This window comes from Oribacterium sp. Sow4_G1_1 (genome assembly GCF_052116105.1).
Lineage (GTDB): Bacteria > Bacillota > Clostridia > Lachnospirales > Lachnospiraceae > Oribacterium.
Window position 1 is genome coordinate 1 of sequence record NZ_JBQKLS010000006.1, and the last position, 57,671, is coordinate 57,671.

Here is a 57,671-nt window from a genome sequence, read left to right on the forward strand (position 1 = left end):
TGAACCTGCAAAGAATAGCATTTGGAATTACTTAATTCCACTATGGCATTTGGAATAAGTAAGTTCCATCTTTGGAAGAAGAGGGGTGGAAGTTAGTTTGACAAGTCACTGGGGCGCCGGTGTTTGTGAACTGTGAGAATTCCGCTTTACATTTGGCGGTCGACGTGCTATATTGTAATGGCGTTTTGAGGCGCATGCTACTGTAGCACAGTCGGTAGTGCATCTGATTCGTAATCAGAAGGTCACCGGTTCGAATCCGGTCAGTAGCTCGATATTCTCTTGTGACAGCAGTGTCAATCTGAACTAGAGTGACTACCGTTAAATCGTAAAGCGAATATTACCGAAGACAGAGTCCTGGTTTCAGATGCGAGAAACCAGGACTTTTTTTGTAACACAGCTGACGGACGCGTCGGCGTTACTGCGCAAACGTTGTTCAGTCAAGGCTGCCCTCAGGGGCGTCTATGCAAAGGAGATTCCAGTGAAAAAAATAATAAGTGCAGCCATAGCGACCGCGGCTCTGACCATCACAGCGACGGTGACAGCATTGGCCGGAAGCTGGGGACAGCAGAACGGTTCGTGGGTGTATCTGAACGACGCCGGACAGCTTCAGACGGGCTGGGCGTGGATCGATGGCAACCAGGACGGCATCGCCGAGTCGTATTATTTTGATCTGAATGGATGCTTAGCGACCGGTACGACGACACCGGATGGCTATACCGTGAATTCGGATGGCGCCTGGGTACAGGATGGAAGCGTGCAGACGAAGGTGATTCCTCTTTCGAATCCGAATGCGCTGGGCCGTCTCGGTACGGTAGCTGGCAGCTCGTCGATGTCGAGCGACAGCTTCCTGGTCGCAGGCAGTGCATACGAGAATGGCAAGAATTATATGCATTCACAGGAATCACTGCAGCAGGTCACCGGTCGTAAGGATATCGTAAATTTCGCGCGGCAGTATGTCGGTGCAGGCAAGCTCCGCTATGGTGCTGGTACGAATCTGAACGGTGGGCCGGTGGACTGCTCTGGTTTCGTGCTCGCCGTCTTCCGTCAGTTCGGCATTTCGCTTCCGAGAACCTCTGCCGAGCAGTGCGCAGCTGCTCCGCGTTATGTTTCTGAGGCAGAGATGCTTCCGGGCGATCTGATTTTCTATGGTAACGGTGGTCGCGTGAATCATGTCGCCATCTATACCGGTGAGAATTCCATCGTCCATGCGACGAACAGCTCCCGCGGCTGGGCCTTCGAGGACAGCGGCTCTTCTGCGATACACTACGCACCGATCATCGCCATCGGGCGGTACTGGTGATATAATCCTGCGCGCGGTATGAATGTACTGCCGGGATGTTCATGCAGTTATGGTCTGGAAACTTCGCGCATGACGCCTGCGGATTATCCCGGTTTGACGGATCGTGTCAGGGTGTGTTGTAGAAGCGAAAATCCGGCGCGCGGTGAACCCGTAAAGGTCGACAGCATTGGCGGAAGCACGTGGAGGTGCACATGTTTTTCTTCTTCGGAATCATGAATGATCAGAAGAATCTCGATTTTCATCAGCCGATGACCTGCGATGTGTGCGGGCGCATGGGGCAGTACCAGGTGTTTGTGACGTATATGGTGCTGTCGATTTTCTTCATTCCGATTTTTAAGTGGGGGCGTACGTACTATGTGCGCACGAGCTGCTGCGGCTCGCTGTATCAGCTTCGTCCGGAGGTCGGTCGCGCGATCGAGCGTGGAGAGAACGTTGCGATACAGCAGACGGATCTCTACCTCGAGCAGCGTGGGCAGGCCGGCGGGCAGAATCGCTCGGCTGGTCAGCGTGAGCAGGACGATGCTGGTGCGTGGCAGTCGCATGGTGCGGATCAGACGTACTGGCAGGCCGGCGCGGCGTGTGGGCAGAATACGGCCGGGGCTTCAGCAGGAAGTACGCAGCAGCGGCTCCTCGAGCAGCAGGGCAAGTGGACGAAGGTCTGCTACAATTGCGGCTACACCACGACGGAAGACTTCGAGTACTGCCCGAAGTGCGGGAAGAAGTTCGAGTATACAGAACAGAAGTGATATCGTGGGTCGAAGCTCGAGTTTAAGGATAGGAGAGAACATCATGAGTAAAGTGGTTCTGGCCATCGTCTTTATCATCATCTGCCTGAGTGTCATGATCGGCATCCCGGTGTATCTGTACAGGAAATATAAGAAGCTGCAGAAGAAGTGAAGTATGCGACGAGCGGTCCAGCTAGCCGCCATCCGGGTTGAAATTTCCGGGTCGTCGCACAGCCAAAACCACATGACAGGGGGACACAATTATGTTAAACGCAGTAGGCCGGGACATCCCGGACGAGATTCTGAAGCGTTATGGGAAAGAGCCGTTCCGGGGCAGCAGCTACCGGGACGACAAACCATATACGAAGGCGGCGCCGACGGTGCGCGGCATGGTCGACCCACGGAGAAGTAAGATGGTCGGCAGTATCCGCGAGGCACTCGAGAAGTGCGGCGCGCGGGACGGCATGGTCTTTTCCTTCCATCATCACTTCCGCGATGGTGACCACATCGTCAATATGGTGCTCGAGGCCGCACAGGAGATGGGCCTCCGTGACCTCACGATCTGCGCGTCGTCGCTCGGCAAGTCGCACAGCCGCGTCGCACAGATGATCGAAGAGGGCACCGTCATCGGCATCCAGACCTCCGGCATCCGTGACCGTATCGGCGAGGACGTATCCTTCGGCCGACTCGCGACACCGGCGATCATCCGAAGCCACGGCGGCCGCGTGCGCGCCATCGAAGAAGGGGACGTCCACATTGACATCGCATTTATCGGTGCGCCGACTGCGGACGAGTATGGCAACCTCCGCGGCGTCGGCGGCAAGAGTGACTGCGGCGTGCTGTCCTACAGTGTCGTGGATTCCCGCTACGCCGACCACGTCGTCGCCATCACCGACACCATGGTGCCGTTCCCGAACTTCCCGCCATCCATCCCGATGGTCGACGTCGATTATGTCTGCGTCGTCGACGAAATCGGCGACCCGGCGAAGATCGCGAGCAACGTCATCCGCATGACCCAGGACGTCCGCGAGCTGAAGATGGCTGAAGACTGCGCACGCGTCATGGCCGCGACCCCGTACTTCCGCGACGGATTTTCCTTCCAGACCGGTGGCGGCGGCGCATCCCTCGCCGCGACCCGCTTCCTCGAGCCGTTCCTCGCCGAGCGCCAGATCCATATGAGCTTCGCCATCGGCGGCATCACGAAGCCACTCGTCGACCTCCTGCATAAGGGCTACATCCGCACGATCGTCGATGCTCAATGCTTCGATCAGACGGCCATCCAGTCGATCCGAGAGGACCCGCAGCACTACGAGATCTCGACCTCCGAGTACGCGAACCCGCTGAATAAGGGAGCCTTCGTCAACAAGCTCGACTTCGTCATCCTCGGCGCGCTCGAGATCGACACCGACTTCAACGTGAACGTCACCACCGGTTCCGACGGCGTGCTCCGCGGCGCCCCGGGCGGACACCCGGACACGGCAGCCGGATGCCAATGCTCCATCATCGTGGCACCCCTGATCCGTGGTCGTATCCCGACCGTCGTCGATCGCGTCGTGACCTGCGTGACCCCGGGTGAGAACATCGACGTCCTCGTCACCGACTACGGCATCGCCGTGAACCCGCGCCGGAAGGATCTCCTCCAGTGGCTCCGGGATGCGAAGCTCCCGCTCATCACCATCGAAGAGCTGCGTGACATCGCATACAGCATCGTCGGCCGCCCGGACCCGATCGAGTTCCACGACGAGGTCGTCGGCATCATCGAGGCCCGTGACGGCAGCATCATCGATGTCGTGCGCCGCGTCGAACCGCAGAAGCCGTTGCACTGGATTGTGTAAGTTTGCCGGCCACCAGCTCCTCTGGAGCGAGCATCGCATTGCGATGCAATAAAAGAGTAGAAAAGCAGCTCCGCGAGGGCTGCTTTTTATGTTGGGCTCCAGACCAGCTTGGCTGCTGTAGGATGCCTGCCGGTTATGCCGCTGTGCACTGCACGTTATAGAAGCAGGCGTCGAAAAACGTCTGGTTATACTTGACTAATTAGCAAACATCACCCGAAATGCCGTAAAAAATCTGTAAAAATTGTGTATAGACCATATAAAATCCCTGTTTTTTCTTCTGAATACATGCGGTATAATGAAACAAACTGGGCTTTATACAGCGGCGTGTTTTTGTACTGCGCACGTTAAAAAAATAACGAAACGGACGCCAGAAACGTTCCTGCTGTAAAGATGGGAGAGCACCTCATGCGAAGACCATGCCGGCCACGATCTGCCACATGTATTACGATCGCGGCGACGGCCGGCCAGGAAATCCGCCTGGACTGGTTGTGAAACCAGAAGCAGCGCCGCCCGGTATTACATAAAGCAAGACTGAACCGAACATCCTGTGGCGATGACGCCACGAATATTAAGGGAGAAACCATGCTGACAATACTAGTGAGTCTTTTGGGAGGCCTCGGCCTGTTTATCGCAGGTATGTACATGATGAGCCACGGTATCGAGAAGGTCGCCGGCGCGAAGCTGCGCAGTATCCTCGAAACCTGCACACACAACCGCCTGACCGGCCTTCTGGTCGGACTGTTCTTCACCGCCGTGATCCAGTCCTCCAGCACCGCCACCGTCATGGCCGTCACCTTCGTAAACTCTGGCCTCATGGCGCTGAACAACGCCTGCGGCATCATCCTGGGCGCGAACATCGGTACCACCGTCACCGCGCTCCTCGTCGCCTTCCGCCTCTCCGCGATCGCACCGATCTTCGTGTTCGCGGGTGCCGTGATGATGAACTTCATCCCGAACCAGGTGGTGAAAAAATCCGGCGAAATCGTGATGGGCTTCGGCCTCCTCTTCGTCGGCATCTCCACGATGTCGGCGGCGATGGGCACACTCCGTGACATCCCGGAAGTCATCCACTTCCTGTCCTCGTTCACGAACCCGATCCTCGGCGTGCTGATGGGCTTCGTCATCACCTCGATCGTGCAGTCCTCGTCCGTCACCGTCTCGATCCTCGTCGTCATGGGCGCACAGGGCCTCGTCGACCTCCGGATCTGCATGTTCATCATCCTGGGCTGCAACATCGGCGCATGCTCGAGCGCGATCCTCACCGCGATCCCGTGCAAGAAGGACGCGAAGCGTGCCGCCCTCATCCATCTGCTGTTTAATGTCTTCGGCACCATACTGATGTTTGTCCTGCTGCTGTTATTCGCGCCGCAGATCGAGATGATCATCCGGACGATCGCCGGTACCGGTGACGACGCCGGCTCCCTCGGCAGAAGCATTGCCTTCGCACACTTCCTCTTCAAGGTGTTCCAGGTGATCGTGTTCTACCCGTTCATGGACCAGATCATCCGCCTCACCTACGTGCTCGTGAAGGGCGAGGACGAGGTGCAGAAGGATGGCGCGTACGAGCTCCAGTACATCAACCTCAGCAAGCTCCCGAACCCGGCCGTCGCGATCTACATGGCGCAGCAGGAGATGGAGCGCATGGCCCGTATGGCCTTCGAAAACCTGAACGGCGCAGTTCAATGTCTCCTGCGCGATGACGCAGATGGCCTCGCGAAGATCTACGAAAACGAGCATTATATCGACTGGCTCTCCGAGCAGATCAGCACCTACCTCACGCGTATCAACCAGAACGCGATCCCGCTCCGTGACGCCGACCTCATCGCCGGATACTTCCATGTGAACTCCGACATCGAGCGTATCGGCGACCACGCAGAGGACATCGCGGACATCCTGAAGGATTTCAAGCTGAAGAACGTACAGCTGAGCACCGAAGGGAAGGAGGATATCAAGGGTATGCTCGACGTCGTCAACAAGCTCATGAAGGACTCCCTCGACATCTTCGCCACCGGCGATATGACCCACCTCGAAGAGGTGCGTGTCCTCGAGGACCGGACCGACGAACTCGAGACCAGCCTCCAGGATCGCCACATCCAGCGCCTCAGCGCCGGCAAATGCTCCGGCGAAGCCAGCGTCTCCTTCTCGGACCTCGTATCCGGCCTCGAGCGCGTCGGCGACCACGCCATCAACATCGCCTTCTCACTCTACGAAGCAAAATCACACACCCAGCCAGGCACCGCGAAAATCGCGAAACCGTAAAAGCGAGGGCAGGAAAAGAACAGGGGCTGTTGCACGACCGGATTGAAAAATCTGGTTGTACAGCAGCTTTTCTTTCGAATAAAGCATCGCGTGTCCAGCCGTTACTGTTCAGACAGGGTGATGTCTTCATCCTCGTTTGATTTTTTAGAGATGTCTATGCCGAGCGTCTCTTTTTGTTTGTTTGCCCACCCCATTCGACTGCCTTTATCTATTTACATATCGGTCCCGCCCCGTGCAAACAAACAAAAAAATCGACGATTTTTTCTTTGCGTGGGGATGCCGCGCTGGAATACTGCTCGATTTTCAGACGATCATCGAGCGCGGCCCGGAAATTTTCACTGGCGAACCGGGTGAAATAGATGAAGATGGATGGCACTATCCAATAACCAGTTGTTTTCGAAATCGTGGATATTTTTAACACCATCTATCATTTTTGTGTACGGAGCTAAACTATCTAAGATTTTCAAATAGGGCACTTATTGGATAGTTTTCTGCGAAATCAGGCATACGCATATAAGCGTACTATCGAATAATCCTCGCTTTTTAAAATAGTGGATATGTATTTCTGGCTTCAGAGAAGAGTTTCTTTTGGCTGATATCCAATAAACCTTCTTTTTTTAAATACTGGATACGCGAGCCCAGATTCCTCTTAGGAAATAAGGCTTTTCGTATCCAGTATTTTTGAAATCGCCTAAGAGTGGATAGTTTGCAGCCACCTGTCATGCTTACAGTCAAAAAACATATCCAGTATTTTCATCATCAAACCATATTGGATAGTAACGTTGACCAGGGGCTGCGAAGGGGCGACAATGGAATACTGTTCCTACGTTGCTGCCCCTCCGGCTCCTGCCTGAATCCGGTTGACGAGGGAACAGTAATGTTTGGTCAGTAATATGCGCGCGGATGCAACTATATTTAGTTGCATCCGCGCGCTTGAAAGTATATACTACTACCAGAGCCTATTTCTTTATATGAGCGCTACTTATTATATTGCCACATGGAGTATGCCTTATGGGACAGAAGGAAAAACTTATTCAACGATTGAAATCAAAACCGAAAGACTTCACTTTTGATGATGCCGAAACATTACTTAAGTATTTGGATTATGTTCGTTCGAATAAGGGTAAAACAAGCGGTTCGCGTGTTATGTTTATCAACGAGGAACATGGAAGTATTTTACTTCATAAGCCACATCCACAGAAAGAGCTGAAATCTTATCAAATCAAACAATTGATAGAAATATTAGAACAGGAGGAACTCATATGAATAATACAATTCAATATAAAGGATATGTCGGAAGTGTTGAATTTTCTGAAGAAGATGGTATTTTTTACGGTAAAGTTCTCGGCATCCGTTCATTGATTTCCTACGAGGGGGAAAATGCGAAAGAACTTTTAGATGATTTTCACGGTGCAGTGGATGATTATCTGGAGTCCTGTAAAGAGCTTGGGAAAGAGCCTGAGGTTGCCTTTAAAGGCAGTTTCAATATCCGCCTTTCCCCTGACCTCCATAAAAAAATATTTATTTACACCGCTGCACATCACATGACGATAAATAAGTATATCGAAAAAACGCTTGAAGATTCCCCAGCAGCTCAAGTTGTAATTTGAAATTTCTCGTATGACCAATACCATCCAGAATAACAGTAAAGTCTAGCTTATCAAGCATCAAAACAGGGATTGACCACAACGGTCAATCCCTGTTCCTTACTATACCATATTCAATTGTTTACAGGAACATGCTGAGCAGTGCGCCCATGCCGAGTCCCATGAAGTTTCCGACGGCGCCGCCGAGTACACCCATGAGTACGCCGATGCCAGCGTAGGAGGTGTCATACGCAGTCGCGATGATCGGAGCGGTCGCGGTACCACCGATGCAGGCTACGGAAGCGGTCGAGCACATGCAGAGATCCCAGTGGAAGAGCTTCGACAGGAGGAACATGAGCACAACGTGTACAGCGATGATCGCGATACCATAGACAACCCACATCGGAGCTGCGAGGAGGTCGACGAGGGTCGAGGTCGACGCCAGCATGGAGATGACAGTGTAGAGGTATAAGCCGGAGAGCTCGGAAACGCCCGGGAGTTTACCGATCGGCGTCATCGCAGAGATCAGACCGAGAATCGTGACGAAGAGGGTCGTGCAGGTTCCCTTATCAAACATCGCGAGACCGACACTCTTAAAGAAGGTGCCCATCTGTGCACCGACGAACTGACCGAATACCGACACCATCAGGCTGACGCTGAGCAGGATGACGAGATCATTGGCTGACGGATGCACATTCTTCTCACGCTTCACCTCTTCATTTGCAACTGCAGCGATCGCATCGAGCTTCGAGGTATCTGCCTTGGTTGCCTTGTTCCACTTCGGAGCGAACTTTACAGCGAAGAGGAGCAGCGCGATCCACATGGAGTAGCACGCAGTATCGAGTGCCAGCGCACAGGAGTAGGCACCACCGTCGACCGGAAGGGCATCCTGCATCGCCGCCATGTTCGCAGAACCGCCGACCCATGACGCATAGAGCGCAGCCGTCGCACCCCAGGTCTTCTCTGCGCCACCGAGGGCGTTCACGAAGAGTGGGTAGAGCGCGAAGAAACCGACGCCGAGTGTGACCGCACTGCCCATGAAGATGCAGATCATACGCGGTCCGAGCTTCGCGAGCTTACGGAAATCGCAGCGCAGCAGCATGATGAAAATCATCGCATACAGAAGATTATTCTTGACTGCACCGTACGCCGCACGACATCCGTCGGAATCGTAGAAACCGATGGTGCAGAAGAACATGTTGATGATGTAGACCCACACGATCGCCGGAACGTAGTTGAAGATCTTCCACTTCGCGTACTTCTCCAACGCGAGGATGATGCCGGACAGCATCAGCAGGAAGGCGATGTAAGTAAAGCCGTTTTGAATTGCAAACATAAAGATACACTCCTTTTTATTTTTTACAGCGGTGAACGATTCACCACTGCAGTTAACATAGCTCTGTGTTCGGCCAATGCAGGCATCACGCATCTGGTGGCTCCGCGCGAGCTGTAGCGAAGCGCGGTCAGCCGCCGCGGCGCTGCATGAGCTGGCGCAGGATAGCGCACTGCATATACGTCGTCCGGTCGCCACACCCGGGCAGCGCCCGAGCCGCTTCAGGCAATGTGCCTTCGCGACAGCACACTGGCGCACAGACAGCGCCCGGGCAGCGTCACAGCTGACGCAGAATATGCTCCTTCACAGCGTCGAGCGGGCTCTCTTTCCACGCACCCTTCTCGGCTTCCGCCGCGAGCGCCATGATGACGCTTAAGTCCATGTGCGCGCCCTCGACGTAGCCGTCCGGCTCCGAGCTGTAGAAGTAGCCGTTCCAGGTCTCCTCCGACGCATCCCGGAAGCGCTCCGGCTCAAGATAGAGCATCTTCCGACGCTCCTCCGCGATGAACGCCTGCGCCGACAGTGGTGCGAGCCGCGCATACTCAGCGGCAGAGACATTGGAAAAAATGGAAGGAAGCGGGGCCACATCGATCCGCTCCTCGCCACGCACGATCCGGATACCGAGCGCCTCGAAATCCATGCGCTCCTCCGTGAACAGAAGCTTCAGCAGCACGCCGGTGTCCGTGTACGGATGCACCCGCTGATAATCGGTGTCGAAGATGAAGTTGCCGAGGGAGTAGAAGATGGCCTTGCCGTCGTCGAAGAGCTCATAATTCTCCGGGACATGCGGGTGATGCGCCACGACGACGTCCGCGCCGAGCGCGAGGTAGCGGAGATAGCGATCGCGCGTGTACGGACTCGGCAGACTCGTGAACTCCTCGCCGCCATGCGACACGACCACGCACCAGCGACAGCGCGCCTTGATCTCCGCGATACGCCGCGCGATCAGCTCGAAATCATCCCAGCGGAAGGTCCCCGGCTCTGTCGCCGTGGCCGGGATACACTCTGCCTGGTACGCCACGCAGATCATGCCGATGCCGCCTGCCTCCTCGAGGTAGACCGGCTCCGACGCCTCCGTCTCGTTCATGCCCGCACCCAGCGTCCGCGCCCCGATCGACGCCGCACACTGCTTCGTGCTCCGCACACCCTCGACACCCGCGTCCATCGTGTGGTTATTGCCAATGCTCCAGATATCTGCGTGCATGGCTTCGAGGACGCGCGTCGCCGCCGGATCCATACTGTGGAAGAAGACCCCGCGGGAGCCGTCATCCACCGCGTCGATCAGCGCACCCTCGACGTTCGCGACGGTGTGATCCGCGCTGTGGAAAAACGCAAGCACCGGCTGCGCGAGCAAATTCGGATCCTCCCAGCGCTTATCCATGTACCGGTCGAAACCGATATCCCCGGTGAACACGATCGAAGTGGAAGATTTCGCCATAGAACCTCCTTATGCAAAAAAAGAAGCAGGAACGGAAGAGCAGCGCATCAATGCGCCATGGTCATGGGTTCTTGCTTCTGCCAGGTTATCGAAATGCTATGTGGATATCTCAACACGGTTTATCAAAAATAAACAAAACCGGATAGACATCAAGTAGTATTTTAATGAAAATGAATACATCTGTCAATACACATAACGCTTAGGCATGGCATGGCATGGCAAGTACGGGAGGAAAATTGTGAAAAAAAGATCGGTCGCACCTTTTGGTGCGGCAGACCTTCTGCATCAGCCGTTTGCGGCTTCACTTGTTTTGATTCGGTCGAGGATTGCGAGGCGTTCTTCCTCTGTGAGGACATGCTTGCCTTCGGAGGTTTCACGCGGGTCATCCGCAGGGATTTCGACCACGCCTGGGATCGTGCCGTGTGGTTTATCAGCTTCTGTGGTTGATTCAGCAGCAGTGGAGGAGGCAGCGGTGCCGGCTTCTGTAGAAGCGGCGCTGTGGTTCTGATCAGCTGCCTGTTCGGATTTCGGCCTGTCTGTGCCGGCAGAGGTTTTGCTTCCCTTCGTGCGATCGGTTCCAGCGCCATTTGTTGACTGAGCTGCATCTCCAGACTGCGCTGCGTCCTCTGCTTCACCTGACCTGTCTGCGCTCGCCTGCGCTTTCCCAGTGGCTCCACCAGCCGGATTTGCGGCACCGGTCGCGCCCGGCTTCTGTGTGCTGCCTGTACGTGCCGGCTTCTTCGCAGCCTTCGTGGTTTCCGGCGCGGTTTCCGCGGTGGTTTCAGCGATCCTTCCATCCTCGTCGAGCGGGAGACGCTTGCCGTTTTCGTCGGTCGGGCCGACGTACGCGACCGTCTTAAAGTCGTCGAGTGCAGCCGGGAGCTCGAGGTCACCGCCGAAGAGGATGCCCTGAAGGCCCGCGGCCTGCTCCTTCGTACCGAAGCTGATGATGAGATTACCATCACGGTCGGCGGAGAAGTGGTCGTTCACCGGCACCACCGAGCGGGTAGAAGAGCTGTACGGATTGTTCGCTGTGATGCGACCGAACGGCTTCGTGCCGTCACCGGTCGCGATGTAGAGATCGTTGTCACCGGAAGCCAGCATGTAATCGACACCGACGATGCCACGGAAGAAGTCGCCGGCCACATGCTCGCTGTGACGCACGATGCCATCATCCGCGCTGTTATCCGCCAGCCGCATCTGGTTCTTCCCAAGTGCATAGGTGTAGTCGTTCAGGCGGTTCAGCCCCGCGACCGGGATATAGTGGAACTCATCGAGGGCTTCCACCGCCGGATCCAGCAGCGGCACCTCGTCCGCAGTATAGCCCTGCGCGTTCGCGACCTTCTGATCGATGAACTTCTGCAGCGTATCGGCGAGGAAGCCCTGGCCAGCGTCGTTCAGGTACAGGCCCTCGACGGTGTATTTCTGTATCGCTGCCTGGGCCGCCTTTACCTGTCCATCTGCATCGTCAGCCTCTTCCGTAGCCGAAGCCACGGCCCCATCGGCCCCAGAGCCAGCGGCCATCGCGACGGCCTTCTGTGCAATCTCCGACGTCGTGGCGCCTTTTCCCGCGCCCTCCGGGTCCAGCATCTCCATGCCGACGTTCACGACATCCGCGTGGTACTGCTTTGAAATCGTGCGGAGCGTCTCCGTGTTCTCATCCGCGAAGCCGAGCTCCGGGCTCGTCAGGGCCTGGCTGGAGAGGAGAGAAATCACCGAGCACTGCCGGTACTTCTCGCGCAGCCCGCGGAGCACCGCCTCATACCAGGTCGGAAACTGCGACGGATCATCCGTCATCCCGAGGCTCACGATCGCGAGATCGTACTCATCCTTCCGGAACGCGTGGGACATCGTGTTGTTCCAGCCCTCCGCCGAGATCGTCCCGTCCTTCGCCACCTCCGCGCGGCCGTCCCCGACCATCTCCGCGAGCATCGCCGTCGCCGCGCCATCCGGCTGCTGACGAAGCGCCGCCCATGCCCCGAAGCCGCCATTCTGCTCAGACAGCGAAACATTCGTCAGCTCCACGGTCACACCGTACTTCATCGCCAGCGACGCCTTCAGCCGCTGTGCCCAAGAACGCGCCGCCTGCGACGCACCCATCCCGGCACCATAGCCATCACCGACCACCAGCACACGCACCGGCAGCTGGTCCTGCAGCCGCTGGTAGAAACTGTCGTTCAGCTGCCGCTCGAGTGAAAGCCGCTGCTGATCGGAGAGCCGTTGCTGCGTCGCCTGATCGAACACCTTCTTATTTTCCGCGCGCGCCCACTCCTGGTACGCCGCCTGCGTCTGCCGGTCATGGTAGAGCACGACCCCCGTCGCACCCACGATCAGCACCGCCAGCACGACCCCGCCGGCCTTCAGCAGCCCCGGATTCACCGAACCACGCTTATCACTTCTCATCACAACCAAACCTCCCCATATCAGGCCAATGCATCCGTCGCCGACATCGTCGTCTTCCAATCATGTACCGTCCCCGGAAAAATCCACGAAGCGGTCATACCTGTACCCGTTTTCTATCCCTCATTCTAGCGCAGTCGTTCAGTGATTGAAACCATAATTTATGTGGCATTTTGTGCCCACTGCAGTATACTATAAAGTCGAGGTCCGTCCGCACGGCCTTGCCACACGTCATCCCGCTGCCACGCGCAGCTCAGCATAGGAGAGAGCATATGAAAAACGAAAACCACTCGAAGGAACAGCTTCGGCACCAGCGCCGTCGCCCGATGCGCATCTTCGTCGGCGCGATCCTCTGCATCGCCGCCGTCGGTTCCGCCTGGACGATCAGCCAGTACCGCGCGCGTAAAGCCACAGAGGCGGCCAATGCAGTTGAGTAGATAGTAATATTATGAATATAGAAGAACAAATGTACTTGTAAAAACGATATTTAATAAAAACAGCCGGTAGAATTTGATTTTGATAAAGAAGTAAAGAAATGGTGGCGGGGCAACCTCGTGAGTAAGGAGTATAATGGGTCAGGTGTTTGAGGGGAAGTGGGGTGGTCAAAAGTATAGACAGCGTATGGTATACTAAAGGAAACAATTAGAAGGGGAGGCTACAATAGGGCCGGGTACCATAAATATTAAATCCAGTCCCTGTTAAAAGGGAGTGATGGTGAAAAGCTTGTTTAAAGGGAGGAGGATAAACATATGCCTACAACTGAGATTAATGAGTTAACAAATAGTTTTGTTAAAGACTTAATGCCAATACGAATCTATTTGTTTGGATCTTTTGCAGAAGGAAAACAGAATGCAGACAGCGATTTTGATTTTTATATCATTGTGGATGATTCGCAAAAGGATATGCTTGGGCTTACGGCTAAAGCGTATAAGGCGATAAGGCATAAGCAAAAGCGATCTGTTGACATCATAGTAAATACGGAAAAGACATTTGAAGACAGAAAAGAAAAAATCGCTTCCGTGGAGAGTGAGGTGGTACAGAAGGGGGTGCTGCTATATGGAGCATGAAGACATCATGTGGATTGAGTTTGCAAAAACAGATCTTGGAGTAGCGGAGCATCTTGATAAACAGTACTATCCAAAGCCATCGGAAATCATTTGCTATCACTGCCAGCAGGCGGTAGAGAAAGCAATCAAAGCAATCATTATATCGTATGGTGCACAAGGCGGGATGCCGAAGAAACACAATCTCTCATTTCTTCTGGAGCAAATAAAGAACAAGGTGGAAATTCCAGAGAAGTATTATGATTATGCGGATGCATTAACGCCATATGGAATCGCAGTACGGTATCCAAATGAACTTGACATTGAAGAACGACATGTACGAGATGCGTTACTATATGCAAAAGAAATTGTAGGTTGGGCAGAGAAAATTGTGGAGCAGAAAGAATAGAATACCAGATGAAATCAACAGGGGTCGGGAGGTCGTGAAGCGGATTCCGGAAGCATTGGCCGCGGGATGCGGTGCGGACGCTCCGGGAAGTTTCGAGGCGTGGCTGAGCCGGCAGGTGCCGATGCACGCGTTTGTGATGCCCGGGAAGAGGTATGACGTCGGGGACGTGGAGAGCTACCGAAGTGTATGTCGGGTGTTGAGGGGACGAAAAGTTGATGAGAAGTGAAGACGAGGTGGTCGGCTGCATTGGCGAAAGGAATCTTAGTTTAGGCAGATGAGTGGAAAAACGAGAAGATGCCAAAATGAGAAAAATAGATGAAAATACATAAATGTTTTCCTAAATGGGAAAATAAATTGAAAATCGGCAGGGGATGTGCCATACTGGAGAAAAGGAGGTGCGTCTATGGTTGAGCGTAAGGAATACCTGGATCAGTTGTGGGCATGGAAGGATGAGCAGCAGATAAAGGTCGTGACCGGAATTCGTCGCTGTGGGAAGTCTGTTCTTCTGGAGCAGTATCAGCATAGGCTTCTGGCACATGGTGTCACACCGGATCAGATTATTTCGATCAATTTTGAAAACCTGGATTACGAGGATTTAAAGGATTACAGGAAACTGTATCAGTATTTGAAGGAACGGCTTTGCGCTGAGAAGATGACCTACATTTTTCTGGATGAGATTCAGGAGGTTCCTTCGTTTGAGAAGGTGGTAGATAGTCTGTATATCAGAGAGCGTGTGGACATATATCTCACAGGCTCCAATGCATATATGCTGTCAAGTGAGCTTGCGACGCTTCTGTCAGGTCGTTACATAGAGATCAGGATGCTGCCGCTTTCTTTCCGTGAGTATATGACGGTGACGGGGATGGCGAAGGAGGATGCCTTTGCAGAGTTCATGAAGACTGGTGGGATTCCGTATGTTGCAGTGATGGATCGGACGGACGAGAAAATCGATCAGTATCTGGAGGGGATCTATAACACAGTGATCGTAAAGGATATCGAGCAGCGGCAGGAGCGGAGAGAAGTGGAGGGGCGTGGACGTAAGGTGACGGATATCACTTTACTTAAGACGATCGCACGGTATCTGGCCAGCGTGATCGGCAGCCCGGTGTCGATGAAAAGCATCACCGACTATCTGATCTCGTCGGGGCGCAAGGTATCGCAGAATACGGTAAGTGATTATGTGGAAGCCTTAACGGAGTCCTTCGTTTTTTATCCTGTGGAGAGATTTGACATCGTAGGAAAGCAGCTTCTGAAGATCAACCAGAAGTACTATATGGTGGATATGGGCATCCGAAACCACATTCTTCCGAGAAAACGATATGATCTCGGATTTACGATCGAGAATGTCGTTTATCTGGAGCTTGCCAGACGAGGATACAAGGTCAATATCGGTAAATATGGCTCTACTGAGGTCGATTTCGTGACGCAGAAGGATGGCGTGATTACCTATTATCAGGTGACGGCGGATATGACCGCAGAGGAAACGTTTGAGCGGGAGATGAGGCCACTGCGGAGTATTCAGGATAATTATGAAAAGTTCGTGCTGACGCTGGATCGCTTTTCGCTCGGAAACTACGAGGGCATAAAGGTCGTGAACGTCATCGACTGGCTGTTGACGTGAGATGATCTTAAGAATTTCGTAAGGGGGTCTGACCCCATAAACTCCAAGTTTAGAATTTGTTTAGAAAAATTTAATGGGGTCAGACCCCATAAACTATGGTGACGATTTAGCTGTGCTGACGTTTTATTTTTATCGCCGGGAGGACGTGAAGCGGATTCCGGAAGCATTGGCCGCAGGCTGCGGCGCGGACGCTCTAGGAATCTTCGCGGCGTGGCTCAGCCGGCAGGTGCCGATGCACGCGTTTGCGATGCTGGGGAAGCGGTATGACGTCGGGGATGTGGAGAGCGACAGGGAAGTGTGTAAGGTGTTTTGGGTGACGAGCTCCTCCGAGTCGATGAACCCGTGACCGCGGTCTGCATTGGCCGGAACAAGATGAAAATTTTGATAGGTCTTTATGAGTTAGCTAAAATATCATATAATAAAATTAGCTAATAAGGAGGTGCTGTTATGATTACTGCGACCGCAACTGCAACCGAAATGCAGAATAATTTCGGAAGGTATTTAAGCCTTGTAATGTCAGGGCAGGAAATTATCGTGACGAAGAATGGCCGGGAAGTCGGACGTTTCATTCCGAAGGATGCCACTGTGTCGTATCTTACAGATTCCCTTACTGGAATTCTGAAAGAAGACTATGATTTGGATGAAGTCAAGGCAGAAAGCATGAGGACGAAATATGGTTCTGTTGATTGACACGAATGTTATTCTGGATGTGCTGATTAACCGTCCGGAATTCGTAAAAGACTCCTCTATGATCTGGAAGCTGTGTGAGACAGAACAGGCAAGGGGATACATTTCCACGTTGACCTATGCCAATATGATGTATGTCATGCGCAAGCAGATGACTCCAGACCAGATTGCAGAGATTTTCCGCAAACTGAGTCTCATATTTGAGTTTGCTGATTTTAGTCCGGCTGTTCTGGAAAGGGCAGTAACCATGAAGTGGAAAGACTTTGAGGATGCTGTTCAGAGCGCAACAGCAGAAGCTGTCCATGCCGACTATATTATTACGAGAAACCTTAAAGATTTTACGCAGAGCAGGGTGATGGCTTTTACTCCATCCGAGCTACTGGCAAGAATCTAAAATCCGGTGCCCGCGGAGGAAAGCAGGCAACGGATGTCGTGATGGGGTCTGACCCTATAAACAAACAGCGCCCGGCGGTATCGCCGGGCGCTGTTGCGTCATGACATATAGAAGGTTTTATACCATTCGGCGAAGGCGCGGAGGCCCTGGCGGATGTTGATTTCCGGGCGGAATCCGTAGTCCCTTTCGAGGGCGGTGCTGTCCGCGTAGGTGACAGGCACATCGCCCGGCTGCATTGGCACGAGGGACTTATGGGCGTCGAAGTCGTAATCCGGAGGCAGGACGCCGGCGCGGACGAGCTCCTCCTGGAGGGTCGTGATGTAGTCGAGGAGGTTCTCCGGGGTGCCACCGCCGATGTTGTAGACGGCGTATGGCGGGATCGGGAGGCCGTCGGGGCCGTTCTGCTTCTCAGGTGCGCCTCCCATGACGCGGACGATTCCTTCGACGATGTCGTCGATGTAGGTGAAGTCGCGCTTGCAGTTTCCGTAGTTGAAGATCTGGATGCTGTCGCCCTTCACGAGGCGGTTCGTCGCGGAGAAGTAGAACATGTCCGTGCGGCCGGCCGGGCCGTAGACGGTGAAGAAGCGGAGGCCGGTGGACGGGATGTTGTAGAGCTTCGAGTAGGCGTGGGCCATGAGCTCGTTGCTCTTTTTCGTCGCGGCGTAGAGTGACACCGGGTGGTCGACCGGATCGTCGGTGCTGAACGGGACCTTTTTGTTGCCGCCGTAGACGGAGGAGGACGAGGCGTAGACGAAGTGCTCCATTGCGTCGTCGTGGCGCGCGGCCTCGAGGAGGTTGTAGAAGCCGATCAGGTTCGAGTGAATGTAAACGTCCGGGTGGTCGATGCTGTAGCGCACGCCGGCCTGGGCGGCGAGGTTGACGAGGACGTGAAAGCGGTAGGTCGCGAAGAGCTCGTCGATGAGTGGCTTGTCTGCGATGTCGCCGCGGATGAAGACCCAGTGGGATTTTGAGGACTGCGCGGCCTCTTCGACCTTCCGGAGGCGGTACTCCTTCAGCTCGAGCGGGTTGTAGTCGGTCATGCAGTCGATGCCGACGATCGTCGCGCCCTGCGTGTCGCGCAGCAGCCGCGCGCAGAGGTTCGAGCCGATGAAGCCCGCTGCGCCCGTGACGAGGATGGATTTTCCGTCGAGGGATACGCTGGTTTTCTCTATTTTCTTTGATTTCTTTGTGTTCTCTGTGTTATCCATATTTTCCATATTCATGTGATGTGGTTCAGACCCCCCGGGGGTGATTGGCTCGGGGCGGTTGCCCTGGCCCATCTTAAGAATTTCGTAAGGGGGTCTGACCCCATAAACTCTAACTTTAGAATTTGTTTAGAAAAATTTAATGGGGTCAGACCCCATTAAATTTTCGGCGGGGTCAGTTGTTGTGGAAGAGGTCACGGGTGTAGACCTTTTCGCGGACGTCGTCGAGGACGGTGTCGTAGCGGTTTGCGAGGATGCAGCGGCTTTCGGACTTGAACTCGGCGAGGTCGTTAACGACGCGGCTTCCGAAGAAGGTGCTGCCGTTTTCGAGGGTCGGTTCGTAGATGATGACGCGGGCACCCTTCGCCTTGATGCGCTTCATGACGCCCTGGATCGAGGACTGGCGGAAGTTGTCGGAGTTCGCCTTCATGGTCAGGCGATACACACCGACGACGGTTTCCTCCTGGAGGGCCTCCTGCTGCTTGTTGTAGCCTGCATTGGCCTCATATGCGTCGGCGATTTCGAGCACGCGGTCTGCGATGAAGTCCTTCCGGGTGCGATTACTCTCGACGATCGCCTGGATCAGGTTCTCCGGGACGTCCTGGTAGTTCGCGAGAAGTTGCTTCGTGTCCTTCGGGAGGCAGTAGCCGCCGTAGCCGAAGGATGGGTTGTTATAGAAGTCGCCGATGCGCGGGTCGAGGCAGACGCCGTCGATGATCTGCTGGGTGTTGAGGCCCTTCGTCTCGGCGTAGGTGTCGAGCTCGTTGAAGTAGGACACGCGGAGCGCGAGGTAGGTGTTCGCGAAGAGCTTGACGGCCTCGGCTTCGGTGAAGCCCATGAAGAGGGTACGGATGCCGGTTTTGATCGCGCCTTCCTGGAGGAGTGCGGCGAAGCGGTGCGCGGCGTCGACGGAGGCCGGGTCGTTTTCGTCACAGGACACGATGATCCGGGACGGGTAGAGGTTGTCGTAGAGGGCCTTCGACTCGCGGAGGAACTCCGGGGAGAAGAGGATGCGGCTGGTGCCGTACTTCGCGCGGATCGAGGCGGTGTAGCCGACCGGGATCGTGGACTTGATGAACATGTAGCAGTGGTCGTTGCACGCGAGAACCTGCTCGATCACGCTTTCGACGGCGCTCGTGTCGAAGTAGTTCTTCTTGCTGTCGTAGTTCGTCGGTGCCGCGATGATGACGAGATCCGCGGACGCGTAGGCAGCGTCGGACGGGTTCTGCAGGCCAATGCCGGTGGTGCCGTCGCTGGCCGGTGCGGTGTCGGCAGCGGAAGCGGTGTGGATGGTGGCGGCGACCGGGTTCTGCAGGCCAATGCCGGTGGTGCCGTCGCTGGCCGGTGCGGTGTCGGCAGCGGAAGCGGCGTGGGTGGTGGCGGCGACCGGGTTCTGCGGGCCAATGCCGGTGGTGCCGTCGCTGGCCGGTGCGGTGTCGGCAGCGGAAGCGGCGTGAGAGCCGGCGCCGTCGGCGTGCAGGCCGGTGTTCAGGACGGCGTGGAGGTCGAGCTTTCGTGTGCCGGCCTTCGCCTCGGCGAAGAACTTCTCGATGTACTCGTCCTGGATCGGGCTGATCCAGGCATTGAGATCCTGCACCTTCTCCTCGATGATGTCGACTGCGGTGACGTGATTATGCTGTGCGAGCAGCGTCGCGAGCGACAGGCCGACGTAGCCCGTTCCGGCTACCACGATGTTCATCGGAGACACCGGCGCGAGCGGGTGGATGCTGTCGTCCTCGAACATATCGCAGAGATCGAAGTGCAGCGCGCCCGCGAGCTGCTCGAGCTGCTCGATCGACGGCGTGAAAGCCTGCCCCTCGATCCGAGAAATCAGCGCACGATTGATACCGGTACGATCCGCCAGCTCCTGCTGCGAAATCTTCTGTGACTTCCGCAGTGACGTGATCGTATCCGCCAGTTTCTGAGTAGAAAGCTTCTTCATATATACCCTCGATTCTGAAAGTTTATAAAAATTTAATGGGGTCAGACCCCCTTACAGCCGGCTTAAGAATTTCGTAAGGAAAACTTCATGGGGTCTGACCCCATTAAATTTTCCTAAACAGAATCTAAACTGCCGCGGAGTGATTAGGCTCCGGGCGGGTGCATTGGCAGGCAGGAGTGGCAGACCGGTGATCTGCAGATGCACTGTGTGTTACTTTGAGTAACGTGCTCGCCTGCGGCGTGACGTAGGTTAAAACACATACAGTATAGTGCATGAGATATGGAAAGACAAGAATTCAAGAAAAAAAGTTTCTGCGAACTTGCGGAAAGGCGAAGGATGGAAGATGAAGCCTACTTTTGAACGTTATTCAGAATAACATCTTAAGAATTTCGTAATGGGGTCTGACCCAATTAAATTTTTCTAAACAGAATCTAAACTGGAGTTTATGGGGTCTGACCCCATAAACTCCAGGTATATATAGGCTGGATCTATCACGAACGATAGTGAAATCGTATTGGCGAAATCGGGCGATCGGGGGTATAGTGATGGCTGATGACATGATGTATATTCTAGATAGATAGCGGGCAGTCTGTGAGGGTGACCGAACGGATGCGCGAAGGAGTGTGGCGCGGATGATAAACGAGAAGGTGAAGGATTTTCTGGAGCGGAAGGGCTTCGGTGATCGGCTGACGGAGCATGCGGAGACGATCGATACGGTGGAGCATGCGGCGCTGCGGATCGGCTGTTCGGAGCCGGAGATCGCGAAGACGCTGTCGTTTATCGTGGATGAGAAGCCGGTGATCGTGGTCATGGCGGGCGACGGAAAGGTGAACAGCTCGAAGTTTAAGGCGGTGTTTCATACGAAGCCGCACATGATTCCGCGCGAGCAGGTGGAGGAAATCACCGGATTTCAGCCGGGCGGTGTGTGTCCGTTTGCAGTTCCGGAGGAGATTCCGATCTGGCTCGACATCTCGATGAAGCGCTTCGCGTACGTCCATCCGGCCGGCGGTAACGGATTCACCTCCGTAAAGCTCACACCGGAGGAACTGGAGAAAATCACGGAGCCGAAGGGCTGGTGTGACATCTGCAAAGGCTGGGAAGAGGGGGTCTGACTCTATAAACTGGTTTAACAAGCTTGCAGCGGAATTCGTAAGTCCGCATCAAAACTGTAGATGACGGGCCTCGACAGCTGAAAAAGTGAAGTAAACAAAAGTAACATAATGTATAGTCACGTAAAGTGATGCACTGGGGGCAATCGCTCGACCGGATTTTCGATCCGCTTGAACGATTGCCCCCTTTTCGTGCGCATCTTAAGAATTTCGTAATGGGGTCTGACCCCATTAATTTTTTCTAAACAGAGTCTAAACTGGAGTTTATGGGGTCAGACCCCATTAATTTTTTATAAAGTGATTTTGAGAAATGACGGAAAATCGTGTGGTTAACCGGGGAATATAGTCTGTTTGACGACCATACACATTTCGGGATCTTCGTGATAGAATGAGCTTATATTCTTTAGAGTCGTTGAGCGGATAAACAGGTTGACCGTGTTGCCATCTGGAGTTCTGCTCCGTGGTAGACCTTGGACTCAACGACGCTTTCTTTCCCTATGACAACCATTACTACGGATTCATGATCTGCCATGAATTTGGACAGTCAACACTGTACTGTATCCATAACTGTGGACACGGAAGATTTTAGTTTCCCCCATATTCTGGATGCAGATGAAGCGCAACCCATTTGGCAGACATATTTTTATGGATTGTCCTGTTTAGTAGACAGATAGTCCCTGAGTTTATTTGATAAATATGGAGAGAAATATTAATTGATTTTTGAGGTGCTTTTATGGCTAGAAAACGACGTGAGTGGTATCCGGGCGCGACATATCATCTGATGGAGCGAGGGATTCGCAGGCAGGTGATTTTTCAGGATGAGATGGATTTTAAGATCTTTCTGCAGATCCTGGAGAGCGAGGCGGAGAAGAAGGCGTGCCGAATTCACGCATACTGTCTCATGAACAATCACTTTCATCTCCTGGTCGAAACTGGAGACATTGGAATAGGATTCTTTATGAAGAGCCTTGCAGAGAGGTATGCGATGTTTTATAACCGGCGCTACGGCTACAAGGGGCATGTTTTCGAGGGGCGCTATGTGTCCTGTCTGGTGAAAACGGATGGCTATTTCCTGCAGACGAGTCGCTACATCCACTTGAATCCAGTGAAGGCGAAGATCGTGGACCGGCCGGAGCAGTATCGCTGGAGCTCCTATATCACGATCATGGATATGTGGAATGATGGCATCGTGACTCCAGATAAAACGCTGTCGTTTTTTGCGGAAGGCGCGGCGGAATATCGTGAACTGGTGGAGGCGCAGGCACGGTACGCGGAGGATGAGGAGGCGATCCAGACGGACATGAAGGAAGACGAAATGTGGCTTCCGGTGTGAAGGGATGGCATCCGGCAAGAAGGGGTGGAGACGTTGACCAGGACGGAATTTGACCAGAGAATGGCAGCAGGGCTGGCAGATGCAAAAGCTGGACGTGGTGTGGAAATTGAGGAAGCATTTGAAAGTATCAGTGCCAGATTGAAAAAAAGTACAGGGCTGAATGAGAATAGCTCGACTTAGTATATATCATGGTATATACTTAAGGCATAAGGAGGTGGGGTATCATGATGACAGCAAAATTGTTTGAAAATGGTCGTAGTCAGGCGGTTCGACTTCCGAAGGAGTGCCGCTTCGATGGTGACGAGGTGGCGATCAATAAAGTCGGTGACGTCGTTATACTGATGCCGAAGAATCATAAGTGGGCCGGGTTCCTGAGTGGACTGGAGCTGTTCTCGGATGACTTCATGTGTGATGGCAGGGAACAGCCGGTAGTACAGGAGCGGGAAGTGATATGAAGTATATGCTGGATACAAACATCTGTATCTACACGATCAAGCACAAGCCGCCGGAGGGGATCAAGGCTTTTCTGTGTCATGAGCCGGACGATATGTGCATTTCCTCCATCACGTATGGGGAGTTGATGCATGGTGTAGAGAAGAGTCAGGCGGTAGAGCGTAACCGTGCGGCGATCACGCTGTTCTTATCGGCTATTTCGATTCTGCCCTTTGACAGTGATGCAGCAGAGAAATATGGGGCGGTTCGTGCGGATTTGGAACGAAAGGGAACGCCGATCGGTCCGATGGATATGCTGATCGCCGGCCACGCAAGATCGCGCGGGCTGATTCTGGTGACGAATAATACGAGAGAGTTTTTCCGGGTGAACGAACTGGAAGTGGAAGACTGGACGAAGTAATGTGACGGGGGCAAACGTTTGACTGGATTTTCGATCCGCTTGAACGCTTGCCCCGTTTTCGCAAGCATCTTAAGAATTTCGTAATGGGGTCTGACCCCATTAAATTTTTCTAAACAGAATCTAAACAGGAGTTTATGGGGTCAGACCCCATAAACTGCCGCGCAGAGTTTTACTGCGCGTCGGCGTCACATCTGCTATAATCGGAGTGTATTGTAAGCCCCTGATTTTCAGGGGTTGCTACCTGACGATCGAAGGAGGTATGCGTATGAACGCGAAGAAATATAGAAGAGTATTTACGATTGTAATCGATTCGCTGGGGGTTGGGCCGATGCCGGATGCCGCGGCGTTCGATGATGCGGGGGCAGATACCCTCGGCCACATCGCGGCGCATTTCGATGCGCTGAAGATCCCGAATCTGCAGAGGCTCGGCATGGCGAATCTGAAGAGCCTTCATGGCGTCGCGCCGGCGGAGAAGCCGCTTGCGTACTACGGACAGCTGCGCGAGGCGAGCAACGGCAAGGACACGATGACGGGGCACTGGGAGATGATGGGGCTGCACATCACGAAGCCGTTTAAGACCTTTACGGAGCACGGCTTCCCGCAGGAGCTGATCGACGAGCTCTCCCGCAGAACTGGACGTGTGATCATTGGCAACAAGGCGGCCAGCGGCACGGAGATCCTCGACGAGCTCGGTGAGGAGGAGATCGCGACGGGGCACATGATCGTCTACACCTCGGCGGATTCAGTGCTGCAGATCTGCGGCAATGAAGAGACCTTCGGGCTTGACGAGCTGTACCGCTGCTGTGAGATCGCCCGCGAGATCACGATGAAGGATGAGTGGAAGGTCGGCCGTGTCATCGCCCGCCCGTATGTAGGACGGAAGAAGGGCGAGTTTAAGCGCACGAGCAACCGCCACGATTATGCGCTGAAGCCGTACGGCAGAACGGCGCTCGATACACTGAAGGATGCGGGCCTCAGCGTGATTTCCGTCGGCAAGATCTTCGACATCTTCGATGGCCAGGGCCTCACCGAGTCCAACAAGTCGAAGAGCTCGGTGCACGGCATGGAGCAGACGATCGAGATCGCGCAGCGTGATTTCGAGGGTCTCTGCTTCGTGAACCTCGTGGATTTCGACGCGCTCTGGGGCCACCGCCGCAACGTGGTCGGCTACGGTGAGGAGCTCGAGCGCTTCGATGTGAAGCTCGGCGAGCTGCTGGACACGCTCCGGGACGACGACCTTCTGATCATCACCGCGGACCACGGCAACGACCCGACCTACACAGGCACTGACCACACGAGAGAGAAGGTGCCGTTCCTCGCGTACTCGCGGTCAATGCAGACACCGGGCGCGTTGGTGGAGGCCGACACCTTCGCCGTGATCGGCGCCACCATCACGGACAACTTCGGCATCGCCATGCCGGACGGCACGATCGGCCACTCGATTCTCGATAAACTGAATTAATGAAACAGTTCAGCTAAGGGGACTACGGAGTACCGGCAACAGAAGCCATACGGAGAGGACGTGTGAAATCAAGCCGGGTCCCCTTAGTGGCACTTGGGGTTATCTCTCATTGGAACCCACTGCAACGCAGAGTTTTCATGAGGAAAACTCTGTGATTGCAGAGGGCCTAGTGCCGCTTAGGGTTCCTGGCTTAGGTTTCACCGGCATCGGAGTACTGTGCTTCAGTTGCCGGCCCTCCGAGTCCCCTGGTGGAACTTTAACGAATGAAAAGAAAGGTAAAACTAAATGAACACCACGGATGTATTAAAGATTGTAGATCACACCCTGCTCACCCAGACTGCGACCTGGGCAGACATAAAGACCATCCTCGATGATGGCATCAAGTACCATTGCGCGTCGGCGTGCATCCCGGCGGCCTACGTGAAGCAGGCTGCAGACTACGTCGATGGCAGACTCCCGATCTGCACCGTCATCGGCTTCCCGAACGGCTACAGCACGACCGCGACGAAGGTCTTCGAGGCGAAGGACGCCATCGCAAACGGGGCAGCGGAGATCGACATGGTCATCAACATTGGCTTCCTGAAAGATGGAAGATACGATGAAGTAGAGGATGAAATCCGTAAGATCCACGAGGCCTGCGATGGGCATATCCTGAAGGTCATCATCGAGACCTGCCTCCTCACAGAGGAAGAGAAGATAAAGATGTGCGAGATCGTGACGAAGGCGGGCGCGGAGTTCATCAAGACCTCCACCGGTTTTTCCACTGCGGGCGCAACCTTCGATGACGTGAAGCTCATGCATGAGCACGTCGGCCCGGGCGTGAAGGTGAAGGCCGCCGGCGGGATCAGCTCCTTCGACGACGCCGAGAAGTTCATGAGCCTCGGTGCGGACCGCCTCGGCACCAGCCGCCTCGTGAAGATCATGAAGAACACCGACAACGGCGCCGGCTACTGAAAATTTCATCTGTGATGACCATAGCCCGCACCATACTGGGGCGGGGCTCGACACCAGAGCGTGGCCTCATAAACGCACGCACTCGCGGCACCTCCCTCGGAGGCGCCGCTTTTTTCTTAAGAATTTCGTAAGGGGGTCAGACCCCATTAAATTTTTCTAAACAGAATCTAAACAAAAGTTTATGGGGTCAGACCCCATAAACTAATATAATCGATATATTATGATATAGGAGGTCTATGGCACATGAAGCAGTTAAATGAAAAGGTAGCGATCGTGACGGGTGCGGGACAGGGAATCGGAAAGGGCATCGCCCTTTGTCTCGCGAAGAGGGGCGTGAAGGTCATCGCGACGGGGCGTCGTCTGGAGCCGATCGAGCAGACTATCGCAGAAATCAAGAAACTTGGCGGAGAGGGCTTCGCGATGAGCTGTGACTCTGCGGACAGAGCGAGAGTGGATGAGGTCGTGAAGGCGGCCGTCGAGAAGTATGGAACGATCGATGTTGTCGTGAATAATGCTCAGGCGATCGTGCCGTCTTCGCCGGTCGAGGAGACGAGCTACGACAATATGCTGAAGGCATGGCAGAGTGGCGTGATCGGTTCGTTGAACTATATGCAGGCGGCGTTCCCTTATATGAAGGAGCAGCACGAGGGCCGCATCATTAACTTCGCGTCGGCGACCGGTATGTTTGGTATCGCCGGACAGCTCGCGTATGGCTCGAACAAGGAGGCGCTGCGCGGACTGACGAAGATCGCGGCCAAGGAGTGGGGGCAGTACGGCATCTGTGTAAACATTGTCCTCCCAGGCGCAGAATCGCCAGCCGCAAAGGCCTGGGCGGAGAAGTTCCCGGAGGAGTACGCGAAGCAGGTGAACCTGAACCCGATGAAGCGTTTCGGTGACCCGGAGAAGGATATCGCACCGGTCATCGCCTTCCTCGCCGGCCCGGATTCCTGCTATTTCTCGGGCCAGAGCGTCATCGTCGACGGTGCAAACTCGATCATGCCGTAAAGACAGGCGTGACCGTCGACGGCGCATCTTGGTCATGCTGTAAGGACGATATGCTGGCGCGGAGGGATGAAATCCATCCTGAAGTGGCGCGCCGTCGCCAGAAGGCTACGAAGACGATGCCCCGACGGAATATTTTCAGACCGCATGTGATTTCAAATTCGAAAAGTGAACGCGTCGCAGAAGCGGCGCGCTTTTTACGGTGCGCCCAGGCATGGTGAGTCTTTAGAGAGCACGCGGTATAGCAGCTTCACCTGACAAAATCCCTTTATCGCGAACGCAAATAGACACAATCAAGTCTTTTACAGCTCCATGTATATATTACTTATGCTCTGGAATCACAGCTGGAGGGGGAATATACACAAATAAACATTTCAAAAAATCGTGTATATGGAATTCAGGCTTCGGAGAGGGAGTCAGAAGTAAAACTATACACGGAAAATCTGTTTCAGAAATCGTGTATATAAAAATCGAAATCTGCAGCTGATTTTCTATGTCCGTTGTCGATGAAATATACACGATTCCAGAATCAAAGCGGCTGTGTCTATTTTGACTGTTGATTTTTGCTTTTCGCAGAGAAATCGGTATACACAGTTTTTGAAATAAGCCCTGCGTGTACAGTATGCTTAAAATCATAGCTTCCCCGGATATATAAGGAGCGAACGGTGGACTGATCAGTCCCCCGTTCTTTTTCAGCACGTCTTTCCGAAAAAAGAGCTAGGAGAAATGCCGCGGGTGATTTATGATTTGGTGAGAATAAGATCAGGACGAAAAGGAGCGAAGCGATGATTCATTTACGACCACATCATGGTGTCTGTCTTCTGAATTTCAGGGGTAAGGGCTACTCAGACGAGTTCAGTCGGAATATGGCGGCGATGCAGGCGCGGCTGATGGCAGAGCCGGAGACGGAGATCTGCATCACGCGGGGCGCAGATGATCTCTGCGCGAAGTGCCCGAATCGGCGTGGCGAGGGCTGTACCTCGACGCATCCGCCACTCTTTGATGAAAATGTGCTGCGCTTGACCGGATTTCAGTACGGGCAGCGGCTTACGTGGCGCGCGTTCACGGATGCGACCTGCCCGATCAGTCTGCATCGCCTGGACAAGGCCTGCCCGGACTGCCAGTGGCTCGCCCTCTGTAAGGAAATCGCCGCAGCGCGGATGGAGGAAGAACCAGCGCTGCCGGACCAGCGCCACCATACAGCTGATGGATAGGAAAGTTTTATGAAGACCGAGTTCTGCCGCCGGACCAGCGCTGCCATACAGCTGACGGATGGTAAAGATTTATGAAGAACAAGTGTTAGATGTGAACGAAGGAGAATGCAAATGACATACTATTTTCCGGCGATTATTAAGAAGACGGCGGCGGGCTACCACGTGCGTTATGTGGACCTGCAGGACTGCTTCGGTGAGGGTGGGACACTCGACGAGGCGCTGGATGAGGCACGCGAAGCGGGCGTGAATTACATCCTGACCGAGCTCGAGACGGACATGGATCTGCCGACGCGGACTCTGCTGATGGATGTCGAGACCGCCGACGGCGAGGAGAAAACCGACCTCGCGCTGGCCATGCCGCGCGACGAGCAGTACGATTCGTTCGGCTGACCGCGGCCAATGTTTCCGCCGGTAGCACAGGACCTTCGCGTGACGCCTGCGAAGCCGGAACAAAAAAGTCGCGTGGAATGGATGTTCCATACGGCTTTGTTTGTGATATGATATATAGATAGTGATGACACGAGAGTTCAATGGTGGAAGAGGCGAGAGCGTAGTGGCGACGGAAAGACGACGTAGCGGAAGCGTAGAGCCGATCGGTGGAGGTGAAGATGTGAAGCAGGAGGCATTGGCCGCGGGTGCGGAAGCGGCGAGGGTGCGGAAGCGGCGGCCGGGCGGTGGCAGGAAGCGGAAGCGGCCGGACTATGATGCGGGGCGAAACCTCGAGGAGCTGATGGACGCAGCAGTGGAGCTGTACGATGCGGGGCAGTCACTGCAGGCGATCGCGGACGAGCTTGCGCTGAATCCGATCAAGGTGCGGAAGCTGCTGATCACGGCGGAGGTGTACGAATCGGAGATCGCGGAGGAGGTACGGGCGACGTTTGAGGCGTACCGGGCGCGGCAGGACTACCGGGCGGCGGTGCAGGCGACGGCGGAGGAGCTTCGGCTCTCGATTCCGTCGGTGAACTCGTACCTGCCGTATGAGAAGGGCGTGTATTTTGCGGCGACGGACAGCGTCGAGAAGATCAGCGCCGGGGCGGAGCGGCAGCGGCGTTACCGCGCGATGAAGAAGTGGCGGGCAGCACCGACGGAGGAGAACCTCTGGGGCGTGGTGCAGGCCTACGCGGGCGCGCAGTTTAAGACCTGGTCAGGGCTCGGGTTCAGCTATCAGCTGCGGCGTGGACGGAATGGCGAGTTCACGCGGGAACTCTGGATCGATCGCCGCGCGCAGAGCAAAAGTCTTGCGTGGAGCTCGGTGATGCTGGCGCTCGGGAAGGTGTCGGGAACGAAGAAGTCAGCAGAGCTCGGCGGAATGTCAGATTCCGGGCAGCAGGCGATGCTGGCACTTGGGAAGATGCCGGATGGGCGGAATTCAGCAGAGCTCGGCGTGATGTCAGATTTCGGGAAACAGGAGCCGCAACCGCAGAAAACAACGGTGCCGGTCATCCAGCGCCCGAAGGACCTCGGCGACATCCGCGGTATCAGTTACATCTACGCGATGTTCTACCGCTTCGGTATCATCGACGTGCCGGAGAAGGTGAAAGCGAAGATGGGACGATGAAGGACTTTATAAAAATTTAATGGGGTCAGACCCCATTAAGAATTTCTGAAGCATCGTAAGGAAAAATTAAGGGGCTCTGCCCCCATAAACTTCCGCGAAGTGACGATCGACAGGGCGTTTGCATTGGCGAGCGGAAAGTGCTGGTGTAGTGAAAGCAGGACAGCCAAGGTGCTGTTATAGGAGGTGTAGTGATGATGGAATATCCAGAAGCGGTGATTTTCGATTATAATGGGACGATGGTGAATGATGAGATCTACCATAACGAGGCCTGGAGTCTGTTTATGAAGCGGCATCTCGGGCGGGACCTCACAGAGGAGGAGTTCGATCGGTACATCCACGGGATTCATGCGGATGTGACGATCCGGCATTTCCTCGGGGAGGGGCTCAGCGAACAGGAGGTGAAGCAGCTCGTCGAGGAGAAGGAGGAGACCTACCGGGAGATCTGCGTTTCGCATGCAGATATCTATCAGCTACGGGACGGGCTGCCGGCGTTTCTGGACCGGTTGCAGGCCGCGGGCGTGAAGCTTGGGATCGCGACCTCGTCGCCGATCGAAAATGTCGAGTTTTATTTCCGACAGATCGACCTCGCGCGCTGGTTTACGCTCGAGCAGGTGACGTACAACGACCACAGCTTCCCAGGAAAGCCGGCGCCGGACATCTTCCTGCGCGCGGCGGAGAAGCTTCACGCAGACATCCATCGAAGCTATGTATTCGAGGATGCGAAGTCGGGGGTGCAGGCTGCAGTGGCGGCCGGTGCGGCGAAGGTCATCGCTGTGGCGGGGACGGCCGACCCGGAGGCACTTCGAGCGCTCGGCGCCGCGCAGGTGATCGAGACCTACAGGGAGCTGCTGTAAGCTTGATGCACCTGCGCCATCGGCACCTGCCTGCGCCAATGCTGTATCAAATTGGCAAAAATCTCATTTGGTGAATTTAATAGGGTCAGACCCCATAAACTTCTGTTCAGATTCTGTTTAGAAAAATTTAATAGGGTCAGACCCCATAAACTTCTGTTCAGATTCTGTTTAGAAAAATTTAATGGGGTCAGACCCCATAAACTAGAGGAGGAAAAACATGCGATATAAGGTGTTTGGTAAGACGGGGCTGGAGGTTTCGGAGCTGTGTCTCGGCACCTGGGGCATCGGTGGTGCGGGCTGGGATCAGAATCCGGAGGAGACGAAGATGGATGCGATCCGGGCGTCGTTTGAGCAGGGTGTGAATATCTTCGATACGGCGCCGGCGTACAACGCGGGCGCGGCGGAGCGGATCCTGGGCGAGACACTCGAGAAGATGGGTGTTCGGAAGGATGTGATCCTGTCGACGAAGTGTGGCAATGACTTCGTGAACGGGCAGTACGTGCATTGCGGTAAGCGCGACCACATCCTCGCACAGTGCGACGCGTCGCTTCGAAACCTCCGGACCGACTATATCGACCTGTACATCCTGCATTGGCCGCAGGACGATGCGACACCGGAGGAGACGCTCGGAGCAATGATGGAACTCAAAAAGGCTGGCAAGGTCCGTTTCCTCGGTCTCTCCAACCACAGTGTGGCGCAAATGGAGGAGGCCGCGAAGTATGCGGACATCGATTTCATCCAGGTGCAGTATTCCATGCTGGAGCGCGAGCGTGAGGTGGAGATGAAGTACGCAGAGGCACACGGCATGGCGACGATGGGCTATGGCGTCCTCGGCGGAGGTTTACTCACCGGACGTTACCGCGAGCTCCGGACCTATGAAACCATGGACAGCCGGAACCGCTTCTACAAGTTCTTCCGCGAGCCGGGCTGGAGCAAGGCGCAGAAGCTTCTCGGCGTGATGGATGAGATTTCAGCTGCCCGCGGCGGTGTACCGCTCTCGGAGATCGCCGTGAACTGGGCGCTTCAGAAGTCCTTCCTCACGACGGCCCTCTTCGGCACACAGCACCGCGCCCGCGCGATCGAGAACTGCCACGCCCTCGACTGGACACTCAGCGACGCCGACATCGCGACGCTTGACCAGGCGCTGGTGGAGTTCGGGATCTGAATCGAACCATTGTGCAGACAGGGCCCAGAGGGGCGCTGCATGTATTGACCGAATCCATCTTTACGCGCAGCCACCTGTTTCGAGGCCGCCTGCATTGGCCAAAGCCAAACGAAAATATGTCGATTCTGTGAAGTCTGCGCCGAAAAAGTGGCGAAAACAGCCCCTGAAAAAAATACAAATTTGGTGAATCTTCAAGCCGAAAAAGGACTACCATAATGGCGTTACAGATAGTTGTCTGTGCACCGTATCACCACGGCCCTTACATCCTGTAAGAGCAGAAATCTTTCGCGGGAAATTTGCCGGGGATGTTACGATGTTTCTGCCGCGCCCACTGTGGACGTGGATAACATTTTCAGTGGCAGAGGCCACAGGAGGTAGTTATGGAGACATTAGAGGCGAAGACAAGAGATCTGAGCGTCAAGGGAAAGAAGCTTAGAAGAGAAGGCTATGCGACCGGTTCGATCAGTGGTAAGGCAATGAAGGAGTCCCTCGCGATCATCATGACGCAGAAGGATCTCGGCATGTTCTTCCAGGATCATCATGTCGGCTCCGAGGCAGAGCTTTCGGTCGATGGTACGAAGTATTCCGTTCTGATCAAGAGCGTGGATTTCGATGCTATGAAGCATCAGTATATTGATGTTACATTCCAGCAGCTGCTGAACGATGAGAAGATCCACTCGAAGGCAGTCATCGAGTTTATCAATGCAGAGAAGGCGCAGGGCTTCCTGACGAAGACCTGTGAGGAGGTCGAGTTCGTCGGCTATCCGAAGGACCTCGTCGATCATATCGTGATCGATCTCGCGAAGTATCCGGTCGGCACGAGACTGACCGTCGGTGATCTCGACATCGCGAAGGAAGGCAAGCTTGAGATCAAGACACCGCTTACCGATACTGTGCTTCATGTCACAGCACATCAGCATGGCAAGGCAGCTGAGGTCGATGAGCCAGAGGCACCGGCAGAGAAGGCGCTGGTAACACCGGCGACGAAGGAAGCCGCTGCACTCGCTGCGAAGGAAAATAAATAATTCCGTTAAGGATGCGGAGCCGGAGGGAGACCTCCGGCTCTTTTTTTGATCATTTCCGGCGTGTGTTTTGACATGTGATTTGTAGTTTTATAGTACGGAATCTGCTAGAATATCCCCTGTGGACGCAGGCCGCCCACGCGAAATTTCTCATCTTAAGAATTTCGTAAGGGGGTCAGACCCCATAAACTTTAACTTTAGATTTTGTTTAGAAAAATTTTATGGGGTCAGACCCCATAAACTGCCAGGCAGGTGATGTATGGAACTTAAGAATCAGAACACAACACAAAAAGACTTCAAAAACTGGTCGGAACTCCGGATTTTTCTCTCGTATTTCCGACCGCACCGGAAGCTGTTTTACCTCGACATGGTGAGTGCGCTGGCGATCGCGGTGATCGATCTCGCCTTTCCAGCGGTGTCGCGCTGGTGCATGTACACGCTGCTGCCGGCGAACGCCTGGCGCACCTTCTGGACGGTGATGGCCGTCGTGACCGCCGCCTACGTGCTGCGTTCCGTGTTTTACTACGTGATCACGTACTGGGGCCACAACTTCGGCGCGCGCGTCGAGGCCGACATCCGCCGCGACCTGTTCCGGCACATCCAGGAGCTGAACTACAGCTTCTTCGACCATAACCGCGTCGGCCAGCTCATGAGCCGCCTCACGACGGACCTCTTCGACGTGACAGAGATGGCGCACCACGCCCCGGAGGACATCTTCATCAGCTCGGTGACGATCCTCGGCGCGCTCGTCATCATGTTCACCATCCAGTGGCGGCTCGCACTCGTGCTGACGCTCATGCTGCCGATCTTCCTGTCGGTGGTGCTGCGCTGCCGTTTCCACATGCGCGACGCCTCGCGCAAGGTGAAGTCAACGGTTTCCCTGATCAACACCGAGTTCGAGTCGGGTCTGTCCGGCATCCGGACGGCGAAGGCCTTCGCGAACGAGGGGGAGGAGCTCGAGAAGTTTGAGAAGGCCAATGCAGGCTACCGGAGCGCGAAGTTCGGGTTCCACCGCGCGATGGCGGAATTTCATTCGACGATGGAGTTCTGCCTCTGCATGATGTCCGTGGTGGTCATCGCGGTCGGTGGCGCCCTCATCATGAACGACCAGCTCACCGTCATTGACCTGATCGCGTTCAGCATGTATGTGTCGGCCTTCGTGAATCCGATCCGGAAGCTCGCGAATACCACGGAGGTGATCGCGAACGGCACGGCGGGACTGCATCGCTTCGTGGAGCTGATGCGGACCGAGCCGGAGCTCCAGGACAGCCCGGGCGCGCTTGCGCTGGAGGACGTGCAGGGTGAGATCCGCGTCGATCACGTGTCCTTCGCGTACCAGAAGGGGCAGGGCATCCTGCACGACGTGTCGCTCGACATCCGGCCGGGTGAGACCGTGGCCTTCGTCGGTTCCTCCGGCGGCGGCAAGACGACGCTCAGCCAGCTGATTCCGCGTTTCTACGATGTCACGGACGGCGCGATCTACCTCGACGGGCACGATGTCCGCATGGTGACGCAGGAGTCCCTGCACCAGAACATCGGCGTCGTTTCGCAGGATGTGTTCCTGTTCGCCGGCAGCATTGCCGACAATATCCGCTACGGTCGTCTCGATGCGACGATGGAAGAGGTGATGCTTGCGGCTGCGAAGGCAGAGATTGCGGACGACATCGCAGCGATGCCGGAGGGCTATCAAACCAATGTCGGCGAGCGGGGTGTCCTGCTCTCCGGTGGTCAGAAGCAGCGGATCTCCATCGCGCGGATCTTCCTGAAGAACCCGCCTGTCCTGATCCTCGACGAGGCGACCTCCGCGCTCGACAGTGTGACCGAGGCCCGCATCCAGGCGACCTTCGAGAAGCTCTCGCAGGGCCGCACCACGATCGTCATCGCGCACCGCCTCGCGACCGTGAAGAACGCGGACCGCATCGCCGTCATCGACGACGGCCGCATCATCGAGCTCGGCAGCCACGACGAGCTCATGGCCCGGAACGGCGCCTACGCCGCCCTGGTGCGCACCCAGGAACTCAAGTCTTAAGAATTTCGTAAGGGGGTCTGACCCCATTAAATTTTTATAAACTAAATCTAAACAAAAGTTTATGGGGTCAGACCCCATTAAGTTTAAAGAGGAGAGAAAGATGCAATTATTTGATGGACGGCCGGCGACGGCGGAGGGGCGTGAGCCGAAGGAGATGCGTGTGTATGATCTGCTCGATTCGCTGGGGATCTCGTACCAGCGGACAGATCATGCGCCGGCGACGACGATGGAGGTGTGCGAGGTGATCGACGCGGCGCTCGGCTGCCTGATCTGCAAGAATCTGTTTCTCTGCAACCGCCAGCAGACGGAGTTTTACCTGCTGATGATGCCGGGCGACAAGGTCTTCAAGACGAAGGAGCTGTCGCACCAGATCGGCTCCGCGCGCCTGAGCTTCGCGAAGGAGGAGCAGATGATGGAGTTCCTCGAGATCCACCCGGGCGCAGTGAGCATCATGGGCCTCATGAACGACACGGAGAATCACGTGCAGCTGCTGGTTGACGAGGACGTCCTGAAGGGCGAGTATGTCGGCTGCCACCCGTGCGTGAACACCTCGTCGCTGAAGCTCCGAACCGCGGACGTCTTCGGGAAGTACCTCGAGGCCGTGCACCACGATTACCGCGTGGTGAAGCTGGTCGGCGAGGCGTGACCGCGATGCCCGCACGGGGTCAGACCCCTGTCCGCATAGATTTTTTACATGGAGGTAAGATATGAAGGTTTTAATGCTGAATGGAAGTCCGAAGGCAGATGGGAATACGAATCGTGCGCTCACGGAGATCGGTGAGCAGCTGAAGAAGGAGAGCATCGATTATGAGATCTTCCAGATCGGCGGGCAGGCGATCCGGGACTGCATCGGCTGTGGCCAGTGCACGGAGAAGGGCTGTGTGTTTGATGATGACGTGACGAATGCCTTCATCGCGAAGGCACAGGAAGCGGATGGCTTCATCTTCGGCACACCGGTGTACTATGCGCACCCGAGCGGCCGCATCCAGTCGCTGCTCGACCGCGCATTCTATGCCGGCGGCACAGCCTTCGCGTTCAAGCCGGGCGCAGCAGTCGCTGTAGCGAGACGTGCCGGCACGACTGCCTCCGTCGATGTGCTCGAGAAGTACTTCGGCATCAACAACATGCCGACCGTGCCATGCACCTACTGGAATGTCGCGCATGGCCGTGTGCCGGGTGAAGCCGGACAGGACCTCGAGGGTATGCAGACGATGCGGAATCTCGCCCGCAATATGGCGTGGATGCTGAAGTGCATCGAAGCGGGACGGAAGGCGGGCATCGACCACCCGGAGGTGGAGAAGGGTGCACGCACGAACTTTATCCGCTGAAAAAACCACTTGCATATAGTATAGACTTATGGTAGTGTTACCACATTGTTTCACCCGTTGAAGTGTTAGGAATCGCAAGAAACCGAACATGGAGGGCGCTTTGGAGAATTCCATTCAGTTGGATGCCGAAGGTGTAAGGTGCGCATGCGCCGAATCTCTCAGGCAAAAGAACGAAGCTGCAAGTGAAATCATCGTGTGTACAATGTCGTACACGTATTTGTATTTGCGTAGAAGTTCTTGAGCCTGCCGGAAACGGAAGGCTCTTTTTTTTCGCGAGAAACGAGCCAAAGCCCATGCTTGCATGGGGCCGGGCACCAGACCGCGATACCATCTTTCAATTCTCCGAAGTGACAGCACATCATGATTTTCAGGGGGTTCTACATTATGCTGCTATCACTTGTCCAGACGATCAATTCCTATCTGTCCGACTATGTTCTCGTGATCCTGCTTCTCGGCGTGGGTCTCTGGTACTCCATCCGGACCGGCTTCGTCCAGATCCGCTACTTCGGCTATGGGATGAAGAAGACCTTCGGTGAGCTGAGTCTCTCCGGTAAGAAACACGCCGCCGGCATGTCCTCCTTCCAGGCCCTCGCGACCGCCATCGCGGCACAGGTCGGCACCGGCAACATCGTCGGCGCGAGTGGTGCGATCCTCACCGGCGGCCCGGGCGCGATCTTCTGGATGTGGGTCATCGCCTTCTTCGGCATGGCCACCATCTACGCGGAGGCGATCCTCGCGCAGGAGACGAGAGTGGTCCGTGAGGACGGCAGTATCCACGGCGGCCCGGTCTACTACATCACGACCGCATTCCGCGGTCACTTCGGCCAGTTCCTCGCTCGCTTCTTCGCGGTGGCGATCATCCTCGCGCTCGGTTTCTTCGGCTGCATGGTGCAGTCCAACTCGATCGGCTCGACGATCAGTACCGCCTTCGGTGTGCCGTCGTGGATCGTCGGCATTGCCCTCGTGATCTTCTGCGGTGCCATCTTCCTCGGCGACGTCAAGCGCCTCGCGTCCGTGACCGAGAAGGTCGTGCCGGTGATGGCGCTCGTGTTCCTGATCGGCGGCCTCGCGGTGCTCGTGCTGCGCATCCAGTATCTGCCGGCGACCTTCGCGATGATTTTCCGCTACGCCTTCCAGCCGCAGGCCATCATCGGCGGTGGCTTCGGCTATGCCCTGAAGACTGCGGTTAGCCAGGGGGCGAAGCGCGGTCTCTTCTCGAACGAGGCCGGTATGGGTTCGACCCCGCATGCGCATGCGCTGGCCAATGTCTCCTGCCCGCATGAGCAGGGTGTGGTCGCGATGGTCGGTGTCTTCATCGACACCTATGTGGTGCTGACCCTCAATGCGCTGGTTATCATCTCGACGATGTATACGAGTGACGGTATCCTCGCGGGCGGCGTGATCCCGGAGACCATCGGCAAGGCCAATCTCGCGCAGACCGCCTTCGGCACCGTCTTCGGCGAGCGCCTCGGTGCGATGTTCGTCGCCATCTGCCTCTTTTTCTTCGCCTTCTCGACGATCCTCAGCTGGAACCTCTTCGGAAAGATCAACGTGATCTGGCTCTTCGGCGACCGCGGCAGCCGCGTCTACACCCTGATCGCCCTCGTCTTCATCTTCCTCGGCACCCTGACCTCCAGTGACCTCGTGTGGGAGCTCTCCGACATGTTCAACCAGCTCATGGTCGTGCCGAACGTCATCGCCCTGTTCGCCCTCACCGCCCTCGTCGTGAAGAACGTGAACGCCGCGAAGTCCTCATCTTAAGAATTTCGTAAGGGGGTCTGACCCCATTAAATTTTTCTAAACAGAATCTAAACAGAAGTTTATGGGGTCAGACCCCATAAACTGCAAGCCTTAAGTGGTTCATGGCTACTATTAAATTTGTGCAAAATTTACTGATTTGTAAGAAAAAATGCGCAAACGAAGAACATTTTTCCTTCTATCTATGATAGATTAATAGTAGAGAGCAGGTGGCGGGCAGCGCGTGGCCATCCTGCGGGTGTTCGTGATTTAAAGAGTGAGAAACGACTGGGGATGTTGTATATTCCCGGCTATTTCGTCGTATCTGTAATTCTCGTCTGGAAAGGAGGCGTGTGATGCACAGAAAAGAGCATGAGAAGTTCAGCGCAGGCGATGTGAGAAGAGTGAGCGCGGGGCGGTGTTCGAGCCGGAAGCTTCGTACCGGCTGGATGGCAGGTCTGTGCCTTTTCGGCATGCTTCTGTTTCTGACGGGCTGTGGAAAGAAGCCGGCGCAGGCGGGGCCGAAGCCATCCGGCGGCACTACGTCGAAGGTGGAGAGCACGGACAAATCGACGTCGGCGCTCCCGGAGGACATCGACTTTACGGCGCTCGACGAGGATAAGAAGGAGCAGCTGCTGAAGACGCTCGTGCAGGACAGCTACACCTTCGAGGGCGAGGTGAACGACGGCCCGGCGGATCGGACCGATGTTTCTTATCATGTGCCAAAGATCTGCTCCGACAGCGCCGGCGCGAAGGAAATTAACCAGGCGATCGCGCAGGCCTGCGAGGATGTGACGAGCCAGAAGGAGGACGACTACGTGGGCTGGATCGAGGTCGACTACGACAGCTACCTGAACGGCGACACGCTGAGCCTCGTCCTCACGAAGAGCAGCAACCTCGACGATTATACCGAGTATTACGCGTACAACCTGAACCTCACGGACGGCACGCGCATGTCGGCGAAGGAGCTCGCGCAGCTGCTGGTGCGTGGTGTGCCGACCGATGCAGACGATTTCGACGATTTTGACGATGACGAGGACGACGCACCGCTGACCCTCGAGCTGCAGAGCGGCGAAACCGTTGAGGCCGCACTTCTTCGTGTGATCCGAAGGGCCGCTGCCTACGAGTTCGACCAGTCCGTGCGCTATATGTACGATTCCGATTATTACAGCAGCGCGGGCGAGGCCGAACGCCAGAGCCTCTACGCCGAGTTCATGAAGTACCGCATGCAGACCCTCGCGGACGACAACATCACGTCGGACCTCCCGATGTATCTGGACGACGACGGCGAGCTCGTGGTCGCGGTGCCGGTCCACGTGATGGCGGGCGGCGGTCTCTACAACTGCGAGCTTAAGCCAATGCAGACGATCTATCAGTATGATGCTGCTTCGGGTCGTGTTCTCTCCGGAGAGGACTGGGAAGACAGGCTTGAAGATGCACGCGAGGCGGGTACGAGTGGGGACGTGATGAACGCGGAGCGTCATGATCTGAAGCTCAGCTTCGACGATGCGCTTTTCGTCAACTACGAGGATGGCCGCATGACCGTCCGCATCGAGCAGAATGAGTGGACCGAGGCTGCGTTCGGGGTCGGAAGCATTGACTATGGCAAGGAGTATGAGGTCGACGGCGTCTATAAGGATTACGTGAGCGCAGAGCTGCTGACCATCATGCACGGCGAGCATGTCGTGCCGACCTTCGTCTCGAACGACGGCATGATCGCTTACCTCGACCTCTACCACGGCGCGTGGGGCGGCCACTTCTGCCTGACCGAGCCGGCCTGCGGGATCGTGAACGTCGAAGCGATCGGGGAGGGCAATGCAGGCGAAATCGCAGCAGCACTTGAGAAGAACATGTTTGGGAGCAGCGACACGTTCAGCCGTACGGTGATGGGCCTCTACGAGAACGAGGGCTGCACGACGGAGACGAGCTTCGATACCGATGCCGGCACGAGCTACACGGATAGCTTCTACCTCGGTTTCGATCCGAACGATCCGTCGAAGTTCCTGTATCAGGATGCGTGTGTGGACGCGGAAATCTATCTGAATTATGAGGGCCGCTGCACCTGGCTCGGCATGAATGGGCAGGGCCTCGTGTTCTGCGTCGAGTTCTATGATGAGGACCTCGGGCAGATGCACTACAGCAGCTTCCAGATCCGCCGCGTGGAGGAACTGAACGAGAAGACCGACGAGTGGTATGAGTACATGCGTTACCAGCACCTCGGCGGCTATGACCTCTTCGGCAGCGACGACGAAGTGCGCGAGCTCAGCCTCGCGATGGGGGATGCAACGGCTGCGGATGCAGCAGAAAAGGAGGAAAGTATGAGCACTGGAAATCTGGCAGTTACGGGAACCTTTGTAGATGGTGGGATGCTGAGTGCGGCGGACCGCGCGGCGATGATCGTGCTTGAGAACGATGCATACAGCCAGTTTGCGAAGCTGACAGCGACCGAGACACTGACCGACGTTCGTATCTACACACTGGAAATGGATTTTGAGGCGGGATCCGACGATATCTACTTCCATGGCACCGAGAAGAGCAGTATACCGAAGCTCGCAGCCGGTCAGTCGATCTACCTGCAGCTTTCCTTCCCAGGCGATACACCGCACCACGGTATTTCCTTCGTGGATGCGAACGGCACACCACGCTGCTTCTCGATGATGATGAGCGGGTTTGATGGAAGCCTCGCACTGAGCGAAGAAAAGGCCTTTACGTAAGCGCGATATCGGAGCTCTTTTTGCAGAACAGGCCTGCGCAGGCTCTGTGACATTAGTTTTTTCTGAATTTGACGCAATACCGGGGCCTGGGGAAAAAAGACATTAACCAAGTTTGACGATATCGCGCTCTGAATAGAATATGACATTATGTTTTTTCGCAATAAAAGAGCATCAGAAAAAAGGGCATTAGATTTTCAAAAGATTTGACACAAAATCGGTCATAATAAGAAAAGGGACATTACCTGAGGTAATGTCCCTTTTCTAAAAGGAAGCTCTATTGCGTCAAAATAAGGAAAAACAGCCCATGAAGCAGGGCGATGTTTGAGAAAACATAATGCCCGGATTTTTTCAGGACACCTATTGCGAAAAAGCATAATGCCTGAAATCTTCAGAGACACCTATTGCGAAAAATCTTAGAGTTTCCAGCGGGTCAGCGGTTCCTCGACATCGCAGATGCGGTTCTTATAGCCGGCAGCACAGTCGAGGGCGAGGAACTTCTTCGGTAGTCCCTTTTCGCCGAAGTTATGCATCGGGAAGATCCGATCGGCGTCGGCATAGTGCATGAAATCCTCGATGCCCTTCCACCAGCCATTGAGGCGAGGATCGAGGGGGATAAAGGCGGCTGTGAAATGTCGTCCGCGGATGCGCTCGAGTTCTTCGTGGTAGATGTCCGCGAGCTTCTGATCCTCCACATCGCCGTCCCACCACCAGTTGTTGAGATCACCGGCATGGTAGATGCGGAGGTCGCCGAGCCGGACGATGAACGCGACGCCCTCATCATTCGAGCGGAGAGTGTCGATGGAAACGTCGATGATCGAAGCATCTGTGATACTATGTACGTTCGGTGCATCCGGTGCCTTATCATCCATTCTCGCCTCTGATGTAGGATGAGGCTTCATCGAAGTTTCGCTCGCCCGCAGGATGCCTGCACGAAAGACAGCTTCCTGTTGTTTTGTGTCCACCGGCTGAACCAGCTTGTCAGCGGATGTCGGCACTACAGCTGCCCGCCCGCCTGCGAGCTGGATGAGACGGTGCTCGTGTGGAAGCATTGAACAGGTGAAAGGCTGAACGGCCGCCGGTACCGGGATGTCAGCCGAGAGTACGAAGAAAGACCTCGGATATCGCTCGTGCAGTGTGAAAATCTCCTTCGAAAAGTGATCAGGGTGCGCGTGGCTGTTAAAGAGTAGCAGCGGTTTTACAGGATCCAGCTCTGGAAGCTGTACGTCACCACAGTAGTAGTCAAACAACATATAGCATTCCGCTGTTTCGACCAGAAAACAAGAGTGTTCGATGTAGGTGATTTTCATTTCATACCTTCTTTCAGAGAATATGGGAATGCCCATCACGGAATCAGATGGCATCTGTCTGTATGCTCATATAATACGACATCGGCAGGCGTAAGAGCAAGGTCTGAAAGAGTCCCTGAAACATAACGAACAGGGTTTGACCGCTGCCGTTGAAATGGAACCCATCATACGGAATAGAATGGCAGTCAGCATGCCTGCACTTATAAATAAACGCCTTTTAACTATAGGATTAATCTATAACTGATTCGAAATATCCGGTATTAGGCATGATCAAACGGAGGTGTTATGATGATTTCATCACGTAAGAAAAGGTTACCCGAAAGGAGACGATATTATGGCAGAGTACAAGCTTTGGGATGCATTAAAGGAAGCAAAGAAGTATAAGTGGGTGGAGCTTTCCCACTCATTAAACAACGAGAGTCCGTACTGGTCGGGCATCCCGGAGGGCTCGGTCGAGCTGGGCACGACGGTGTGGGACTGGGGCAAGCCGGAGCTGGAGTGCCTGATCCAGACCTTCAAGTTCCCGGGTCAGTTCGGTACCCACATCGATTTCCCGGGACACTTCGTGCAGGGACGAGCACTGTCCGAGCAGTACGACGTGCATGATCTCATCTTCCCGCTGGTGGTCATCGACATTTCCGAGCAGGCGAAGCAGGATCCGCGCTACACGGTAACGGTCGACGACATTCGCGCATATGAGGCGCAGTACGGCGAGATCCCGGAGGGGGCACTGGTGGCACTTCGCAGCGACTGGTACAAGAAGTGGCCGGATATCGACGCACTGTCCGGCATCGATGCCGACGGCCATGAGAATGCACCGGGCTGGTCGCTCGAGGCACTCAAGTACATCTATGAGGTCCGCCACGCCGCCGCCAATGGCCACGAGACCCTCGACACGGATTCGTCCGCGGTCGCCGAGGCAGAGGGTGATCTCGCCTGCGAGCGTTATGTCCTCGACCAGGGCAAGCTTCAGGTAGAAGTCCTCGCGAACCTCGATCAGGTGCAGCCTGCTGGTGCCGTCGTCCTCATTTCCTACCCGCGCATCGAAGGTGCGACCGGCCTCCCGGCACGTGTCTGGGCCATCACGGAGTGATGCGCATCGCACCTGGTGACCAACTGCCGGAGACCCTTTCAGGCCAATGCCTCCATCCGGCACCCGCCCTGGAGTTTCTGGATATCCATAGATCATGAAATACAAAACCGGGAGTGTATCACTACGATGCACTCCCGGTTTGTGTCATGTTTAACCTTCCGTCTTAAGAATTTCGTAAGGGGGTCTGACCCCATAAACTCCAAGTTTAGATTTTGTTTAGAAAAATTTAATGGGGTCAGACCCCGTCAGTTCTGCGCCTCGGCCTGGATCTTCCGCATGATGCGGCGGAAGAGGAGGATCGAGAGGACAGCGGCGGTGGCTTCGGTGATCCAGAAGGCGTGCCATACGCCGGCGGCGCCGATCGCCTGACTCAGGACATAGGCGAGTGGCAGGAGCACGACGATATTGCGAGCGAGGGAGATCACGAGGGACTCCGCGCCCTTGCCGAGGCCCTCGAGGACGCCGGAGATGGTGACGGAGACGCCGGAAAGCATGAAGCCGCGGCAGATGATGAGCAGCGCCTCGCGCCCCAGCTGGATGGTGTCAGCATTGGACGCAAAAATCCCGATGAGCTGGTTCGGCAGCAGAATGCAGAGCAGCGTGCCGATCACCATGACGCCGCTCACCATCGCGAGTCCGGTGCGGAAAATCGCCTTCAGCCGCCGGAACTCGCCGGCACCGTAGTTGTAGCTGCAGATCGGCCGCATGCCCTGGACGATCCCGTTGGCGGTGAGGTAGATGAAGGTCTGCAGCTTGTAATACGCGCCGAGCACGAGCACATACGACGCGGAGTAGACGGCGAGGATGCCGTTCAGCACGGTGATCATCAGGGAAGACAGCGCCAGATTGAGGGCTGCCGGGATGCCAATGCTGTAGACCTTTACGAGGGTGGCGCCGACCTGATGCATCTTCCGCGGAGCGATGCGGACCGGGATGTTCGCGAGGTCGCGGTAGTAGACGACGAGGTAGAGGAGGAGGGAGACGACCTGTCCTATGCCGGTCGCCCAGGCCGCGCCGGCGATCCCCATGGCCGGGATCGGACCGAAGCCGAAGATCATGATCGGGTCGAGTACGATATTGACGAGACAGCCGATTAGCATGCTGATCATCGAAACCTTCATGCGGCCGATCGCCTGGAACATCTTCTCATAGGAAATCGCGGCAGCATTCGGCACACCGAAAAGGAAGACGATACGTGCATACTCGGTGCCCAGGCGGATGATGTCAGCATTGTCCGAAAATCGTCCTACGAAGGCCGACATCCCGAAGATGCAGAGCACGCTGATGAGGATGCCGTGAAGGATGTTTCCGAGAAGACCGAGGGTCGCGGCGGTGTTCGCCTGTTTCTGAAGCCCCGCGCCGAGCGAATACGCGATCACGGCGTTCATGCCGATGCCGTAGCCGACCGTCACCGCGATGAGCAGATTTTGCGCCGGGTAGACGAGGGACAGCGCGGTCATCGCCTGCTCGCTGATGCGCGCGACGTAGTAGCTGTCGATGATGTTGTAGAGCGAGTTCACGAGCATGGAAATCGTCATCGGAATCGCCATGGAAATCACGAGCGGCACGATCGGACGCTCCTTCATAAATGTCTGGTCCATAAGTTCTCCTTTACTTCATTATAGTAGCTGCACATCCTGGCTTCCCGGGACGACTGGGGGTCTGACCCCGTCATGGCCCCGGAACAGGGATGCCGAATGTCCGATGGGGTCAGACCCCGCGGCTGCCGGGCATCATCTTAAGAATTTCGTAAGGGGGTCTGACCCCATAAACTCCAGCTTTAGATTTTGTTTAGAAAAATTTAATGGGGTCAGACCCCATAAACTGCGCAAAAAAAGGCCACGCAGCGGGGAGAGCCTCCCGGCTGTGTGGCGAAAAATAAAGCGCGCATTGTCGCTTCAGAAAAATCCACTCCATTACATGGTTTTGGAGTGCTAATGTACCATTGATGGAATTCACTTGTCAAGAGGGCCGGGCGGCTGTACTTGATTTTGTAAACCCTCGCCCCCATGACACCCCGTGAATCACGCTTCTGCCAGAATTCAAGATGATTTCTGCTCAAAAATAAAAAATATTTTCGTACAATCTGCATGAATATTTCAAAACATCTAAATTCCCGAAAATTGATTTCACAAAAACTATTGAATATTAAATTTCAGAAGACTAAGATGGAAATTAATAAAAGCAGTGGAGGGGGATATGTCCATGCAATTCCGTATGGCCTTAGTATGTCCACTGCGCTAAGGAGGCTTGTATGACTAGCTTTTTCTTATGTCTGATCGCACTCGTCGCCGGCTATTTTACCTATGGTAAGCTCGTCGACAGCACCTTCGGACCGGATGACCGTGAAACACCGGCCGTCAGAATCAATGATGGCGTCGATTACGTCGTCATGCCACAGTGGAAGCTGTTCCTGGTTCAGCTTCTGAACATCGCCGGCCTCGGCCCGATCTTCGGTGCCCTGCAGGGTGCACTCTGGGGCCCGGTCGTTTTCCTGTGGATCACCTGTGGTACCATCTTCGCCGGTGGTGTCCATGATTACTTCTCCGGTATGCTTTCCGAGCGAAACAACGGTGGCTCCATCTCGGAGGTCACCGGTAAGTATCTCGGTGGTGCTATGAAGAACGTCATGCGTGTATTCTCGGTCGTTCTCCTCGTCATGGTCGGTACCGTATTTGCGAAGGGCCCGGCCAGCCTGATCGTCAAGATGATCGATCCGGCAGGCACCGGCACCGGACTGCTGGCGAACGGTTCCTTCTGGCTCGCCATCATCCTGCTGTACTACTTCATCGCCACCTTCATCTCGATCGATGCCATCATCGGACGTATCTACCCGATCTTCGGTATCTGCCTGATCGCGATGGCTGTCGGTGTTATCTTCGGTATTATGACGAATCCGGCCTACACGATCCCTGAGATCTGGACGAACTTCTACAACATGCACCCGAAGGGAACCCCGATCTGGTCCTTCATGTTCATCACCGTCGCCTGCGGCGCGATTTCCGGATTCCATTCTACCCAGTCCCCGCTGATGGCACGTTGCCTGAAGAGCGAGAAGCAGGGCCACTTCGTATTCTACGGCGCGATGGTCGGCGAAGGCATCATCGCCCTCGTATGGGCCGCTGCCGGCTGCGCGATCTATGAGAAGACCGGTGGACTTTCGACCGGACTGCAGGAGAGCCTCGCAGGTGGTCAGTCTGCCGCCGTTTACGACGTCTGCATCAAGACCATGGGCTCCATCGGTGTCGCACTCGCGATGCTCGGCGTTATCGCCTGCCCGATCACCTCTGGTGATACCGCCTTCCGTTCCGCACGTCTGACCATCGCCGACTGGGCTGGCCTCGACATGAAGAACTGGAAGACGAGGTTAATGCTGACGATCCCGGTACTCGGTGCCGGTGCCATCATTTCCCAGCTCGACTACACCATCGTATGGCGTTACTTCAGCTGGACGAACCAGACCCTCGCGATGATCGTCCTCTGGGCCGCATCGATGTACCTCTTCCGCGAGAAGAAGAACTACTGGATCACCGCTGTACCGGCGACCTTCATGAGCGCCGTCAGCGCGACCTACTTCATCCTCGCTCCGGAGTGTCTCGGTGGCTTCGTGAACCAGAAGACTGCAGAGGGCGCGACGATCTACAACACCATGGTCGCTTATCCGATCGGCATCATCGTCGCCATTCTCTTCCTCGGTCTCTTCCTGAAGGCTACGAAGAAGCCTGCGAAGGCATAAACTTAAAACTGAATATTCATGCGAAAGGCGGAGGTGGCGGCACTTCCGCCTTTTGTAAATCTACAGCAAAGGATCGACGAAATTATGGGAATGTTTTTATCAGCCGTGGCCACGGACCTGTCTCCGGAGGAACTGAATATCGAAAAGAAGCACATGGTGAAGATCGGGCGTCTCGGCGTCAGCGATCGGGCCGTGTTCCTGTCCTCGCTGATGCTGGACCGGAGCCGTTACGTCCTCTTCACGGACATGAACCGCATCTTCAAGCAGGTCGCGATGTCGAAGGGCGGCTTCACCGGCAAGGGGATCTTCGGCAGTATGGCGTACATCGTCGTGGAGCTGAAGAGCGGGCACCAGATCCGCTGTGCTGTGCAGGCTGAGCCGTTCGCGGACACGCTTCTCGAGGAGGTCGCGAAGCGCTGTCCGGAGCTCCCGACCCACAGCCGCGAGGCCGAGCAGAAGCTGCGTGCCGCGGAAGAGGAAGAGAAGCGGCGCTACGCCGAGCACCTCACGCCGGCTGCCGAAGCAACGATCGAGAAGCTCGAGGCGGAGAAGGCGACGCTTGAGAAGCAGCCGGCACTGTACCGCCAGCTCTCCGCGTCTGCGAAGCAGCTCCGCATCGTCCAGCGCGTGAATCCGAGCGCGAAATGGGTGGCCCTCGTCGTCCTCATCATGGCCATCTGCGCGACGGCCTTCGGCATTGTCCGACTCCTGCAGGGCGGTACGACCGCGATCTACGTCGTGTTCTTCGGCTTCGCGATCATCTTTCTGCTCGCCGCGTCGCGTGTGCTGCCGAACGCACAGAACAACGTGCAGAAGGTGCGTGAGGCCAATGCTTCTGCCGTCGAGCAGATGGAGCACGCGCTCGTCGGTGAAGCCCTTGACGTGCCGGCCCGCTATGCCCACCCGGTTGTGATCGAACGCATGATCCGCGTGATCCGCGAGGGCCGCGCTGAAACACCGGCGGACGCCCTCGCCCTCGTGAAGAAGGACCTGCAGGCCCTGAACTCGAGCGTCACCGTCTCGCAGAAGGAGTACGATGAAGTCGTCGAAATCAAACCTATGTTTCTGAACTTCGATTACGAGTAGTGGGACGAGATGTGAATATGAAAGTGAAAGAGAATTTAATTCAATTACTTCAGAAGGATGGCGTGGATTCGGATCTTCTGAATAAGGCGCAGGCGTATGCTTCCGATGCATCCGTATTAACACAGGAGTTGGTGGCGAGAATCCCGACGCCGGAGTGTCCGTATTATGGCAGGGAAATCTGGGAGGCGGCGATCGCGGCGCTTCTCAGCGGGCGAAATCTGTTGCTGTCGGGGCCGAAGGCGACGGGCAAGAACATCCTCTGCGAGAATCTGGCGGCGCTGTTTGAGCGCCCGGTGTGGGATGTGTCCTTCCATGTGGGGATGGATGCGGCGTCGATGATCGGGGCGGACAGCTTCGATGGAAGTCGGGTCGTGTTCAAACCGGGGCCGGTCTACCTCGCGGGTAAATACGGCGGCTTCGCGGTGCTCGACGAGATCAACATGGCGAAGAACGAGGCGCTGGCGGTGCTGCACAGTGTGCTGGATCACCGGCGGGTCATCGATGTGCCGGGCTATGAGCGGCTGCAGCTGCATCCGGCGACACGTTTCATCGCGACGATGAACTACGGCTACGAAGGCACGCGCGAGCTCAATGAGGCGCTGGCGTCGCGTTTTCTCGTCATCGCGATGCCGATCATCTCGGAGGAGAACCTCTGCCGTGTGCTCGAGGGTCGCTTCCTGACGATCCGGAAGAGCTGGCGTGACCAGTTTGTGAAGCTCTTTTATGAGCTGAATGACAAGGCGGAGCACGCGGAGATTTCGGAGCGGGCGGTGGACCTGCGCGGCCTGCAGGATGCGATCGGCCTCATGCAGTTCGGTATCTCGATCCGCACGGCCCTCGACATGGGCATCGTCAACAAGTGCTTCGACCCACATGAGCAGCAGCTGATCCGCGACGTGATCACTGCACGGATCCCGGACCGCGGCGGGAGAGAAGTATTTGACTGAGGTGAGGTATGGCTGGAACAGAAGACGAGCGGAAAAGAGCGGAAAATCTGGTGTGGACGGCAGCGGGAGACTATGCCTTCACGCCGGATTTTCTGTCGTTTACGGAGGATGGCAGCGCGGACCTCTACATGAACCTCGTCATCGGGCTCGCGCATAAGTGGCTCGACCGTCCGACGGAGGCGCTGCTCGAGGAAGTGTCCCGGAGCCGGCGTGCGGCAATCCTCAGTGACACCCTCTGGCTCGGCATCGAGTCCTACGTCTATGCGCGTGAGCTGCCGTCCCGTCCCGCACTGGAGACGCTTCGTGCGCAGCATGCCGAGGCGTATTTTGCACGCCTTCAGAACCTGAATCGCCAGCAGTGGATGGCGGAAAACAAGCGTCTCCTCGACCAGCAGACGATTCGCTGGAGCCGCGTGCTCGGCCGGAAAACGCGGGTCTATGCGCCCGACCGCAGGGCACTCGCCGCTGCCCTCGAGCTCGACCCGGATCTCAGTTCGGACGAGGTGGCCGCCACCCTTCGCGCGATCCTCACGCGCTTCTTCGCCTACCGCGGAGAGGCGGAAGTGAAGCCCGTGCACATTCGCCTGAACACGGTGGAGGCCTGGATCCTGCAGCACGTTTTCAGGACCGAGCACCAGCACACCGATACGCTGATGATGAAAAACACGTACGCGGCCAATGCCTCCGCCGGGACGCCAGTGGCTTCGGATGGCAAGCACGGCGGCGCGGGGGCGACGGGTGAGCGCGCCTACATCACAGCTTGCTTCGGACGCTCGCTGTATACGGACGAGGATCTGCAGCAGCTCGAGGCGCGGCTCTGCGTCGGCGGGCACCGCGGCTGCCACGTGTATGTGACGGATGGGAAGTTCGGTATGGGCTCTTCGGATGGTCGGGCTTGGTTGCGCGAGAAATCTGGTGCACAGATGAAGGGCATCACCCGGATGCAACAGAACGCAGAAGCTGGGATGAAAGACATCACCCGGACGAATTCGGGCGCAGCAGATGGAACGAGCGCAGTTTCGGGGAAAGACGTCCAGGCAGACGCGGTAGCGCCACGTGGCGGCTTTTTCGACTCTGAAACGGCGAAGGTGCGGCAGGACAGTGCGCAGCAGGCGCTCGCGAACCGGCGCTTCTTCGAGTCGGAGGGAGAGCTTGCGCGCTCGCTCGTGCGACGCCTTTCGGCGCGCCTCGAGCTCACGCTGTCGGATCTTCGGGAGAACGTCGCAGTGCATGCCCCTGTGGGCCGCCTCGATCCGGTGCGCGCCTGGCGCATGCCGGTCGTGCATGACCCGGATGTCTTCGAAAAGCAGCGCCCGGAGCGGGAGATGCCGCTCGATGTGACGCTGCTGCTCGACGCCAGCGCTTCCCGCATGCAGATGCAGGAGCAGCTCGCTGCCGAGGCCTGGATCCTCGCGGAAGCGCTGAAAAACTGCCACATGCCGGCCGCTGTCTGGAATTTCCGCTCGCTCCGCGGCTACACTGTTCTTGAGAAGATGAAGGACTTCTCCGAGCGGGACTGCGCGCACCTCTTTCATTTCTATGCCGCCGGCTGGAACCGCGACGGCCTCGGCCTGCGCCTCGCCGCGGAGGAGCTCCTGCACGGAAGCCGGCGAAACCTCGCTGTTTCTGAAGCACGAAGCACGGGCATGCCGGCAGCTGATCGACGCCTGGAAGCACAGAAAGCCACCATGTCAACGGAGCATGGAGGTGTGCGAAATCACAGCATGCCCGGTGCTGGCGGGCCGTCTGCACTGAAACCCGGCATGGCTGCCGGCGGGAGCCCCGGTGACCGAAAACACATCCTGATCGTCCTGACGGATGCGAGCCCGGATGACTCGACGCGCCTTTCCGCTTGTGAGAAGTACCCCTTCGGCAGTGCCTATGAAGGCCGCCCGGCGGTCGATGACGCCGCCGACGCCATCGCGGAGATGCGCGCCCAAGGCATCCTCGTGTACGGACTTTTCCTCGGACGAACAGAAAACCTCGGGAACCTCAGCCTCATGTATGGCCATCATCAGGTTCGGATCCACGACATCAGCCAGCTCGCCCGCGCCGCCGGCGAGATCTTCACGAAGGCCGTCGAAGAACTGTAAAACAGGTAAACAAAAAAGCGATGACTCAAAAGGAGAGTCATCGCTTTTTTGTTTACTTCACTACCGGACGCACGATCATGCTCTTATCGCCGTGCGGGTTCTCGGCCTTCACGAGGGTGATGCGGAGATCATCATCGACCACGAAGGTGTAGATCATGGTGTCATCCGGCTCTGCGCCGGCCTTACCGTAGTTGAAGGTGACGGTCACGGTGCCGAGTGCGTTCGGGGTGAGCATGAAACGGGTGGTGCCATCATTGATATTCATGGTATCGGACGGATCCTTCGCTGTGTAGGTCTTCTCGACATCGAGGATGTTGTTATCCATGGTGTAGCTCCAGTCCTCGCCGATCGTCGGATTCGAGAAGAAATCGAAGCGCGCCCAGTGGTTCGCGGCTTCCAGGGTCATGATGCCACCCGCCTCCTCGGTATCGTAGTAGTTGATCTGAAGATCCGACGCGTCAGCGCTGGTATATGCGCCATCGAGCGCCATGCCCGCCTCCTGATTTGCGTCGGTTTTCGTGTATGCGTCATCGAACGCCATGCCTGCCTCCGGCTTCGCTGCTTCCTGATTCATATCCGCGGTCGGTACGGATGGACCGCTGGTTTCTGTCTCGATGGTCTTCGGTGTCACGCCCTGCGCCTTCACACCCGCACACGCCGTCGTCGCGACCGTCGCGATCAGGATCCCCGCGAGGAGGATGCTCTTCATGCTGCTGTTGATCATATTCTTTCTCATAGTATTATTTCCTTTCGTTTTTGAATCGGATATCCTGTTTTCTGTTCCTTACATCCTTAATCACCGAAGAAGAGAAGGATGAGTCACAGGAATTATTTTTATTTTTGCATAATTCTAAATCTGAATGCTTCATTCGATATCCACCTCGTCAAAACCCGTGAGATCGTTGTCGGAAATACCGAGGCGCCGGTTCATTTCTTCTTCGGAAATCAAAGAGGCAGGATCGAAGTGCGCCATACGTTCAGAGGCAACAGCGAGCAGACGAGCATCATTTAGCTCCTCCATCAACGAATCTCTAACCTGTACTGGTGTTAATTGCATTTATAATAATACCTCCATATATCGTCACACATTCATCGCTCCATATTATACCAAGCTTTCGTGCTTATATTGTGATTTATATTAGCATGAAGGTCAAGGCGTTAGCGAGCGGGCGTGAGACACCGCCAAGCATATTTTTTGAGTGACCCAACCCTTGCTTATGTGTAACAGTTCAGACACCCACGGCTCCCCTTGGGAAGTTTGAGTCTGCTCCTCATTCGCCCACCCATGAAATCCGTGGATGTTTGTACGTTTCGGTCCCACCCCCTGGCTCATGAGGAGCCCTCAAACTTCTGGCTGGCCTCGGTTTTTCGCAAATTTGCTTTATCTCGTTCGTATGACATTAGGCTTTTTCGCATTTTCTTCTCCTGAAGAGCCTGTGACATTAAGTCCAGTCTTTCTCGCCCAGCATTAACTGAGTAAAATCTCGATTTTTGACGCAAAACCGCCCATATTTAAAGCAGTGACTTTATCTCTTCTCTGATTTTCTACTGCAAACCACCAGCTGAGCCAGTCTCGTCGCCGCATACTTAATGTCACAGAGTTTTATATTTCTTATTCTGTGAAATAATCTAATGTCACAGATCACTGAAATTAATGATTTGTAAAAGTCACTTAATGGCACGAACCTTTAAAATGCCCTGTTTGTTACAAACTCCAGAAAACATAATGGCATCGCTCTTTGAAATCCTTTCTTTGCGAAAATCATCTAATGGCTCTCAGCCCGAAAATCGCTTGTTTGTAACAAAGATCAAAAAAACTAATGGCGCAAGAATTCTATAAATGGTTTTTGTGAAAACTTCGGAAACCGTTATGACAGTGATCCGCATGCCGCCTTTCTAAAACTCCGATCACAAGTTTTTCATCCGATTTCACTCCGGTCAGGATGCATTGGCGTCGATTTTTGTTTGTTTGCATGGGGGCGGGTCCGATAAGTAAATAGAAAAAGAACGTCGAATGGGGTGGGCAAACAAACCAAAAGAGACGCTGGCATATGGGTGAGGGTTATAGGAAACGATGGTAATACGTGTCGACAGCGTCTGGAGGGAAAAGAAAAATGTTGCCTGGAGCAGATGGGAAAAGCGTAAGTAGAATGACAATGTATGTTATGTAAAAAACATGAAGTATTTATATTTTCCGGTTGGTACTTCGAATTTCGAGAAGATTCGAAGTCAAGGATATTACTACGTTGATAAAACGGGGATGATCAAAGAGATTCTTACAGAGTGAACACCTATGGTCATGCTCATCACTCGTCCGCGTCGTTTCGGTAAGACCCTGGGTATGAGCATGCTGGAGGCTTTCTTCGACATCCGGAAGGATCATCGGGCGCTGTTTGAGGGTCTCGAAATCGCATCGTATCCTGCGCTGTGTGCTGCATGGATGAACCGGTATCCGACGGTCTTCATCACGCTTCGGCAGGTGGATGGCCTGAACTTCCAGGATGCGTATGGTCAGCTTCTGTATGACATCGCACTTCTGTATCAGGAGCATGCGTATGTTCTGCACGCCCGTCTGGGCGAGTACTTCGGCTTCCTGCAGGAGGAAGTCGACCGCATCCTGGAGGATGCCAATGTCTCCGACCGGGCAGATCGTGTGAAGAGATGGTACGATGGCTACCACTTCGGGGATTCGGATGTGTACTGTCCGTGGGATGTGATGAACTATATGCTGGAGCTGCAGCGGAACCCGCAAGCAGAGCCGGTGAGCTACTGGAAAAACACCAGTGATAACGCGATCATCCGTTCCTTCATCGACGTTGCAGGCAGCGACATCACGCAGAAGCTGGAGACTCTGATGGCCGGCGGCGTCATCGTTCAGCGTGTGGATGAGAACCTGACCTATGACCTCATCCATTCTTCGGAGGATAATCTCTGGAGTCTGCTGTACCTCAGTGGCTATCTGACCGTCGCACGTGCCGAAGACATCGAGGGAGAGGTTCCGAAGGGGTGCATTGCCCTGATGATCCCGAATGCAGAGATCCGTGACATCTTCGAAACGACGGTCATGCGCTGGTTCGATGACAGCGCGAAGACGTGGAACCGGACGGCGCTGTTTGATGCCGTGTGGCAGGGCGACAGTGCGACCATCACGAAGGAGATGAATGCGCTGCTTCGCCGGACCATCAGCTACCATGATTACCGCGAGGATTTCTACCATGCGTTCCTCGCCGGCATTTTCACCGGCGCCGGCTATATGGTCGACTCGAATAAGGAACATGGCGAGGGCCGCAGCGACGTGGTCGTGCACGATGGCATCCACGCCCGCGTCGCGATCTTCGAAGCGAAATACACGAAGTCCCTCGACCAGCTCGAGCGTGCGTGCGACGCCGCCCTGCAGCAGATCGATGAGCGCATGTACGCGAAGGAATACGAGGACGACTACGATGAAATCCTGTGCTACGGCATCTCGTTTTTTAAGAAACGGTGTATGGTGAAGAAGAAATAAAAAATCACATTATTATTAATAAAAGTGTGAGAAATATCACACTTTTATATGTATTTGCGTGCATTTCATTTGAAGAAGAGTAGCTGTCATATTTGAGCTATTCTACAGAAACAACAACGCGGAGAACCGATGAGAGTCCTCCGCGTTCTTATTTTAGTATGTGATCCATTCGATCGATCAGGATCGTCTGGAGTCGATGTCTGCTCTATGACTTATTCGTCATCGTCGCCACTGCTGATGGAGAGGCGACCTTTGCTTGCGATTACCTTGCCGTTTGCATCGGTTTCGTTGATGTTGTAGTCACCAGCGGCCTTGACCTGCGCACCCGGGTTTGCGAAGCTGGAAGCGTCCGCTGCGGCTGCAGTGGTCTGTGCAGCGGTCTCGGTACCGGCAGCAGCGGCTGCCTGGGTAGCGGTGGTGCCGTTTGCGGCTGCGGCAACGGCTGCACTGCTTACCGTTGTTTCCTCGGTGTCTCCACCAGGACCGGCAGCCTTTGACTTACGCTTTGCGTTCTTGCCGACGATGGTAGTTGGCTGTGCACCCGGATGATCGACACCGGCTGCGTATACGCCTGCGTTTGCGTCGGTGACAGGTTCGAGCTCGACCTCATACCACTCGCCGTTATACTTCTCCTCGAGGATACCTTCACTGTTGTAGCGGGTCGGGTTCGTGGTCTCGTACTTCGTGGTTTCTGGAACAGACTCCTGCGGTGCGAGTACGCCACCCTCCGCTACGACGCCGGAGCCAGGACCGCCGACCGCGATATCGCCCTCCTCCATAGCGCCAGCCTGCTGAAGAACAGGGGTACCGTCTGCGTTGGTCTCCTCAACAGCTGCGAGGAGATCCTCGGCGCTCAGCTCGTCGTCTGCCGCCATGGTTTCAAACTTATCGAAGCTCTCCGGGAGGGCAATGTTTCCACAGATGCTCATACCTGCGAAGGTATCAGCTTCTTCCTTGGTCGCGAACTTGATGGTGACGTGATCCGCGGAAGTGAAGTTATCGTTGATGAGCACGATGTGCTGCTCGGACTCGGCACCGTCGAACTTTACGGTGTGGCGACCGAACGGCTGACCATCGACGGTCACGTAGACGTCATTGTCACCGGTCAGATAATCGTAGTCGAGACCGAGGAGGCCCTGAAGCTTGTTGCCGTCGGCGTCGGTTACGTAATCGGAGAGGATCTCGTAGGTGGTGTCGTTCAGCTTTGCGAAGCTGCTTGCCGGGATATAAGCGAAGCTCTCCAGCTCGGAGATCTTCTCGTCGAGCGGCTGGATGGTCTGGGTCTCACCCTTCTGATCACCAGCGGCAGCGGATGCCTGGATCGCGGACAGGATGACATCGGAAGTGATGTCGTTGCCCTCGTCGTTCTGGTTGATCTGATCCTTTGCGACGGTCTTCTTCACATCCTTACCGGCATCCTCGAAGCCCTTCGCGATGTCGATGGTCTCGCCGAGGTAGTGAGAGGTGATGTTCTTGATGGCGTCTGCATTGGCCGCCGCAGGACCGTCCGGGTTCGTCACGCTGGACGGCTCGATGAGGGAGATGATCTCGATGCCCGGGAACTTCTTATTCAGGGCGCGGATCAGGGCCTCGTAGAAGGCCGGGAAGGTGTCCTGATCGTCGTAGCTTCCGAAGCTCAGCACAGCGGCGTCATACTCGACGTCGGTGGTGAGCTCGTTTGCGATGACGAAGCCGGCGTAGGCACCGTTGTCACCAGCGAGCGCGTAGTTGTTTACGAATACGTTTGACTTAAATGCATCACCGAGCTTCTGAGAGAGCTGCTCGGACCAGCTGTCCTCGAGGTTCGTCGCGCCGTCGCCGTATGCGAAGCCGTCGCCGAGCACGAGTACGTTGACTGCATTGCCGGAATTCAGCTTATCATAGAAATCGCCACGGGTAACCTCGACCGGTGCGGTCTCGACGGTGGTCGTCTCGGCTGCCTCGGTGGAAGCGGCTGCGGTCTCCACTGTGCTGTCACCACCGGTATGGCTGGTTGCGACCGCGATACCCATGAGGATCACGACAGCACCTGCCAGGCCGCCGATGCAGGCCTTCTTATTCTGCTCGAAAAATTCCTTAAAATCCATAATAGTACTTCTCCTTATGAAGTGGTTTCACATTTTCGATATACCGCTACATATTACCCTTTTATCATAGAAAAAACAATTAATTTTATTTGAAGATTTTGTGTTTTAAACGATAACGGTCACCGTGCGGGTTATCCCCTTGAGCGTTCACGGCAGGCCGAGCGCGTGCTATGATAATACCTGATTGTTTTACATTCTGAACATTACTTCATCGTGTTGAAAAGATATTCTAAATAAGATATGCGTCTGAAAAACGCGCCGTGGAAATCGCTGTATGGTGCAGGGCTGTCAGCTATTTCACGAGTAGAAAATGGGTGCACTATGTTAAAGGACAGGGACATCCGTGAGCCGCTGTTTGCTTTCCTGGAGGAGAGCTACGGGCGCATCCGGATCATCGAGGAAAAGAATATGGGCGGGAGCCGTGCGGATGTCATCATGGTGACGTCGGACAGCTTCGTGGGGATCGAGATCAAGTCGGATGCCGATACCTACACACGTCTCGCGGGGCAGGTCGAGGACTACGACCGTTACTTCGACATGAACATCATCGTCGTCGGCACACGCCACGCGATGCACGTCGAGGAGCATGTGCCGGCGAGCTGGGGCATCATCACCGTCGAGGAGGTCGAGGGAAGCGCGGATTTCTATGTGCTGCGCCGCCCGAAGCCGAATCCGGGGATCGATCCGGCGCGGAAGCTGAGCCTTCTCTGGCGTCCGGAGCTGCAGCACATCGTGTATCGTCATCTGAAACATAAGTATGATCGCATCTCGAAGAAAGACGTGATCGGAAAGATCCTTGCGGGTGTGCCGTATGAGACGCTCCGCCTTGAGATGTCGGAGGAGCTGTTCGAGCGCGACTACACCCGCATCTTCGACGAAATCAACCGATTCCGCGTCGAGCGCGAGGGGAAGAAGCCGCGCCGCCGGCGTCGTCAGCTGCACGCAAAGCTTCATCCGGCCAACGCCTCCGACGCAGCATCGTCACCGTCACCGGAAGCATCCAGCGACGAAAAGCCGAAGCGTGCCGGTGCGACGCGTACGGCTCGCCGCCGCAAGCCGAATCTTCATGTGAAGCATGTCGTGAAGGGGCGGAAGAGTCCGAAGACCGGTAAAAAATCTACGTAGCAGCATGAGTGAAATGGAAAGGGGAAATGTATGGAAAGCTTTTTCGTGGCGGCGAACGCCGTCGTACCGTTTATTTGTTATATGTCGTACGGATATCTGATCCGTCACCTGGGGTTCGGTGATGAGACCTTCTATAAGCGTCTGAACCAGATCGTCTTCAAGGCGTTTTTTCCACTCATGA

49 protein-coding genes, 1 tRNA gene, 1 pseudogene and 1 riboswitch (1 of these 52 running past the window's edge) are annotated in these 57,671 nt (G+C 55.4%); of the genes and pseudogenes, 41 read left to right on the forward strand and 10 right to left on the reverse strand.

Going from position 1 to position 57,671, the window contains the following annotated elements; all coding sequences use genetic code 11:
- Positions 1-196 precede the first annotated feature (196 nt).
- The 7 genes from ACTQ52_RS05415 (at position 197) to ACTQ52_RS05445 (ending at position 7,729) form a co-directional block, all read left to right on the forward strand.
- Positions 197-269: transfer RNA gene (locus ACTQ52_RS05415), tRNA-Thr, on the forward strand.
- Between the two features lie 209 nt (positions 270-478).
- Positions 479-1,300 carry an NlpC/P60 family protein gene (locus ACTQ52_RS05420; RefSeq protein ID WP_441981999.1) on the forward strand — a complete coding sequence of 274 codons (822 nt, stop codon included), beginning with the start codon at positions 479-481 and terminating at the stop codon, positions 1,298-1,300.
- A 191-nt stretch (positions 1,301-1,491) separates the two neighbouring features.
- Positions 1,492-2,046, forward strand: a complete 555-nt coding sequence (locus ACTQ52_RS05425) for a zinc-ribbon domain-containing protein (protein ID WP_441982000.1) — start codon at positions 1,492-1,494, stop codon at positions 2,044-2,046.
- Positions 2,047-2,288: 242 nt separating this feature from the next.
- The gene (citF, locus tag ACTQ52_RS05430; RefSeq protein WP_441227321.1) at positions 2,289-3,860 is read left to right on the forward strand and encodes a citrate lyase subunit alpha; all 1,572 of its coding nucleotides are present in this window, start codon (positions 2,289-2,291) and stop codon (positions 3,858-3,860) included.
- Between the two features lie 582 nt (positions 3,861-4,442).
- Complete coding sequence (locus tag ACTQ52_RS05435) at positions 4,443-6,119, forward strand: Na/Pi cotransporter family protein (protein ID WP_441982001.1); 1,677 nt, start codon at positions 4,443-4,445, stop codon at positions 6,117-6,119.
- A 1,011-nt stretch (positions 6,120-7,130) separates the two neighbouring features.
- Positions 7,131-7,385: a type II toxin-antitoxin system HicA family toxin gene (locus ACTQ52_RS05440; RefSeq protein ID WP_441982002.1), complete on the forward strand. Its 255-nt coding sequence runs from the start codon at positions 7,131-7,133 to the stop codon at positions 7,383-7,385.
- Positions 7,382-7,729, forward strand: coding sequence for a type II toxin-antitoxin system HicB family antitoxin (locus tag ACTQ52_RS05445; RefSeq protein ID WP_410043256.1), 348 nt, complete (start codon positions 7,382-7,384; stop codon positions 7,727-7,729). Before ACTQ52_RS05440 ends, ACTQ52_RS05445 begins: the two co-directional genes overlap by 4 nt.
- 118 nt (positions 7,730-7,847) lie before the next feature.
- Here ACTQ52_RS05445 and ACTQ52_RS05450 read toward each other — a convergent pair whose 3' ends face one another.
- From ACTQ52_RS05450 to ACTQ52_RS05460, 3 genes are all read right to left on the reverse strand, one after another.
- Complete coding sequence (locus tag ACTQ52_RS05450; protein WP_441982003.1) at positions 7,848-9,041, reverse strand: DUF819 family protein; 1,194 nt, start codon at positions 9,039-9,041, stop codon at positions 7,848-7,850.
- Positions 9,042-9,315: 274 nt separating this feature from the next.
- Positions 9,316-10,476 carry a CapA family protein gene (locus ACTQ52_RS05455; protein ID WP_441982004.1) on the reverse strand — a complete coding sequence of 387 codons (1,161 nt, stop codon included), beginning with the start codon at positions 10,474-10,476 and terminating at the stop codon, positions 9,316-9,318.
- Positions 10,477-10,761: 285 nt separating this feature from the next.
- Complete coding sequence (locus ACTQ52_RS05460) at positions 10,762-12,882, reverse strand: hypothetical protein (RefSeq protein ID WP_441982005.1); 2,121 nt, start codon at positions 12,880-12,882, stop codon at positions 10,762-10,764.
- Between the two features lie 266 nt (positions 12,883-13,148).
- Here ACTQ52_RS05460 and ACTQ52_RS05465 point away from each other — a divergent pair, with 266 nt between their 5' ends.
- The 7 genes from ACTQ52_RS05465 (at position 13,149) to ACTQ52_RS05495 (ending at position 17,030) form a co-directional block, all read left to right on the forward strand.
- Positions 13,149-13,313 (forward strand): hypothetical protein, encoded by a 165-nt coding sequence (locus ACTQ52_RS05465; protein WP_441982006.1) that lies wholly within the window; start codon positions 13,149-13,151, stop codon positions 13,311-13,313.
- A 312-nt stretch (positions 13,314-13,625) separates the two neighbouring features.
- Positions 13,626-13,943 carry a nucleotidyltransferase domain-containing protein gene (locus ACTQ52_RS05470; protein ID WP_410044095.1) on the forward strand — a complete coding sequence of 106 codons (318 nt, stop codon included), beginning with the start codon at positions 13,626-13,628 and terminating at the stop codon, positions 13,941-13,943.
- The gene (locus ACTQ52_RS05475) at positions 13,933-14,328 is read left to right on the forward strand and encodes a HEPN domain-containing protein (RefSeq protein ID WP_441982007.1); all 396 of its coding nucleotides are present in this window, start codon (positions 13,933-13,935) and stop codon (positions 14,326-14,328) included. Before ACTQ52_RS05470 ends, ACTQ52_RS05475 begins: the two co-directional genes overlap by 11 nt.
- A 403-nt stretch (positions 14,329-14,731) precedes the next feature.
- Positions 14,732-15,949 (forward strand): ATP-binding protein, encoded by a 1,218-nt coding sequence (locus ACTQ52_RS05480; RefSeq protein WP_441227131.1) that lies wholly within the window; start codon positions 14,732-14,734, stop codon positions 15,947-15,949.
- A gap of 112 nt (positions 15,950-16,061) precedes the next feature.
- Positions 16,062-16,295, forward strand: coding sequence for a hypothetical protein (locus ACTQ52_RS05485; protein ID WP_441982008.1), 234 nt, complete (start codon positions 16,062-16,064; stop codon positions 16,293-16,295).
- A 101-nt stretch (positions 16,296-16,396) separates the two neighbouring features.
- Complete coding sequence (locus ACTQ52_RS05490; protein WP_410044198.1) at positions 16,397-16,639, forward strand: type II toxin-antitoxin system Phd/YefM family antitoxin; 243 nt, start codon at positions 16,397-16,399, stop codon at positions 16,637-16,639.
- Complete coding sequence (locus ACTQ52_RS05495) at positions 16,623-17,030, forward strand: PIN domain-containing protein (RefSeq protein ID WP_441982009.1); 408 nt, start codon at positions 16,623-16,625, stop codon at positions 17,028-17,030. Before ACTQ52_RS05490 ends, ACTQ52_RS05495 begins: the two co-directional genes overlap by 17 nt.
- A 98-nt stretch (positions 17,031-17,128) precedes the next feature.
- Here the strand turns inward: ACTQ52_RS05495 and ACTQ52_RS05500 are convergent, their stop codons facing one another.
- Together ACTQ52_RS05500 and ACTQ52_RS05505 are read right to left on the reverse strand one after the other, a co-directional pair.
- Positions 17,129-18,238 carry an NAD-dependent epimerase/dehydratase family protein gene (locus ACTQ52_RS05500; RefSeq protein ID WP_441982010.1) on the reverse strand — a complete coding sequence of 370 codons (1,110 nt, stop codon included), beginning with the start codon at positions 18,236-18,238 and terminating at the stop codon, positions 17,129-17,131.
- A 172-nt stretch (positions 18,239-18,410) separates the two neighbouring features.
- On the reverse strand, positions 18,411-20,177 hold the full coding sequence (locus ACTQ52_RS05505; RefSeq protein ID WP_441982011.1) for a nucleotide sugar dehydrogenase: 1,767 nt from the start codon (positions 20,175-20,177) through the stop codon (positions 18,411-18,413).
- Positions 20,178-20,809: 632 nt separating this feature from the next.
- Here ACTQ52_RS05505 and ACTQ52_RS05510 point away from each other — a divergent pair.
- The 18 genes from ACTQ52_RS05510 (at position 20,810) to ACTQ52_RS05595 (ending at position 40,511) form a co-directional block, all read left to right on the forward strand.
- Complete coding sequence (locus tag ACTQ52_RS05510) at positions 20,810-21,289, forward strand: YbaK/EbsC family protein (protein ID WP_410044191.1); 480 nt, start codon at positions 20,810-20,812, stop codon at positions 21,287-21,289.
- Between the two features lie 730 nt (positions 21,290-22,019).
- Positions 22,020-22,619, forward strand: a complete 600-nt coding sequence (locus ACTQ52_RS05515; protein ID WP_410044192.1) for a transposase — start codon at positions 22,020-22,022, stop codon at positions 22,617-22,619.
- A gap of 224 nt (positions 22,620-22,843) precedes the next feature.
- Entirely contained in the window at positions 22,844-23,074 is a 231-nt protein-coding gene (gene vapB / locus ACTQ52_RS05520) for a type II toxin-antitoxin system antitoxin VapB (RefSeq protein ID WP_410044193.1), read from the forward strand.
- Positions 23,071-23,472 (forward strand): type II toxin-antitoxin system tRNA(fMet)-specific endonuclease VapC, encoded by a 402-nt coding sequence (gene vapC / locus ACTQ52_RS05525; protein WP_441982012.1) that lies wholly within the window; start codon positions 23,071-23,073, stop codon positions 23,470-23,472. Before vapB ends, vapC begins: the two co-directional genes overlap by 4 nt.
- Positions 23,473-23,737: 265 nt before the next feature.
- Complete coding sequence (locus ACTQ52_RS05530; protein WP_441982013.1) at positions 23,738-24,934, forward strand: phosphopentomutase; 1,197 nt, start codon at positions 23,738-23,740, stop codon at positions 24,932-24,934.
- 285 nt (positions 24,935-25,219) lie between these two features.
- The gene (gene deoC / locus ACTQ52_RS05535) at positions 25,220-25,888 is read left to right on the forward strand and encodes a deoxyribose-phosphate aldolase (RefSeq protein ID WP_441982014.1); all 669 of its coding nucleotides are present in this window, start codon (positions 25,220-25,222) and stop codon (positions 25,886-25,888) included.
- Between the two features lie 243 nt (positions 25,889-26,131).
- The gene (locus ACTQ52_RS05540; RefSeq protein WP_441227141.1) at positions 26,132-26,893 is read left to right on the forward strand and encodes an SDR family NAD(P)-dependent oxidoreductase; all 762 of its coding nucleotides are present in this window, start codon (positions 26,132-26,134) and stop codon (positions 26,891-26,893) included.
- Positions 26,894-27,675: 782 nt separating this feature from the next.
- Positions 27,676-28,104 carry a DUF1284 domain-containing protein gene (locus ACTQ52_RS05545; protein WP_441982015.1) on the forward strand — a complete coding sequence of 143 codons (429 nt, stop codon included), beginning with the start codon at positions 27,676-27,678 and terminating at the stop codon, positions 28,102-28,104.
- 111 nt (positions 28,105-28,215) lie between these two features.
- The gene (locus ACTQ52_RS05550) at positions 28,216-28,494 is read left to right on the forward strand and encodes a type II toxin-antitoxin system HicB family antitoxin (RefSeq protein ID WP_441982016.1); all 279 of its coding nucleotides are present in this window, start codon (positions 28,216-28,218) and stop codon (positions 28,492-28,494) included.
- Positions 28,495-28,657: 163 nt separating this feature from the next.
- A complete protein-coding gene (locus ACTQ52_RS05555; RefSeq protein WP_410043823.1) occupies positions 28,658-29,662 on the forward strand; it encodes a hypothetical protein in 1,005 nt (334 codons plus the stop codon).
- Positions 29,663-29,853: 191 nt separating this feature from the next.
- Positions 29,854-30,516, forward strand: a complete 663-nt coding sequence (locus tag ACTQ52_RS05560) for an HAD family hydrolase (protein WP_410043824.1) — start codon at positions 29,854-29,856, stop codon at positions 30,514-30,516.
- A 217-nt stretch (positions 30,517-30,733) separates the two neighbouring features.
- Positions 30,734-31,681 (forward strand): aldo/keto reductase, encoded by a 948-nt coding sequence (locus tag ACTQ52_RS05565; protein ID WP_441982017.1) that lies wholly within the window; start codon positions 30,734-30,736, stop codon positions 31,679-31,681.
- A 380-nt stretch (positions 31,682-32,061) separates the two neighbouring features.
- The gene (locus ACTQ52_RS05570) at positions 32,062-32,706 is read left to right on the forward strand and encodes a hypothetical protein (RefSeq protein WP_410043826.1); all 645 of its coding nucleotides are present in this window, start codon (positions 32,062-32,064) and stop codon (positions 32,704-32,706) included.
- Positions 32,707-32,962: 256 nt separating this feature from the next.
- A complete protein-coding gene (locus ACTQ52_RS05575) occupies positions 32,963-34,732 on the forward strand; it encodes an ABC transporter ATP-binding protein (RefSeq protein ID WP_441227145.1) in 1,770 nt (589 codons plus the stop codon).
- Positions 34,733-34,832: 100 nt separating this feature from the next.
- The gene (locus tag ACTQ52_RS05580; RefSeq protein ID WP_410043828.1) at positions 34,833-35,378 is read left to right on the forward strand and encodes a prolyl-tRNA synthetase associated domain-containing protein; all 546 of its coding nucleotides are present in this window, start codon (positions 34,833-34,835) and stop codon (positions 35,376-35,378) included.
- 61 nt (positions 35,379-35,439) lie between these two features.
- On the forward strand, positions 35,440-36,060 hold the full coding sequence (locus ACTQ52_RS05585; protein WP_441982018.1) for a flavodoxin family protein: 621 nt from the start codon (positions 35,440-35,442) through the stop codon (positions 36,058-36,060).
- A gap of 90 nt (positions 36,061-36,150) precedes the next feature.
- Positions 36,151-36,244, forward strand: a riboswitch (glycine riboswitch).
- A 200-nt stretch (positions 36,245-36,444) separates the two neighbouring features.
- Positions 36,445-37,821 carry an alanine/glycine:cation symporter family protein gene (locus ACTQ52_RS05590; RefSeq protein WP_441982019.1) on the forward strand — a complete coding sequence of 459 codons (1,377 nt, stop codon included), beginning with the start codon at positions 36,445-36,447 and terminating at the stop codon, positions 37,819-37,821.
- A 332-nt stretch (positions 37,822-38,153) separates the two neighbouring features.
- On the forward strand, positions 38,154-40,511 hold the full coding sequence (locus tag ACTQ52_RS05595; RefSeq protein WP_441982020.1) for a hypothetical protein: 2,358 nt from the start codon (positions 38,154-38,156) through the stop codon (positions 40,509-40,511).
- A 413-nt stretch (positions 40,512-40,924) separates the two neighbouring features.
- On the opposite strand, the gene ACTQ52_RS05600 is transcribed toward ACTQ52_RS05595, so the two are convergent.
- Positions 40,925-41,818, reverse strand: a complete 894-nt coding sequence (locus ACTQ52_RS05600) for an MBL fold metallo-hydrolase (protein ID WP_441982021.1) — start codon at positions 41,816-41,818, stop codon at positions 40,925-40,927.
- 334 nt (positions 41,819-42,152) lie between these two features.
- Here ACTQ52_RS05600 and ACTQ52_RS05605 point away from each other — a divergent pair, with 334 nt between their 5' ends.
- Positions 42,153-42,911, forward strand: a complete 759-nt coding sequence (locus tag ACTQ52_RS05605) for a cyclase family protein (RefSeq protein WP_441227151.1) — start codon at positions 42,153-42,155, stop codon at positions 42,909-42,911.
- Between the two features lie 245 nt (positions 42,912-43,156).
- Here the strand turns inward: ACTQ52_RS05605 and ACTQ52_RS05610 are convergent, their stop codons facing one another.
- A complete protein-coding gene (locus ACTQ52_RS05610; RefSeq protein WP_441982022.1) occupies positions 43,157-44,512 on the reverse strand; it encodes an MATE family efflux transporter in 1,356 nt (451 codons plus the stop codon).
- Positions 44,513-45,165: 653 nt separating this feature from the next.
- Here ACTQ52_RS05610 and ACTQ52_RS05615 point away from each other — a divergent pair.
- From ACTQ52_RS05615 to ACTQ52_RS05630, 4 genes are all read left to right on the forward strand, one after another.
- Entirely contained in the window at positions 45,166-46,647 is a 1,482-nt protein-coding gene (locus tag ACTQ52_RS05615) for a carbon starvation CstA family protein (RefSeq protein WP_441982023.1), read from the forward strand.
- A gap of 84 nt (positions 46,648-46,731) precedes the next feature.
- On the forward strand, positions 46,732-47,733 hold the full coding sequence (locus ACTQ52_RS05620; protein WP_410043835.1) for an ATPase P: 1,002 nt from the start codon (positions 46,732-46,734) through the stop codon (positions 47,731-47,733).
- A gap of 17 nt (positions 47,734-47,750) precedes the next feature.
- Positions 47,751-48,680 (forward strand): AAA family ATPase, encoded by a 930-nt coding sequence (locus ACTQ52_RS05625; RefSeq protein ID WP_410043836.1) that lies wholly within the window; start codon positions 47,751-47,753, stop codon positions 48,678-48,680.
- Between the two features lie 8 nt (positions 48,681-48,688).
- Entirely contained in the window at positions 48,689-50,773 is a 2,085-nt protein-coding gene (locus tag ACTQ52_RS05630; protein WP_441982024.1) for a hypothetical protein, read from the forward strand.
- A gap of 52 nt (positions 50,774-50,825) precedes the next feature.
- On the opposite strand, the gene ACTQ52_RS05635 is transcribed toward ACTQ52_RS05630, so the two are convergent.
- Positions 50,826-51,509 (reverse strand): hypothetical protein, encoded by a 684-nt coding sequence (locus ACTQ52_RS05635; protein WP_441982025.1) that lies wholly within the window; start codon positions 51,507-51,509, stop codon positions 50,826-50,828.
- A gap of 129 nt (positions 51,510-51,638) precedes the next feature.
- The gene (locus ACTQ52_RS05640; RefSeq protein ID WP_410043839.1) at positions 51,639-51,830 is read right to left on the reverse strand and encodes a hypothetical protein; all 192 of its coding nucleotides are present in this window, start codon (positions 51,828-51,830) and stop codon (positions 51,639-51,641) included.
- A 1,119-nt stretch (positions 51,831-52,949) separates the two neighbouring features.
- On the opposite strand from ACTQ52_RS05640, the pseudogene ACTQ52_RS05645 reads away from it, so the two are divergent.
- Together ACTQ52_RS05645 and ACTQ52_RS05650 are read left to right on the forward strand one after the other, a co-directional pair.
- Positions 52,950-53,282 (forward strand): annotated as a pseudogene (locus ACTQ52_RS05645) (AAA family ATPase); the annotation flags it as partial.
- A 648-nt stretch (positions 53,283-53,930) separates the two neighbouring features.
- Entirely contained in the window at positions 53,931-54,278 is a 348-nt protein-coding gene (locus ACTQ52_RS05650) for a PD-(D/E)XK nuclease domain-containing protein (protein WP_441982065.1), read from the forward strand.
- A gap of 212 nt (positions 54,279-54,490) precedes the next feature.
- On the opposite strand, the gene ACTQ52_RS05655 is transcribed toward ACTQ52_RS05650, so the two are convergent.
- On the reverse strand, positions 54,491-56,365 hold the full coding sequence (locus tag ACTQ52_RS05655; RefSeq protein ID WP_441982026.1) for an SGNH/GDSL hydrolase family protein: 1,875 nt from the start codon (positions 56,363-56,365) through the stop codon (positions 54,491-54,493).
- 321 nt (positions 56,366-56,686) lie between these two features.
- On the opposite strand from ACTQ52_RS05655, the gene ACTQ52_RS05660 reads away from it, so the two are divergent.
- Together ACTQ52_RS05660 and ACTQ52_RS05665 are read left to right on the forward strand one after the other, a co-directional pair.
- Positions 56,687-57,490: a sce7726 family protein gene (locus ACTQ52_RS05660; protein WP_441982027.1), complete on the forward strand. Its 804-nt coding sequence runs from the start codon at positions 56,687-56,689 to the stop codon at positions 57,488-57,490.
- A 30-nt stretch (positions 57,491-57,520) separates the two neighbouring features.
- Positions 57,521-57,671, forward strand: partial view of an AEC family transporter gene (locus ACTQ52_RS05665; protein ID WP_441227162.1) — the 5' end (the start) only. Its footprint extends 797 nt past the window's final position; the window shows 151 of its 948 coding nt (coding positions 1-151); the start codon lies at positions 57,521-57,523; the stop codon falls past the right edge of the window.

What these genes read in the sequence shown, in the direction of transcription:
- ACTQ52_RS05560 (WP_410043824.1), top strand. Translation starts at nt 29,854, where the DNA reads ATGATGGAATATCCAGAAGCGGTGATTTTCGATTATAATGGGACGATG.
- ACTQ52_RS05575 (WP_441227145.1), top strand. Translation starts at nt 32,963, where the DNA reads ATGGAACTTAAGAATCAGAACACAACACAAAAAGACTTCAAAAACTGG.
- ACTQ52_RS05470 (WP_410044095.1), top strand. Translation starts at nt 13,626, where the DNA reads ATGCCTACAACTGAGATTAATGAGTTAACAAATAGTTTTGTTAAAGAC.
- ACTQ52_RS05455 (WP_441982004.1), bottom strand. Translation starts at nt 10,476, where the DNA reads ATGGCGAAATCTTCCACTTCGATCGTGTTCACCGGGGATATCGGTTTC.
- ACTQ52_RS05650 (WP_441982065.1), top strand. Translation starts at nt 53,931, where the DNA reads ATGAATGCGCTGCTTCGCCGGACCATCAGCTACCATGATTACCGCGAG.
- ACTQ52_RS05595 (WP_441982020.1), top strand. Translation starts at nt 38,154, where the DNA reads ATGCACAGAAAAGAGCATGAGAAGTTCAGCGCAGGCGATGTGAGAAGA.
- ACTQ52_RS05630 (WP_441982024.1), top strand. Translation starts at nt 48,689, where the DNA reads ATGGCTGGAACAGAAGACGAGCGGAAAAGAGCGGAAAATCTGGTGTGG.
- ACTQ52_RS05490 (WP_410044198.1), top strand. Translation starts at nt 16,397, where the DNA reads ATGATTACTGCGACCGCAACTGCAACCGAAATGCAGAATAATTTCGGA.
- ACTQ52_RS05610 (WP_441982022.1), bottom strand. Translation starts at nt 44,512, where the DNA reads ATGGACCAGACATTTATGAAGGAGCGTCCGATCGTGCCGCTCGTGATT.
- ACTQ52_RS05425 (WP_441982000.1), top strand. Translation starts at nt 1,492, where the DNA reads ATGTTTTTCTTCTTCGGAATCATGAATGATCAGAAGAATCTCGATTTT.
- ACTQ52_RS05660 (WP_441982027.1), top strand. Translation starts at nt 56,687, where the DNA reads ATGTTAAAGGACAGGGACATCCGTGAGCCGCTGTTTGCTTTCCTGGAG.
- ACTQ52_RS05475 (WP_441982007.1), top strand. Translation starts at nt 13,933, where the DNA reads ATGGAGCATGAAGACATCATGTGGATTGAGTTTGCAAAAACAGATCTT.
- ACTQ52_RS05545 (WP_441982015.1), top strand. Translation starts at nt 27,676, where the DNA reads ATGATTCATTTACGACCACATCATGGTGTCTGTCTTCTGAATTTCAGG.
- ACTQ52_RS05605 (WP_441227151.1), top strand. Translation starts at nt 42,153, where the DNA reads ATGGCAGAGTACAAGCTTTGGGATGCATTAAAGGAAGCAAAGAAGTAT.
- ACTQ52_RS05530 (WP_441982013.1), top strand. Translation starts at nt 23,738, where the DNA reads ATGAACGCGAAGAAATATAGAAGAGTATTTACGATTGTAATCGATTCG.
- ACTQ52_RS05540 (WP_441227141.1), top strand. Translation starts at nt 26,132, where the DNA reads ATGAAGCAGTTAAATGAAAAGGTAGCGATCGTGACGGGTGCGGGACAG.
- vapC (WP_441982012.1), top strand. Translation starts at nt 23,071, where the DNA reads ATGAAGTATATGCTGGATACAAACATCTGTATCTACACGATCAAGCAC.
- ACTQ52_RS05450 (WP_441982003.1), bottom strand. Translation starts at nt 9,041, where the DNA reads ATGTTTGCAATTCAAAACGGCTTTACTTACATCGCCTTCCTGCTGATG.
- vapB (WP_410044193.1), top strand. Translation starts at nt 22,844, where the DNA reads ATGATGACAGCAAAATTGTTTGAAAATGGTCGTAGTCAGGCGGTTCGA.
- ACTQ52_RS05580 (WP_410043828.1), top strand. Translation starts at nt 34,833, where the DNA reads ATGCAATTATTTGATGGACGGCCGGCGACGGCGGAGGGGCGTGAGCCG.
- ACTQ52_RS05505 (WP_441982011.1), bottom strand. Translation starts at nt 20,177, where the DNA reads ATGAAGAAGCTTTCTACTCAGAAACTGGCGGATACGATCACGTCACTG.
- ACTQ52_RS05565 (WP_441982017.1), top strand. Translation starts at nt 30,734, where the DNA reads ATGCGATATAAGGTGTTTGGTAAGACGGGGCTGGAGGTTTCGGAGCTG.
- ACTQ52_RS05570 (WP_410043826.1), top strand. Translation starts at nt 32,062, where the DNA reads ATGGAGACATTAGAGGCGAAGACAAGAGATCTGAGCGTCAAGGGAAAG.
- ACTQ52_RS05500 (WP_441982010.1), bottom strand. Translation starts at nt 18,238, where the DNA reads ATGGATAACACAGAGAACACAAAGAAATCAAAGAAAATAGAGAAAACC.
- ACTQ52_RS05590 (WP_441982019.1), top strand. Translation starts at nt 36,445, where the DNA reads ATGCTGCTATCACTTGTCCAGACGATCAATTCCTATCTGTCCGACTAT.
- ACTQ52_RS05445 (WP_410043256.1), top strand. Translation starts at nt 7,382, where the DNA reads ATGAATAATACAATTCAATATAAAGGATATGTCGGAAGTGTTGAATTT.
- ACTQ52_RS05635 (WP_441982025.1), bottom strand. Translation starts at nt 51,509, where the DNA reads ATGAGAAAGAATATGATCAACAGCAGCATGAAGAGCATCCTCCTCGCG.
- ACTQ52_RS05625 (WP_410043836.1), top strand. Translation starts at nt 47,751, where the DNA reads ATGAAAGTGAAAGAGAATTTAATTCAATTACTTCAGAAGGATGGCGTG.
- ACTQ52_RS05550 (WP_441982016.1), top strand. Translation starts at nt 28,216, where the DNA reads ATGACATACTATTTTCCGGCGATTATTAAGAAGACGGCGGCGGGCTAC.
- deoC (WP_441982014.1), top strand. Translation starts at nt 25,220, where the DNA reads ATGAACACCACGGATGTATTAAAGATTGTAGATCACACCCTGCTCACC.
- ACTQ52_RS05435 (WP_441982001.1), top strand. Translation starts at nt 4,443, where the DNA reads ATGCTGACAATACTAGTGAGTCTTTTGGGAGGCCTCGGCCTGTTTATC.
- ACTQ52_RS05495 (WP_441982009.1), top strand. Translation starts at nt 16,623, where the DNA reads ATGGTTCTGTTGATTGACACGAATGTTATTCTGGATGTGCTGATTAAC.
- ACTQ52_RS05585 (WP_441982018.1), top strand. Translation starts at nt 35,440, where the DNA reads ATGAAGGTTTTAATGCTGAATGGAAGTCCGAAGGCAGATGGGAATACG.
- ACTQ52_RS05600 (WP_441982021.1), bottom strand. Translation starts at nt 41,818, where the DNA reads ATGAAAATCACCTACATCGAACACTCTTGTTTTCTGGTCGAAACAGCG.
- ACTQ52_RS05615 (WP_441982023.1), top strand. Translation starts at nt 45,166, where the DNA reads ATGACTAGCTTTTTCTTATGTCTGATCGCACTCGTCGCCGGCTATTTT.
- ACTQ52_RS05465 (WP_441982006.1), top strand. Translation starts at nt 13,149, where the DNA reads ATGAAAAACGAAAACCACTCGAAGGAACAGCTTCGGCACCAGCGCCGT.
- ACTQ52_RS05510 (WP_410044191.1), top strand. Translation starts at nt 20,810, where the DNA reads ATGATAAACGAGAAGGTGAAGGATTTTCTGGAGCGGAAGGGCTTCGGT.
- ACTQ52_RS05620 (WP_410043835.1), top strand. Translation starts at nt 46,732, where the DNA reads ATGGGAATGTTTTTATCAGCCGTGGCCACGGACCTGTCTCCGGAGGAA.
- ACTQ52_RS05480 (WP_441227131.1), top strand. Translation starts at nt 14,732, where the DNA reads ATGGTTGAGCGTAAGGAATACCTGGATCAGTTGTGGGCATGGAAGGAT.
- ACTQ52_RS05655 (WP_441982026.1), bottom strand. Translation starts at nt 56,365, where the DNA reads ATGGATTTTAAGGAATTTTTCGAGCAGAATAAGAAGGCCTGCATCGGC.
- ACTQ52_RS05440 (WP_441982002.1), top strand. Translation starts at nt 7,131, where the DNA reads ATGGGACAGAAGGAAAAACTTATTCAACGATTGAAATCAAAACCGAAA.
- ACTQ52_RS05515 (WP_410044192.1), top strand. Translation starts at nt 22,020, where the DNA reads ATGGCTAGAAAACGACGTGAGTGGTATCCGGGCGCGACATATCATCTG.
- ACTQ52_RS05640 (WP_410043839.1), bottom strand. Translation starts at nt 51,830, where the DNA reads ATGCAATTAACACCAGTACAGGTTAGAGATTCGTTGATGGAGGAGCTA.
- citF (WP_441227321.1), top strand. Translation starts at nt 2,289, where the DNA reads ATGTTAAACGCAGTAGGCCGGGACATCCCGGACGAGATTCTGAAGCGT.